This window comes from Rudaea sp. (assembly GCF_057139185.1).
On record NZ_DBNHDN010000030.1, the window covers coordinates 1 to 57,671 of the forward strand.

Sequence of the window (57,671 nt, forward strand, 5' to 3'; positions counted from 1 at the left end):
CACTGGTCGCGCCGGTGGTCACCCAGCGGCTGCTCTCGGGTCTGGAGCGCATGCAGAACGATTTCGTCAGCCTCGAACGCCCGGATCCGCTGACCGACCGCGAGACCGAGATCCTGCGCCTGATGGCCGGCGGTTACAGCAACAAGGAAATCGCCAATTCGCTGACCGTGGCCGAGGGTACGGTGAAGAACCACGTTTCCAACATCCTGTCCAAGCTCGGCGTTCGCGACCGCACGCGCGCGGTGCTGAAAGCCTTCGAAATCGGCATCGTTTGACATATTCGCGATGCGCTGCAACAACGTGCTCGGTGCCTGCATGTGCCGCGCGATCGGCGTTCGAGGCTCGCTGCGGTAAACGTGGTGCTGCTTTGTGCGTGCCGACGCTGGCACGCATCGTTCGGGCCGGTTTCGCCGTCCTGCGGCACTCCTGCGCAGCACGTGCCGCAACCGTTTGCCGTACCCCGCGGCTGAAAGCCGGTGTTGCAAACAATTGCTGCGGTTGCCGTAGCCATTGCCGGGATTTACAAGTAACATTCGGGCGGTGCCCGGGCTGGATGCAGGCGGTTGGGGAACTCCTGATCTCGAGAACCGTGCATCCGGGTGTTTGTCGTGCGGGCGTGCCGAAATCGTGACGCAGCCTGCCGGTTCCAATTCTGGAGAGAGATAGGATGATTCGCCTGCTTGAGATTTTCGTTGCCCTCATCATCGTCGCTATCCTCGCGGTGGTCTTCGCGATTGCGTTGCCGAATCATCGGCATATCGACAAGCAGAAGGTGTATTCCGCGCCGGTGCGCCAGATTTACGACGTGTTGGACGGTTACCGCACCTATCCTTCGTGGCCGGCGCCGCTGCGCGCGTTCGATCCCAAGGTGCGCTTCGACTTCCAGGGCCCGGAAAGCGGTTCGGGAGCCAAGCTCAACTGGACCGGCTCGGCCGACGCCAAGCTCGGCAACGGCGGCTTCACGATCATTCCCGACCCGGTGCAGGACAAGCAGGTGCGCTGGGCGCTCGAAAACAACTGGAAGGGCACGGGCAAGACGCTCACCTGGGACCTCGAGCCGGCCGAGAACGGCAAGACGGTCAAGGTCACGCTGGGCTACGACGTCGACTACGGCTGGGATCTGCTCGCGCGCTACAGCGGGCTGTACGTCGGCGGCCAACCGTCGGCACTGATCGAGTTGCATCTCGACGACCTCGAGAAATTCCTCGCCACCGTGCCGAACGTCGACTACAAGGATACGGCGTTCGAACTCAAGGATGTCGCCGCACGCCCGATCCTCTATGTTTCGACAACGGCCAAGCGCTCGCTCGACGAAGTCGCCGACGCGACCGACAAGGCGCTCACCGCGATCAACGCCGACATCAAGAAAAACAAGCTCACGCAGACCGGTCCGCGCATCACGGTCACCTCGAACTGGGGCGACGAGAACTACGACTTCGACATCGCCGTGCCGGTGGAGAAGACCGATGACATCACGCCGGCCGACCCGGTCAAGGTCGGCACGACCTACGCGGGCAAGGTACTGACGACTTCGTTCACCGGCTCGCCGGCGCAGTTGCCGTTGACCCGTCTGCTGCTCAAGGCTTACGCGCTGACCCACGGTTATGCGTTCGACGACAGCGGCACCGGTCCGGGACGCTTCTACGACGAGCTGACCACGACCGACGCCAACGCAGCCGAGGACAACCAGTCCTTCACGGTGTCGCTGCCGGTCACGATCCAGCAGTAGGCACGACGGACAACGCAGCGCGGGCAGGGCGAACCTCTGCCCGCGCTGTGTCATTTCCGCAACCGGAAAACGCGCGGAACTTTTTCGCGTCGCCGCGGTATTTCTGTCGCAGCCGTGAGCAAACGGCTGCTGTTTCCCAAAGGGAAAATTCGGCTACCACTTCGGACTACGCGCATGATCGAAACCCGGCAATTGAGCAAGCGCTACGGGGAGTTCCCGGCCGTAGACGCCATCACCTTCAAGGTCGAGCCCGGCCAGGTGCTCGGCTTCCTCGGCCCCAACGGCGCCGGCAAGTCGACGACGATGAAGATGATCGCCGGCTTCCTCAATCCCACCGCGGGTAGCGCCAGCGTCTGCGGCCACGACGTCGTCGACGACGCCCTCGCGGCCAAACGCCTCACCGGCTACCTGCCCGAAGGCGCGCCGAGCTACGGCGAGATGACCCCGCGCCAGTTCCTCCATTTCGTCGCCGAGGCGCGTGGCCTGCGCGGCGGCCAACGCGCGCAGCGCGTCGACGAAGTGATCGAGCGCCTGCACCTTCATGGCGTGCTCGAGCAGCCGATCGAAACCTTGTCGAAAGGCTTCAAGCGCCGCGTCGGTCTGGCCCAGACGCTGGTCCACGATCCGGCGGTGCTGATCCTCGACGAACCAACCGACGGCCTTGATCCGAACCAGAAGTTCGAGGTGCGCAACCTGATCAACACGATGGCCAAGGACAAGACCATCATTGTCTCCACCCACATACTCGAGGAAGTGCAGGCGGTGTGCACGCGCGCCGTCATCATCGCGCGCGGGAAAATCCTCGCGGATGCGACGCCGGCCGAACTCGAGGCCAGGTCGCGCTACCACCAGGCGGTGTCGCTGACGACGACGAACCTCGCCGGCGCGAAGGACGTGCTCTCACGCGTGGCTGACGTTGCCGCGGTCGAGTACGACAAGATCACCCAGCGCCTGACCGCGATCCCGAAGCCGGGCCGCCTGATCTTCGGTCCGATCAGCGAGCTGCTGAAGGCACAGGGCATTCCGGTCAGCGAACTGCAACTCGAATCCGGGCGCATGGACGAGGTGTTCCGCACGATCACGCATGGCGATCTCGGTGAGGACCTGGCCGAGCCGCGGGAGACCTTCGCATGAGCAACATTCTCACCGTGTTCAAGCGCGAGCTGGCGAGCTATTTCGCGACGCCGGTGGCCTACGTGTTCATCGTTATCTTCCTGTTGCTGGCAGGTGCGTTCACGTTCTATATCGGCGGGTTCTACGAGCGGGGTCAGGCTGACCTGCTGCCGTTCTTCAACTTCCATCCCTGGCTGTACCTGTTCCTCGTGCCGGCGGTGGCGATGCGCCTGTGGTCCGAGGAGCGCAAGAGCGGCACGATCGAGCTGCTGCTGACCCTGCCGATGACGATGTGGCAGGCGGTGGTCGGAAAATTCCTCGCGGCATGGGCGTTCATCGGCATCGCGCTGGCGTTGACGTTTCCGATCTGGCTCACGGTCAACTATCTCGGTTCGCCCGACAATGGCGTGATCTTCGCCAGCTACCTCGGCAGCTTTCTCATGGCCGGCGCGTTTCTCGCCATCGGCTCGTGCATCTCGGCGTGCACGCGCAACCAGGTCGTGGCCTTCATCCTGACCGTGGTGGTCTGTTTCCTGTTCCTGCTCGCAGGCTTTCCGCTGGTGCTGAACTTCTTCAGTTCGTGGGCGCCGCAGGGGCTGGTCGATGCGGTTTCCGGGTTGAGCTTCCTCAGCCATTTCTCCGCGATCGCCAAGGGCGTGATCGACCTGCGCGACCTCGTCTACTTCGGCCTGACGATCGCGTTCTGGTTGTACGCGAGCGCGGTCGTGATCGACCTGAAGAAAGCCGATTGAATTGACAAGTGCGGCCAGGGCTGGCCGCTTTCCGACCTTCGCGTTCAGGGACGAACGCATGGACAAACACGAGAGACTCCCATGCCGGGAAATCGCAAGTTGATGACAATGGGCGCGCTGGCCATCCTCGCCGTGCTGTTCGTCGCCGTGATCCTGATCAGCAATACCTTGTTCCGCGGCGCGCGCCTGGACCTGACCGAGAACCATTTGTATACCTTGTCGCAAGGTACGAAGAACATACTTTCCTCGATTGATGAGCCGGTGAATCTTACCCTGTACTTCTCCGACAAGGCCGCCGCGGAAAGTACCAATCCCGACGCGGCCGCGCTGCGCAACTACGCTCCGCGCGTGCGCGAGCTGCTCGCCGAAATGGCCGCCCGCGCCGGCGGCAAGCTGCGCGTGCAGACGATCGACCCGCTGCCGTTCTCCGAGGACGAAGACCGCGCGACCACGCTCGGTCTGCAGGCGCTGCCGTGGGGGCAGGGCGGCGGCAATATCTTCCTCGGCATCGTCGGTACGAATTCGACCAACGGCAAGTCGGTGATGCCGATCGCGAATCCGAACAAGGAAACCTTCCTCGAATACGACGTGGCCAAGATGATCCACGAGCTGTCGATGACGAAGAAACCCGCGGTCGGCCTGATCTCCGGCCTGCCGATGGGCGCCGGCTTCGATGCGCAGACGCGGCAGATGCGCCAGCCGTGGGCGATCCAGTCGCAGCTCGAGCAGATGTTCGACCTGCGCACGCTGACGCCCGCGTCGGTGAAGGCGATCGACAAGGACATCAACGTGCTCGTCGTCGTCCAGCCGAAGAATCTGCCGGACGACGCGCAGTATGCGATCGACCAGTTCGTGCTGCGCGGCGGGCACCTGCTCGTCTTCGTCGATCCGCTGGCCGAGAGCGACGACTCCGGCGCCGATCCGAACAACCCACAGGCGGCGCTGCTGGCCGACCGTTCCTCCGACCTGCCGAAGCTGTTCAAGGCCTGGGGTATCGACTACTCACCGTCGAAGATCGTGCTTGACCGCGAGCACGCGCTGCAGGTGTCCTCGCCGCAGGGCCAGCCGATCCGCCATCCGGCGATCCTCGGCTTCAATCAGCGCGATCTCAATCCGACCGACATTACCACCGCGCAGCTGCAGAACATCAATGTTTCGACCGCCGGCTTCTTCCAGCTGGCCAAGGATTCGAAGAACAAGCTGACGCCACTGATCCAGACCAGCGCCGATGCGACAACCGTGCCGGCCGATCGGGTCAAGTTCCTGCCGGACCCTAGCCAGTTGCTCGTCGATTACAAGCCCGGTGGCCAGCCGCTGGTCGTCGCCGCGCGCCTCGAAGGCAAATTCGCCAGCGCGTTCCCCGAGCGCAGGGAGGCAGGGCATCTGGCCGAGGCGAAGGATGCCGGCGAGATCATCCTCGTGGCCGATACCGACATCCTCAGCAACCGGCTCTGGGTGCAGGTGCAGGCGTTCTTCGGCCAGCAGGTGATGAACGCGTTTGCCAACAACGGCGACTTCGTCGTCAACGCGGTCGACAACCTCGGCGGCTCCTCCGATCTGATTTCGATTCGCGGCCGCGCGACGTCGCAGCGCCCGTTCAGCACGGTCGACAACATGCGCCGCGCCGCCGAGGAAAGCTTCCGCGGCAAGGAGCACGAGCTGCAGCAGCGCCTGTCCGATACCGAGCGCAAGCTCACCGAACTGCAGAGCGGCAAGAGCAAGGAGAACGAGATGATCCTCTCGCCCGAGCAGAAGGCCGAGCTGACGAAATTCCAGGCGCAGAAGATCGCGATCCGCAAGGAACTGCGCCAGGTGCGGCGCAGCCTCGACGATCGCATCGAGGCGCTGGGCACGCGCCTGAAGCTGATCAACATCGGCCTGATGCCGTTGCTGATCACCCTGTTTGCACTGGGTTTCGCCTGGTTCAAGCGTCAGCGCCGCAAGACTGCCTGAGATAGCGACCGATGAACGCGAAAACACTATCCGCACTGGCCATCGCCACCGCCGTCGCGCTGGTCGCGGCGATCTGGATCCATTCGGCCAACGCGCCGGTGAGCGAGGAATCAGCCAAGGACAAGCCGTTGCTGCCGGGCCTGCGCGACCAACTCAACAAGGTCGACGCATTCACCGTGGTCGGTGCTGGTGACAAGGCACTGGTTACGCTGCAGCGCAGCGGCGAGGGCTGGCAGGTCGCGCAACGCGCCAATTATCCGGCCGACGTGGCCAAGCTGCGCGAATATCTGTACAAGCTCGCCGACGCCAGGGTGCTCGATACGAAGACGGCCAGCCCCAAGCACTACGCCGAGCTTGGCGTCGAGGATGTTTCGATTGAGAAGTGCGGCCCGGGAAGGTCGTTTCCGGATTCTCGCGATCAGGCGGGCGCGCAAGAATGCGACCCGGCCGCGAAGAACGTGCTCGTCGCGATCGGCGGCGTGAACGCCGTGCCGAAGCTGATTGTCGGCTTGTACAACGGCAAGGGCGGAGGTGGCACCTTCGTGCGCCGCGAGGGCGAGGCGCAGAGCCTGCTCGCGAGCGGCACCTTGCTCGCGGACAACGATCCGGGCGCATGGATCCGCAAGGATGTGATCGACATCGACGCGGCAAGGATCAAGGAAGTGACGCTGACAAGCAGCGAAGGCAAGCCGCTGCGCATCTACAAGGAGCAGGCTGGCGATGCCAACTTCAAGATCGCCGACCTGCCGAAGGGCAGGGAGCCCGCTTCCGACTTCGCTGCCAACGGATTGGCTTCGGGCCTTTCGAATCTGCGCGCTGACGACGTCGCCGCGGCCAGGGACGTGCCTGCGCCTGAGAAAATTTTCCATGCACGTTACCTCACCTTCGATGGCCGCATCGTCGACGTGAGCGCCTGGGAGACCGACGCCAAGGCGCGCGCGCAGTTCACGGTATCCAGTGACGCCGCGCAGCTCGAAGCCGATGTCGCCGCCGCCCAGGCCAGGGACAAGGCCGCCTACGAAACCGCCGTCGCGGCAGCCAGACTCAAGGTCGTTGAGGCCAAAGGTGATGATGCAGCGATCGCGAAGGCGCAAGCCGATGTCGTCAGGCCCGCCGCGCTGGTCGATCCGGCCAAGGATCGCGCCGAAAGACTGGCTGCGGCAAACAAGTCCGTCGAGGATCTGAACGACAGACTGCGCGGTTGGACCTTCACCGTGCCGCCGTATGTGTTTGCGAACTTCCACAAGAACATGGTCGAACTGCTGAAACCGATCGAGAGCGGAAAAAAACCCGCCGCAGGCAAGCAGAATGCCAAGCCCATGGCGCCGCTGCTGCTGCCGACACATTCCTGATGCGCGCACGCTGGCGGCGCGGGCATCGTGTTGTGGTGTCGCGTGCGTCCGGCTCAATAAAAGCGCAGGTTGTCGACTTCGAACCAGACTTTCTCACCTGGCGTGCCGCTGGCGCTCAGCACGACTTGCTGCACGTCGTCGCCCGACCAGCTTGTCGGCGGTGCTTCGCGTCCAAACGGCGCAAGCGACTGCAGCCGGGAAAATTCGATCGCGATGGATTGCCAGTGCGGCGCAAGTTCGATCGGCGCCGACCAACGCCGGCCATAGAGCCCGCGCAACTCGATGCGTTCGCTGCGGGCCGCACCGCGGATATCGAAACGGATACCGTGAAAAGCACGCAGATCCACGGGTGCTAGCGAACCGCGGCTCAGCGGAAAAACAACACCCGCATAGGCCTTTTTCTTGTGCGACAGACGCGCCTGCACCGACAAGGCGTGTCCCACGTCGTCGCGCGTCACGATTTCCGAGACTTGTACGCTGCGGTCGTTGCCGCCGTCGGCTTCGTCGGTGCGCAGTGTGTCGAGTTCGGTGCGTCCGTCGGTTCGTTCGAAGTTGTCGATCGCAGCGGCAATGCGCAACGGCGGAAGCGCGGTCTGCGCGTTGCCAGGCGGTAGCCGTGTGCCCGGACCGAAGACCTGCCGGCCGCCGATGTAAACGCGCTCGATGTGGTGGACGTCGCCGATCGTTTGCCAAGGTGCGCCGCCGATCAGCACGAGGTCGGCGCGCTTTCCGACTGCGATTGTTCCGCGATCATCCAGCCCGAGCGCGGCGGCATTGGCGGACGTGGCCGCGCGCAGCGCATCACTCGGCGTCAGGTCTGCCTGCACGAGCAATTCGAGTTCGTGCAGGGTGGCCCTGCCATGCGGCGTGCCGGGCATGCCGGCATCGGTGCCGACCAGAATCGGTATGCCGGCGGCATGCAACGTGCCGACATTGGCAAGCGCCGTGGCGAAATTGCGCCGCCGCTGGGCCACGCGTTTGTCCGCTGGATCGGTGGCTGCGCGACCCATCGGTACAGGCTCGTAAACCGCAAGCGTGGGCGCGATGCGCGTGCCGTGTTCGCGCATCAGCGCGATCAACTCGGCGTCCACCGGCGCATCGAGCAAGCTGTGCGCGATGGCGTCGACCCCGGCGCGGGCTGCTTGTTTGCCGCGTTCGAGCGTGACGGTGTGTGTCAACACCTTGAGCCCTTTCGAGTGCGCTTCCGCGACCAGCGCGGCGAGCGTGTCCTCACCCATGCTCACGTTGTCGGGATCATTGCGATACCGCCAGCCGTCGGTGAACGCCTTGATCAGATCGGGCTGATACGCAGCGACTTCGTCGACTGCTGCGCGTGCCGCAGCGGGCGAGTTCACCCACTTCGTCGTCGCCTCGTCGGCCCAGTCGGCGCCGTGACCGAGCGGTGTCGAAATGCGTGCGGCGAAGCGAACATCCGGCGCGGCGATCGTCGCCAGCCACGCACGGCGCGGCGCGTAGGCTTCCGGCGCCTCGTGGAAATCGTTGACGGTAGTGACGCCGGCAGCGATATACGCGTTGGCAATCTGTGGCAGCGTGTTTGGCGAGCCGGTCGGGCTCCAGTGCGTATGCACGTCGATCAGGCCGGGCAGCAGCGCGGCGCCCTTCGCATCAATGCGCTGCACACCGCGCGGCGCCTTCAGCCCGCTGCCGACCGCAGCGATATGGCCGTTTTCGATCAGCACGCTGCCGGGGAACGGCGCGCGTTCGGTACCGTCGAAAATCATGGCGTTGCCGATCAGGATGGCATCGCCCGTTGCGGCGGCCGCGGGCGGGGCGGCTGAGCAGGAAAGGATCAGCCATGCGGCGAGGGAAACCAGCGCCAGCGCGCGATGAATGCGAAACATGGGACTACCTCTCTTGCTGGATCTCGGCGCCGGTACGGGAAGAAGTGGGAGCGATGGCCTTGGCCGAGAGCATGGCCTCGAACAAATGCACGCCGTCGCCGCGCTGCTCGGCGATGAGGTCGAGGCTTTTCGCGATGCTGTGCGCGAAGCCGACCGGATCGTTGGCCGAATACAGGCCGACGACGCGGCGCTGTGCCAGGGTTGGCTGGTCGATGACGATGCGCGTATCGCTGTAGCGCGCGAACTCGTCGGCAGCGTACTGCAAGGTGTCACCGTTGAACGCGAGCATGCCGTCTCGCCAGGCGAGCCGGCGAGCGACGTTCTCTTGCGACAGCGGTTCGACTTCGATTGCGCGGCCCTTGCGCGCCGAGGCGCGGAAGTTAGCGGGCAATCGCGCGGGCTGCGCGATTGCGCCGATTTCAGCCACATCGACGATGCCTTCGCGCACGAGCACGTCGGTTTCGTCCTCGCCGCGGTTAGCGAGCGAGACCTGGAAGCTCGTGCCGACTGCGGTTACCTGCGTGCCGTGCGCCTCTACGATGAATGGCAGCGCGTGGTGCTTGGCGACGTCGAACACGGCGGCGCCGCGCAACAGGCGCACGCCGCGCCGTGTCGTGCCGTAGGCGACGTCGACCGCAGAGTCGGAGTCGAGCGTGATCGTTGAACCGTCAGACAGCGGCACGCGCAGCACTTCGCCCTTGTGCGTCGCATACCCGGTGCCGGAGCGCGTCGCGTGGTAGGCGCCGAAGGCAACGACAAGAATACCTGCGGCAAGTGCAACGCCGAGGCCGAGCCGGCGCAACGGGCGTCGCGGTCCGTGGTGGTTCGCCGGTGCGCGCACGCTGCTGCTCAACGCAGCGAGCCGATTCGTGCGCGCGTATACCGCGCGCGCGCGAGCGTAGGCGCCGAAGTGGCGTGCATCGGCGCGCAGCCAGGCGTCGCGCTCGACAATCTCGGTCGGATCGAGCGAGGCGCGGTCCTCGCGCGCCACCCAGTCGGCGGCGCGCTCGTCGATGTGCGGATCAGAAGGTGTCTGCATGACGTTGGGCTCCCTTGCCGCGTCGCGCTGATGTCGTACGGGCATCGTTCGCGATGGCGGTTTTCATCGATTCCATCAGCAGGCGGATACCACGCCCGATGTGTTTTTCCACAGTGTTCTCGCTGAGCCGCATGCGCGTGGCGATTTCCTGCTGGGTCATGCCTTCGACCCGGCGCAGGGTGAACGCCTCGCGGCATTGTTCGGGCAACTGTTCGATGAGCCGGCAGACGAGGCGCAGTTCCTGTTGCGACGACGCGATGCGCTCCGGCGTCGCGGCTTCGTCGGCGATGTCCATGCGCTCGATTTCGGACCAGGTCTCGATCGCGACGATGCGCGCGCGTCGCATCGCCTGCAGCATGACCGACTGCGCGGCCGTGTGCAGATATGCACGCGGCTCGCGGATGTGGCCGACGTCGGGCAGCGCGGCGAGCAGGGCGTAGACCTCCTGCACCACGTCGTCGACGTCCTCCCGCGCGGCGCCGCGGCGAATCAGCCACGCGCGCAGGTCCGGCTCGTGCGGCAGCACGTGCCGGGCGAGCCAGTCGGCGCGATCGTGACTGACGGTGACGTTCATGCGGTTCTGTGCGAGCTTGTCAAAAACCCTTGTTCAAGGTCACGTAAAAATAGCGCGGATACGGTTGATATACCGACGACTTGTAACCGAACAAGTCGGACGACACCGGTGGCCGGCGACCGCGCAGGTTGTTGACGCCGAATTTCACCGAGGTGCGCGAGAGCAGGTCGCTGCGCGCGTCGCCGAAGTCGTAGCGCGCGAACACGTTAGTATACAGCGCGGAGTCGACTTCCCAATCGCGGCCGTTGCTGTCGATCAGACCGGTGTCGTCGAACGAGCTTACCCAGCGCAGGTTGACGCCGGCGCTTAGCGGACCCTTGTTCCAGAGGAGGTTGCCGGTCCATTTGGTCCTAGGTTTGCCGCCTTGGCCGATCAGATCGCCGCCGCCGGTGATCGTGGTGCCGGCATTGATCGTACCCGCCGCGCGCGCGGCGAGCAGGGCGGCGATCTCGGGCGAGGGTGAGCGGTAGAACTCGATCAGACGCGTGCCGTTGAGCGACAGGTCGAACTGGCCGATTCCGGTCTCGGGCGACTTCCAGCTCAGTGCGAAATCGATGCCGCGCACGGTCTGCGGCTGCAGGTTGACATACTTGTCGAGCACGTAGAGCACCTTGCCCGCGGGCGCAAGGCCGGTGCCGGCGTAGCGCGCGATGTCGTCCGCGTTCGGTGCGGCACGGATCACGTTCGGATTGGTCGTGCCCTGGACGCGGTCGAGGTAGTCGAGAATCAGCGCATTGCCTTCGCCGAACAGACCGATGATGCCGTCTTGCTGGTACCTGAAGTAATCGGCCGACATCGTCACGCGACCTGCGCGCTCGGGAAGGAATTGCGGCTGGTAGACGAAGCCCGCGCCGAAATTCTCCGACGTCTCCGGCTTGAGATCGGGATTGCCGGAACGGCGTGCCGAAGTCGAGAAACTCTCGTTGCAGTTCGCGAACGAGGTGATCGCGCCGTGGCGCAGATCGGCTTCGCACTGAATGTAGTCGACGCGCGTGTTCGAGCGCGTCACCACGGTGGCGTGTATCTGTTCCAGGTTGGGGGCGCGGAAGCCCTGCGCCCAGGACGTGCGAAAGCGCAGACCGTCGACGATCTGCCAGCCGAGCGCGATCTTCGGCTTGGCCACCGAGCCGAAGTCGCTGTAGTACTCCGCACGGCCGGCGAGCTGCAGGTCGAGCGAGCGCACGAGCGGCACGCTCATGTCGTTGCCGACCAGCGGCACCGAGAGCTCGCCGAACGCACTCGACACGCTGCGCGCGCCTTGCGTGCTCGGCGTCGGGCTGACGCCGAACAGGTCGCTCGGATAGGTGATGCCGGTGACCGAATTGGTGTAGGTGACCGTGCCGTTCACGCGCGGGTCGCGCTCGTCGTGCTGGGTTTCGCGGCGCGTCTCGGCGCCGAACGCGAAGCCGACGTCGCCGGCGCGCCAGCTGAAGAGATCCGGGCGCGACGCCTTGAAATCGAGCATCGTCAGCGAATCGGTGCTCTTGCGCACAGCCTTGATCCGGAAGGGGGCCGCCGCCGAGTCGGGATTCGTCGGCGAGAACGGGTTGTAGGCGTTCGGCGTCGAATCGGCAAGCGCGGCTTGCAGCAGGGTCGAACTGACCTGGTCCTGCACGTCGCGCACCGAGGCGCGCGACCAGGTCGCCGCACTTTCCCAGTCGAACCCGAACAGATTGCCGCGCAGGCCGGCGAGCAGGCGGTACTGGTCGTCGACGACATTGATCTGCGTCGGAAAGGCGAAGCGGTAGCTCGACATCGTGACAGGCAGGCCGTCAGCAGGGATGTTGAGGGCTGGCAAACGGTTCGGATTCGACGTGCCGTCAGACCGCATCGCCGCGCCGAACGGATTCCAGTAGTTCGATGCGGGAATTGTCACCGGCAGGGAGGAAATCGAATTGACCGGCGGCTGCAGCGAATCCGCGTTGGAGCGGTAGTAGCCGGTTTCGCTGAAGAAGCCGACACCGTTGTCGAAGTCGTATTTCGTGGTCAGGAACAGATTGAGGCGGCGCACGTCCGGCGATAGCGAAATCGGCCAGCGCGCCGCTGCATCCATGCGCGTGTCGCGATCCTTGCCGGCGGTCGCGAGCGTGCCGGTGCCGATGCAGGTACTGCCCGTGATCGCCACGGCGCAGCCGCCGTCGGCGGTGGGCTGGATATGGAACGAACCGGCGGCGCTCGTGACTGGCGTACCGTTCGATTTGATCGTCTTTGCGCTCGCGGGCGTGGCGAAGTTACCCCATTCGCTCGGCGTCATGCGGCCGTCGAGCACATTGACACCGGCGAAGCGCGTATCGGCGAAATCGAAGCGGCGGTCGAAGGTCGAGGTCCAGCCCTGGTCCTGCGAGTTGAGGCCGCTGGTGGTGTAGTAGCTGTAGGCGAGGGTAACGTTGCCGCTCTGGTTGGCGAAGTTCTTGCCGATCACGCCACTGAGCAAAGTGTCGTGCCAATCGGTGCCTTCGCCGACGCCGTGCTGGATCGAAACCTTGCCGCCGTCGACGTCGTCGCGCAGCACGTTGTTGACGACGCCGGCGACCGCGTCGGTTCCATAGATCGCGGCGGCGCCGTCGAGCAGTACTTCGACGCGGGCGAGGTTCTGCACGGGTATCGCGTTGGCGTTGTAGGTCAGCACGGGCACGAGCTGGTCGTCGGCCTGGCTGGTCGGATGCGTCACTGTGCGCCGACCGTTGATCAGCAGCAGCGTGTTGCCAACGCCGAGCCCGCGCAGGTTGACCGAGGCGACGTCGCCGCGCGCGATATTCGAGCTGTTGCCGAGCGTGCTCGGCGTGCCGAAGCTGATGTCGCCCATCTGCGGGATCGAACGGTAGAGATCGTCGCCCGAGACCGCGCCGGTGGTCTCGATCTGTTTGGCGTCCAGCGTCGCGATCGGCAGGATCGCGGCGGCGGCCGAGCCCTTGATCTGGGTGCCGACTACGGTGACTTCAGAAAGAGCACGGGGCTGTTTGTCCGGCTCAACCGGCGTTTGTGCGGTTGCGGGCGCGGGTGGCTGTGCCTGTGCCACCAGAATCGGCGCGCTTGCCAACGCCACGCGCATCGGCACCGCCGCACCGAGATTGATCGTACGGTCGTTCTCGGCCACGATGCTCAGGCCGCTGCCTGCGATCAGGCGTTCGAGCAGCGCATGCGGTTCGATCGAGCCCTTGTACGCGGGCACGCGAATGCCGCGTGGTTGCGCGGCGGGCGCGGTGATCTGGAGGCCGGCCTGGCGCGCAAACTCAGGCAGCACTTCTTCGATCGCCCCGCCCTTGAGGTCGAATTCGACGTCACGCGCGAACGCGCCGGTCGCGGGCAAGGTCAGGATCGTTGCAAGGCAGGCGCGGATCGCGCAGGTCGGCAAGGCCGGCTTGAATGAAGGCATGGATCTCCCCGGATGTGGTGCTACCCCGATGGCGCCGGCCCGTTGCGGAAGCGACGCTCTCCCGAAAACAAATGATGCGTGAGCGCCGGAGTTCCGCCACTCGGATGCAACAATTTACCAACGACGGTGCAACAATGCCGCTTTGATCGGGAGAAACCATGCGCGGATTCGGTGTCTTCGCGGCTGTCCTCGGTGCACTCGCGGTCGCGCTCGGCGCGTTCGGCGCGCACGCGTTGCGCGGCATGCTTGACGAGACGACGCAGCACATCTGGCATACCGCAGTCGAGTATCAGTTGTGGCACGCACTCGCGCTGTTCGCGGTGGCTGTAGCGCCGTTGCCCGCGTCGCGCTGGCGCCGCGCAAGCGCATATGCCTTCGTTCTCGGCACCGTATTGTTCTGCGGCAGCCTCTATGCGTTGGCCCTCGGCGCGCCGAAGCTGGTCGGCGCGGTTACGCCGCTCGGCGGCGTCGCCCTGATCGCAGGCTGGCTCGCCGCGGCGCTGGCCTGCCGGCGCATGCGCTGCGACTGAGATGACAGCTGGCGCCGACGGTTTGCTGCGGCGCGCAATCGAAACCTGCATGCATCGCTTTTCGCTGCGATCGGCGAAGCGCATACTCGGGTTGAAACGCTCGTTTTTGGCGTCCGCAGGCGTTCTCAACAGGAGGGAATCATGTCGACCGCACATGTCCGGCGCGCTGCCCGCGTCCACGCTATACTTGTTGCTTTTTCCACATTGGGATTTTTCAGCGTGACTGCATCGGCAGGCACGATCAGCGCACCGGGTATGTCCGCACCGGGTACACTCGACTACGATGCCCTAGGGCAGCCGACGATCGTCGCGGCGACGGACAACGACGTCGCCTTCCTGCAGGGCTACGCGCAGGCGAAGGCGCGCTTCTTCGAGATGGATTTCAACCGTCGCGCGGTCGGCGGCACGCTGGCCGAGCTCGTCGGCCAGCCGGCGCTTGCAAACGACATCCAGTCGCGCACGCTCGGCCTGCGTCGCGCTGCGCTCGCCAGTTGGCAGGCGATGGACGACAACACGCGGGGCTGGCTGCAGGCCTATGCGAACGGAGTCAACTATTGGCTGAGGACCACGCCGTCCCTGCCGCCCGAGTACGGCGCGTTGAGCCTGAGCCATGCGGAACCGTGGTCGCCGATCGACACGATCAGCGTCGGCAAGGGACTGGCATATCAGCTGTCGTTCGACTCCTCGAAGGTGTCGAATACGATCAATTTCGCCGCCTACCAGAAGGCCGCGGCGGCGGCCAAGGTCGATCCCGTGGCGCTGTACTTCGGCGACACGCACCGCTTCGCGCCGCCCGATTCGACGGTGACGATCCGCGGATTCGTACCGAGCGCCGCGGCCGCCGGCAACACCGCCGCCGGCGCTTCGCTGCAGGCCGTCGCGCCGACTGCGACGCCAGAGCCGCAACCGATTTCCGCGCAGACGGTGAAACTCGCCCGGGCGTGGCTGGACAAGGTTGCCACGCATCCGCTGATCGTGCCGACGCTGCGCTCGCGCGCCGGACGCGAGGGCAGCAACGAATTCGCGGTCGCGGCGAACGTCACCGCCTCGGGCAAGCCGATCCTCGCCAACGATCCGCACCTCACGCTGGCACTGCCGCCGATCTTCATCGAGATGCACATCACCTCGAACGACCCGGCGTACGCGCAGCCACTCAATGCGAGTGGAGTCAGCGTGCCGGGCGCGCCGGGTATCATCCAGGGCTGCACGACGAACGTCTGCTGGGGCACGACCGTCAATCCGATGGACGTGACCGACTTCTTCCAGGAGACGCTGCAGACCAATGCGTTCGGTCTGCCCACCGCGATCGTGCACAACGGCATGGCCGAGCCGGTGATCTGGCAATTCCAGAGCTACTACGTCAACAAGATGACGGCAGGTCTGACCGACAATCTCGTCCGCGACGACGCGATCGGCCCGACCAACGGCGGCCTGACGATCATCGTGCCGCGCAGGAACAACGGTCCGATCGTGCAGATCGACGGCAACAACGGCTTGTCGATCGCCTACACCGGCTTCGGTCCGACCATGGAGCTGAAGGCGTTCAAGCTGATCAATCGGGCGAACAATCTTGCCGACTTCCAGAACGCGCTGACCTACTTCGATTTCGGCTCGCAGAATTTCGCCTACGCCGACACCGCGGGGAACATCGCCTACTTCACCAGCGCGGAAAACCCGATCCGCCAGGATTTGCAGGAAGGTGCGCCCGGTGGCGGCATTCCGCCGTGGCTGATTCGCGACGGCTCCGGCAAGCTGCACCACGACTGGCTGCCGGTGCAGCATCCGCAGCCGAACCAGGCGACGCCGTTCGAGATCATGCCGGCGTCGGAGATGCCGCACGTCATCAATCCGTCGGCGGGCTTTTTTGCCAACGCCAACAATGATCCGATCGGTATCCTCGCCAACAACAACCCGCTCGGCATGCAGCGGCCCGGCGGCGGTATCTACTATCTCAACTACAACTACAGCGTGTATCGCGTCACGCGGATCAGCAAGCTGTTGTCGGCGCTGATCGCCTCCGGCAAGAAGATCACTCCGGATGACATCAAGGCCGTGCAACTCAACAATCAGCCCGCCGATGCGGAACTCGTGCTTCCGTACCTGCTGACGGCATTCGGCAACGCGCAAGGCAGCACGTGGGGACAGTTGAGTCAGCTCGCGAACGATCCGGCGGTTTCCAATGCGATCGCGCGACTCAATGCGTGGAACCTGGCCACACCGACCGGTATCCAGCAGGGGTACGATCCGGGCGACAACCCGTTCGCATTGCCCGCGCCGAGCCAGTCAGAGCAGGATGCGAGCGTCGCCGCCACGCTGTACTACCTGTGGCGCAGCAATGCGATCAAGAATATCGAGGACAAGACTTTGACCGGTCTCGGCCTCGGCAGCTATCTACCCGGTGACGAGGATGCGTGGACGAGCGTGAAATTCCTGCTCGATGCCTTCCCGATACTCGGCGGCAAGGGTGCCTCGGGGGTGAACTTCTTCGCCGTCAGCGGAGCGCCCGATGCGGCATCGGCGCGCGACTACGTGCTGCTCAAGAGCTTGAAGGACGCGTTGACGCAGGCGTCGAGCAACGCGTTTGCGGCCGCGTTCAACAACTCGACGAATCCTGCCGACTATCACTGGGGCCTGTTGCACCGCTTCGTGCTCGAGCATCCGCTCGGTGGACCGTTCAACGTCCCCGGCGCCGGCAGCCCCTATCCGTTCACCGATCTCGCGCCGAACCTGCCGGGTCTCGCGCGCGACAGCGGCTGGGAAACCGTAAACCCGGGCGGTGGCACGTTGCGCGTCAGCGGCGTCAACGATTTCATGTTCAGCGGTGCGACCGCACCGGGTCGCCGCTTCGTCGGCGAGATGTCGCTGCCGATCAACGCGTTCGAGGTGATCCCGGGCGGCAACAGTGCCGTGCTCGGCAGCGCGAATTACGTCGATCAATTGCCGTTGTGGCTGACCGGGCAATACCATCCGTTGACGGTAGGCAATCCGTAACGACAGACGTCGTGGCCTGATGAATCGCCCCCGTGTTCGTCATTCCCGCCTTCGCGGGAATGACCGCACGGAGCCATGGCAGGACTGTGGACTATATTTTTGCGTGCCAGCACCAATGCCACGGTTCGTAGGCGATGCCATGGCGGTTGCCGCGCGGGTAGCTCAGCGTGAATTTGTACAACTTTGCATTTTTCCGCAGCCAGGCGAATGCGGATGAACGTTCGAACGCTTCTTCCAGCGCCGCATAGCCGGGCGTCGTGACGTCGAGCGCGCGGCCGCTGTGGTGCTCGCTGTAGCCCGGTGCGGCGCTGACGCGCAGGATCTCGTCCATCGATTGGCCGCGTTCGAGCTTTCGCCGCAGGATACCGAGCTGGTATTCAATGCTGCGGAATGCAGAAACAATTTCGAGTTCTACACCGTCCCGCACCGCCGCCTCGCGCATGCGCATCCACGCGCGCGCGGCACGTGCGGCGAGGTATTGCTCGCGACCCTGCGTGTCGCGACCGATGCTTGTCAGCCGCGTCGGCTCGCGCACGCGGTGCAGACCGCGCAGGCGGCCGTAGCCGCGCGGCACACCGAGTGCGAACGCGGCTTCGACGAAGTCGACTTCCGTAGTCCGGTTCACGGCGCTGAGAGTACACGGATTCGCATCGCTACCGCCTGATTCAGCCATGCGGCAGGAACAGGGGGCCGATGACGTGCAGGACGATATCGGTGCTGAAATGCGCGGCAATCGCGTGCTCAAGCCCGAAGCGCCAGAACAGCCAGCCGAACGCGATGCCGCAGACAGCGTTGGCCGAGACGATGCTGGCGGCGATCGCCCGCGACACCGGTACCTGCGAGATGGCCGACCAATTGGGCAGATGCGCCGCACCGAAAAGTGCCGCAGCGACGACGATCGCAAACCAGTAGATTGCGGGGCTCGGCTTGCAAACGCGCGCCGCGAGCCATGCCAGCACGGAGACGAGGAACAGGCGGAATACGGCTTCTTCGACGATACCGCCTTGGAACGAGGCAAGCAAACCTTGCCACCACACCGGTATGCGGTGGATGTCTATGGAATCCACTGGCAGCGGCAGCACCAGTTGCAGCAGCCAAGCCGCAATCGCGGCGGCCATGCCGAGCCCGATCGCACTCAACCAGTGTGATGGCGGCAGTTTCGTGTCGTGGACGAACCAGCCGCGTATTCCCGGACTGTCCAGCCCGAAGCGTTCACCGGCGCGCAGCCCGATCCACGTCAGCAACGAGATGATGACGAAGTTCGCTACGAAGCTAGCTAGAAGCCAACCGGTCGACGGCGAGGTGCCCTTGGTCATTGCCAGCCCGTACGGCAAGGCCAGAAGCGACGCGATCGCGCCGCCGACACCGAGCGTCAGGGCGACGCTTCCGTCGCGTCTTTCCGACACAGGCTGCCGCAGCATTTCGCTGAGTGTGACTGTCTGTGTGGTTTCGTTCATGGGATATCGGCCTTGTCGTCGTCTGTCGGAGAAACGGCGCCACGAATGCGTCCCGCCTTGCGCAGCGCATCGCGCAGCAGGTACTCGATCTGCGCGTTGACGCTGCGCAGCTCGTCGTCGGCCCAGCGCTGGACCGCGTCGAGCACGTCGGCGCTGATGCGCAGCGGATAGGCTTTCTTATCGCCGGTTGCCATGATCTTTTGGAACCGGTCTGTCCTGATAGCGCAGGGTGCCAATCACCGCGATGGCGGACAAGGCGCAAATCGACGCTACGGAAACGACGACCACGATATTGAGAAGTGGATGGTTGTCGAACAATGCGTAGATCGCCACCCCCATGGCGCAGACGATGGCACCAATCAAAAGCAGAATCAGGCTTGCAAAACGCCCCAGGGCTTGCGGATTGCTGACACGACGCCAATCGACGCCGTTGACGAGACCGACCGGGCCGCGTATGCGGATGACGATGGCCAGAGCCCAGCAAAGTGCCGCCGTCAGCAGCGTTACCAGCAACCCCGTGAGTTGATCAGACATTTCGAGTACCCCAGTTAGGGTGCGCGGCGTACAACGGCGCTGATGTGCAGCGGATAGGCTTTCTTATCGCTGGTGGTCATCGTATTTGGGAAATGGTTTGTCCTGATAACGACGCAGACCCCTGGTGAGTACGAGGACGAGCGCACCTGTTGCTGCCAGAAGCGCCGTCGACAGCGGATTGATCAAATTCACCTTCTGGCTCGAGATGAAGGCGTAGAAGAGGAAACCGAAAACGACCAGCGCCGTGGCGTACACGAACAACGTATTGGAGACGAAGCCGACCAACCCATGAGGATTTTTCACGCGTTTCACGTCGAGGCCGTTGATCGATCCGATGCCCTGCGCCCGGACAACGACACCGATAGCGAACAATAGACAGCTCGCGCCGAGCATGGCGATCAGCACGATCAATGCGTTGTTCATCGACTTGCCCCGTCAGTTGTACAGCGTGCCGGTATTCACGATCGGCTGCGTGCCGCGTTCTCCGCAAAGCACCACGAGCAGGTTCGACACCATCGCCGCCTTGCGTTCCTCGTCGAGCTGCACCACGCCGCGCGACTTCAACTGGTCGAGCGCCATTTCGACCATCGTCACCGCGCCTTCGACGATGCGCGTGCGCGCAGCGATGATCGCGCTCGCCTGCTGGCGCTGCAGCATGGCTTGCGCGATTTCTGGCGCGAACGCGAGGTGCGAAATGCGCGCTTCGATCACCTTGACGCCCGCGTTGGAAAGACGCTCCTGAATCTGCTCCTGCAAGTGATCGGCGACTTCCTTGCCGTGGCTGCGCAACGAGATGCCGCCGGTGTCGTGCGAATCGTAGGGGTAGCTCTGTGCCATCTGGCGCAGCGCCGACTCACTCTGGATGTGGACGAAGTTCTCGTAGTCGTTGACCTGGAACAAGGCCTCGGCGGTGTCGACGACCTGCCAGACCACGACCGCGGCGATCTCGATCGGGTTGCCATCGAGATCGTTGACCTTGAGCTTGGACGATTCGAAATTGCGCACGCGCAAGCTGACGCCGGTCTTGCTGTAGAACGGGTTTGCCCAGCGCGGGCCGGCGTCGCGCACCGTGCCGACATACTTGCCGAAGAACTGCAGCACCTTGCCCTCGTTCGGAGCCACGGTGAAGAAGCCGGCGAGGCACACCACCAGCACGATAGCGATGAGGATCGCAGCGACGATGCCCCACGGGCTCTTGCTCTGGATCGCGTGGATCAGTCCGGCGATGTCGGTGATCAGCAGGACGACCAGGCCGATCAGGGCGGGGATGCCGGACGGTGCGGACACGGAACGTTCGTTCATGGCGGTTTCCTCGATGAGTTCGAGATAATTATATATCAAAAAGATATCATTGCCTATCAGGGCCGCAATTCTTGATGCTGGCTTCTCAAGGGTTGGCGATGATGTATGCCGACAGCGGCGCGTCGTCGGTCTCGGCCACGAGCGGTGGTTTGGACAACCCGGTTTCGTTCTCGATTGCGCCTGCGGCGCACCGAATATCGACCACATGCTCCGCCGATATCAGGGCACAGCCCGGCTTGTCGTTTGCTCACCGCAATGGTCCTGCCGTGACCAAGCGATCGGCTTGATTTCACCGAGACCGAACACCCAGGCGGCGCCGCCAAGCAGGGATGCGGCGGCGGCGATGAGAAAGGCCGGCACAAAACTTCCGGTTCGATCGACCAGTATGCCAGTCAGGAACGGTGCAATGAGTCCGGCGATGTTGCCGAGGCAATTCTGCATGCCCACCCAGCGGCCAGCGGCAGCGGGCCCGGCCAGCGTTTGTGCAACGAGATAGATATGCGGCGCAGTCAGGCCGAAGGCGGCGCACGCCAACACCAACAGGCAGGCCGAAACCATGGTGCTGGCCAGTGCGCAGGCCGCGACGCAGGCACCCACGATGCATGCACCTGCGGCCAGATACGTCTTGCACACGCGTGTGTGGCTGATGCCGGCGCGAATGCGCCGGTCGGTGATCCAACCATTGGCGGTAGCAACGACGGCCATAAGCAAATACGAGACTCCGCCGATCGTCGCCATTTGCGCGAGTGTCCAACCGCGTTCGCGCACGAGATAGTACGGAATCCAATTCAATACGAAATACCAGACGTAGTTCACGCCGAAATGCCCCAGGCTTGCGTACCACAGTGCGGGAGTACGCAACAGCACGGCGGTCGGCGGACCGGATTCGGCATTTATCGCGCGCGGTTGGGGCAGATGCGGCTGCGCAATCGTGAGCCAGGGAATCACCCACAACAGACTGACCAGCCCAAAGCCGGCGAAGAACCAGCGCCAGCCATAAGCGGCGATCAGCATTCCACCAAAGAAGATGCCGAAAGCAGGGCCGGCGGACAAGCCCACACTGGTCGCCGCATTGGCGATACCGCGCGCGGACTCCGGCACGCTGCGCGCGATGATGCTCGAAGCGGTGGGGAAGGAAACCGACTCGCCGAGACCGAGCAGCAGGCGCAGTCCGACCAACATGACGAAGCCTTGTGCCAAGCCGGTAAGTGTCATGGCCAGCGACCAGACCACGAATCCGGTCAGCAGCACGTGCGCGGCACCGTAGCGGTCGGACAGCCACCCAACGGCGATCTGCATCGGTATGTAGGTAATGAAGAACGCAGTGAGCAGGAAGCCGAGTTGGGAGGTGGAGAGTTGGAATTCGTCCCTGATCGATGGTGCGGCGGTGGCGAGATTGCCGCGATCGATGTAGTTGATGAACACCGAAAGTCCGAGCAAGACCACGGTGGCGAGCAGCCAGCGTGGCAGGCGCTGCGAGGTGTCGATGATGCGATCATGCATACAACCTCCCTGACGCGGTTGTGGGTGGAACGGATTGGTGCAGGTCCCAAGCGCTGCTCGCGATTGCATGCGAAGGCGAAGCACCCCGTTGCCCGCCCTTCGGTTTTTGCTGTGTCGCACCCGAGTTCGTGGCATCGACGCGATGCCCGACGGCCAAAACGCGTACAGGCTACTCCGGCGCCGTGTCGGCCGGAAGTACTGTACGTAGCGACGAGCGATCCGCACTGCGGCGGAGGAACCAGCATGTGCCCGGAACGTGGGTCTTGCCCATTTCATTGGCATGCGCAAGCGCCTTCATATCGAGGTGAACCCCATGCGAGCGATGCAGCTGGTCGTCGCCGACGACTATGGGGTCAACGGCGTGACGGCATCGATGCGCACACGGCCCAGGGTGTTGAAGCCGGCGTAAAAACGCCACGGATCGCCGTTGCCGGTGGATAGCGCGACGTGGCCGGCGTCGAAGCCTTGCAGCGCGGCGTCGTAACTGCGCCAGTGCCCGTCGACCCAGGCTTGCGCCCAGGCGTGCGGCACGAATACATCGGTCTTGCCCGCGTAGTGGTCGATGTAAACGAGGCCGTCGACGACGCGGGTCGGAATGCCGAGCGCGCGGCCGAGCGCGGCGAGCAACACGGCGTGTTCGGTGCAGTCGCCTTCGGGATTCTTCGCCACTTCGAGTGCGGAAGCGTAGCCGACGCTGAGGTCCTTGGTGCGGATGAACTTGCGCACGAAGTCCTCGAGGTTCTGCATCTGCGCCGCCGCGGACTTTGCATCGCCCGCGCCTTCGTGCGCGAGCTTGACGATCTCCGGTGCGGCGCTCTGCAACCAGTCGTTCGGCCGGGTGTCGGCGGCGGCGGGCCTGCCTTCGCGCGCGGCCGCCGCGGATGCCGGCGCGATGCGCAGCTCGACCTTGCCATCTGCCATCGCGATCACCTGCTGCTCATCGGTGGTCGCGAACTTCAGCGCTTCGCCGCTGCTGTCGGTCGGGCTGAGAAGGATGCGCGCGCCGTTGCTGCGCTCGCTCGAAGTCAACGCGCGCGGCGACTCGAGCATCGTGCGCACGAGGACATCAGGGGCCTGGTTCGGCGCGGTGGCGCAATCCTTCGAGCAGGCAAGCATGGTCAACTCGTAGCCCATCATCGGCACGAGCAGTTTGCGTACGCTCGCATCGGCGTCGACCCAGGAGACGGTGCGCGTCGGCGTGCCGCCAAGGGCGATCGTCTGTTCGATGCGCACGACTTCGCGGCGGCCTTCGGGCAGCTCGATCGACTCGCGCGCGCCGACGCGCGAGTCGACCTCGACCGCTTCGAGATTCTCGGCCTGGAACGCGAGCGCCTTGTAGCGCGTGCCGGGTACGAGCCCGTGTTTTTCCTCGATCAGGCGCATTCCTTCGGCAAGCACGGCGCCCTGTGGCCAATCGATCGTGCGCGTTCGTGTTGCACCGCCGACCTCGCTGGTCACCTCGAGTTTGCCATCGCTGCGCAGCGTGCCGCGCTGCACGCTTTCGATGCCGGAAATTTTCGTGCGCGATTCGAAGCGCAGCGGTTTGCCTGCACGCGTTTCCTCGTCGGTCTCGCTCGTGCTCAGCGCAAGCTTGAGGCCGGAGCGCTCGAGTTCGATCTGCATCGCCTGGGTCGTGCGCACGCGCTCGCCATCGATGTTGCGCGTGGTGTGCATGCTGCCGATCTTGCGCCCGTCGAGCAGCACGCTCATCCAGGTATCGTCGGGCGCTGCCGCGCGTGCGGCGGCAAGCGGCAGCAGGGCCAGGAAACAGAGAAGGCGCAGCATGGAAATATCGCGGAAGGGAACAGTGCCCTAGGATACCCGAAGCAGTCGGCAAGACTCGGCGGCGTGACGAGGATTCGCGTGTTGTAGCAAGGATCCGATGCCGAGTCCGCGTGATTTTCGACGATGCGGGAATCTGTTAGGCTTGGCTGCCCCTGTCGTCTGGAAATTTTCGCGACCCGCCGTCGATGGCCATTGTCCGCGTCAACGACAGGAGCTTGCACTTCGAAAGTCAGAGTGAGACAGGGGGTTTTATGCGGCGTCGAATTGCGGTCCGTGCTTGGGCCGCGGGCTTGCTTCTGGCCGTGGCGCCGGTGGCATGGGGGCTCAATACGCCCAGCGTGCTCGATTCCGTCACCACCCAAGTCTCGACTGGTCTCTATCATGGCTGCGGGCTGAGTACGGCAGGCGGCGTGAAGTGTTGGGGCAACAACGCGCACGGCCAGCTCGGCAATGGGTCGATCGTGGACAGTTCCTTGCCGGTGATTGTGACGGGCCTGACCGGCGGCGTGGCGGTGATCGCGGGGGGCGGCACGCACACATGCGCGCTGACCATGACGGGGGGCGTGAAGTGCTGGGGCAACAACAGCGATGGCCAGCTCGGCAACAACTCGACCACGGACAGCAACACACCGGTGGATGTGACGGGCCTCACCAGCGGCGTGGCCGCGATCGCAACCGGTGGCAGCCATACCTGCGCGCTGACCACGACGGGTGGGGTCAAGTGCTGGGGCCATAACACCGATGGCGAGCTCGGCAACAACTCGACAGTGGCCAGTCCGACACCGGTGGACGTGGCCGGCCTGACCAGCGGTGTGGCGGCAATCGCGGCGGGTGGCTTTCATACCTGCGCGTTGACCACCGCAGGCGGGGTCAAGTGCTGGGGCGCCAACGGTGAAGGCCAGCTCGGCAACGGCTCGGCCACGACCAGCCTGACTGCCGTTAATGTCAGTGGCCTCGCCAGCGGCGTGGCGGCGATCACGACCGGCGGGTACCACACCTGCGTATTGACTACGGCGGGTGGAGTCAAGTGCTGGGGCGGCAACGGCAACGGCCAACTCGGCAACAACTCGACTGCGGCCAATCCGACGCCGGTGGATGTGGCGGGCCTGACCAGCGGCGCCGCAGCTGTCGCCGCGGGCGACTTTCACACCTGCGCCATGACCACGGCGGGCGGAATGAAGTGCTGGGGCGACAACGGCAACGGCCAGCTTGGCAACAACTCGATTGCGACCAGCCTGATACCCGTGGATGTGATGGGCCTGGCCGCCGGTGTAGCGGCGATTGCGCCGGGCGGTTTTCACACCTGCGCGTTGACCGCATCAGGCGGGGTGAAGTGCTGGGGCGCCAACAGCAACGGCCAGATCGGCAACGGCTCGACCACCGACAGTCATACGTCGGTGGATGTAGCCGGTCTGAGCAGCGGCGTGGCGGCAGTCGCGACGGGCGGCTTTCACACCTGTGCGTTGACCGCGGCGGGCGGAGCGAAGTGCTGGGGAGCCGACGGCGAGGGCCAGCTCGGCAACGGCACCGCCACCGACAGCCTGACTCCCGTGGACGTCACGGGCCTCGCCAGCGGCTTGGCGGCGATTGCGACGGGCGGATATCACAGTTGCGCGTTGACCAGCGCCGGCGGGATCAAGTGCTGGGGTGCTGACGGCAATGGCCAACTCGGCAATGGCCTGACGACCGCCAATCCGACACCGGTGGATGTGACCGGCTTGACCAGCGGCGTGGCGGCGATTGCCGCCGGCGCTTATCACACCTGCGCGCTGACTGCGGCGGGCGGAGTGAAATGTTGGGGCAGCAACGGCGATGGCCAGCTCGGCAACGGTTCGACGACGGACAGTTCGACGCCGGTCGATGTGACCGGCCTGACCAGTGGAGTGGCGGCAATTGCGACAGGTGCGGGCGCCAATCACACCTGTGCGCTGACCACGTTGGGTGGCGTGAAGTGCTGGGGCAACAACATCGATGGACAGCTCGGCAACGGCTCGACCACCAACAGCCCGACTCCCGTGGATGTGACCGGGCTGACCGCCGGGACGGCAACGATCGCGACGGGTGGCTACCACACCTGCGCGCGCACCACGACGGGTGGGATGAAATGCTGGGGCGCCAACGGCGCTGGGGAGCTCGGCAACGCTTCGACGACGGCCAGCCCGACACCGGTGGATGTAACGGGCTTGACCAGCGGCGTTGCGGCAATCACGGCAGGAGTCGATCACAGTTGCGCGCTGACTGCGGCGGGTGGGGTCAAGTGTTGGGGTGCCGACGGCAATGGCCAGCTTGGCAACGGCTTGACCACGAACAGCTCGACGCCTGTCGATGTAACCAACCTGACCGCCGGTGTGGCAGTGGTCGCGACGGGGGGCAACCACAACTGCGCACTGGTCACCGCGGGCGGGATGGAGTGCTGGGGCTACAACCTGAGCGGCCAACTCGGCAACGGCGCGACTTCGGACAGCCCTGTTCCGGTGAACATGCTGTCCGGCCAGACGCTCAACGCTTTTGCTCCGGGCACGGCTGGCACTGGCACACCGTTGTCAGCGATAGCGGCTGGAGTCGGCGCGCCGCTGAGCGCCGCAGCCAGCGGCGGAGGCAGCGTCGCCATCGTCTACGACGTATGGACCCCGGGTACCTGCTCGGTGGCGGGTGCCACGTTGACCGCTCCGGCTGCCGGGGTGCTGTGCGGCGTACGCGCTTCGCGCTCCGGCGGCAGCGACGGTGGCAACGGCACCACTGCGGCGGCCCCGCAGCAACTGCGTCTGATCCTGGTCACGCCCGCCACGCCGATGCTGACGCTCTCCAGTTCACTCAACCCGAGCGCGCAGGGCGTCAGCGTCACCTTCAGCGCGACCTTTGCCAACGCCGGAACGTTGACCGGATCGGGCAATGTCTCGTTCTGCGCCGATGCGACCACGACCAACGCGGCCTGCACCGGCGGTACCGTGCTGTGCACGGTCGCGGCCAGTGCCAGTCCGACGACGTGCATGACCAGCGCGCTCGCGGCCGGCGCGCACGCGATCACGGCATATTTTGCCGGCGACACGAACAATCACGCGGCCGCATCGGCCGCGCTCATGCAGGTCGTGACCAGTCCGCCGGCAATCACCAGCGCGAACAACACGGCATTCGCGGTGGGAGCGGCCGGCACGTTCACGGTGACGACAACGGGTGTTCCGACGCCGTCGGTCAGTGAAACAGGTGCATTGCCGGCTGGCGTGACGTTCACCGACAACGGCAACGGCACGGCCACGCTGTCGGGTACGCCTGCCTTGGCCACGGTGGGCACTTATCCGCTCAGTTTCAAGGCGACGAACGGCATTGCGCCGGATGCAACGCAGAACTTCACGCTGAGCGTCGGCAAGGGCACGCAGAGCATCACGTTCGGCGTGCAGACTCCGGCCAGTCGCCCGTTCGCCAACGGCGCCACGTTCACGCTCGATCCGCTGGCCAGCGCCAGTAGCGGCCTGGCAGTCAGCTACGCCTCACTCACGCCGGGAGTGTGTTCGATCGCCGCCAGCACCGTGGCGATGGTCGCGGACGGCACCTGCACGATCAGCGCAAACCAGTCCGGCGACGCGAACTGGCAGGCGGCCGCACCGGTATCGCAGTCCGTTGCCCTCGTGCAGTACTGGGCCGTGACCACCGCGGTCAGCGGCAGCGGCGGATCAGTCTCCGCGCCGGCGACTGCTTCGGTCGCAGAGGGCTCGGCCACGACGTTCACCATCACCCCGGATCCGGGCCATGCGGTAGGCACGGTGGCTGGCACGACATGCACGCCGAGCCTGCAAGGCGGCAGTATCTGGACCACCGGCGCGATCACGGCGAATTGTGCGATCACGGTGACATTCTCGCCGGGCTTTGTCTCGCTCAATCCCGCGCGCCTGCTTGATACGCGCGCCGGTGCCAGCACGGTGGATGGCCAGTTCGCGGGCGTCGGCGCACTCGGCGCGGGCGGCCGACTCGATCTGGTCGTGGCGGGACGCGGCGGCGTACCTGCCACTGGCGTCGTCGCCGTGGTGTTGAATGTGACGACGGCTTTGCCCACCGGCCCTGGCTTTGTCACGGTATGGCCTACGGGCGCGGCGCAACCGTTGGCATCGAACCTCAATTTCGTAGCCGGGCAAACCATTCCCAACCTCGTGATCGCCAAACTCGGCGTCGACGGCAAAGTGTCGCTGTTCGCATCGGCTGGCACACACCTGATCGCCGACGTTGCGGGATACTTCAGCGCCGCGACGGATCTGGTCGCGCTGACGCCGGCACGCTTGCTCGATACGCGCGCCGGCAACGCAACTGTCGACGGTCAATTCGCCGGCCAGGGCGCGCTCGCACCCGGGGCCAGGCTCGACCTGCAGGTTTCCGGGCGATATGCCCTGCCGGCGACCGGTGTCGGCGCGGTACTGCTGAACACGACCGTGGCCAATCCGAGCGCGCCGGGCTATCTGACGCTATGGCCCGCCGATGCCGCGCAGCCGGTGGCGTCGAATCTCAACTTCACGCCGGGCTTGACCATTCCGAATCTGGTGTTGGCCAAAGTCAGCAGCGCGGGTCGGGTATCGATCTACAATTCCGCCGGCACCACCGACGTGGTGGCGGACGTGCAGGGCTGGTTTCCGCTGTCATCGCAACTCACGTCCCTGGTGCCGGCGCGCGTGGTGGATACGCGTACCGGAGCGTTCACCGTCGATGGCCAGTTTGCGGGCGGCGGTGCGTTGGCGGCCCTCAGCACGACGGATGTCAACTTGCTCGGTCGCGGCGGGGTGCCGGCCAGCGGAGTGGATGCGGTCGTGTTGAACGTGACGGTGACCGGGACGGCCGGCGCCGGGTATCTGACGGTGTGGCCAACCGGATCGGCGCAACCGAATGCATCCAACCTCAACTACGTCGCGAACCAGACCATACCGAACATGGTTACTGCCAAGGTCGGCAACAACGGAAAAGTGTCGTTCTACGTCGGCAGCGGCAACAGCACGCAGCTCGTCGTCGACGTGGTAGGCTGGTTTGCGCGCTGAGCGCTTTCGATTCAAGTATCTGCAACCTCGCCATTCCCGCGATGGCGGAGCTATCGACAGCCGAATGGCTGGCCATCCCGTTCTTGATCTTCGCTGCGATGGAGCAAGAACCCGAATCCGGGCTCCATGCCTCGCATGGCCCCGGAACGACGGGGCAAGCACTACAGACGAAACCGATCTAACAGGCTGTTGAGAAGAAACTACGCTGCGAATTGCTGATCATAGAAACGACCGATCATGCGGCGAATCAAGCGATGCGTGGAGCGGATGGGCAGCAGCCGGGGATGTTCTCCTGCGTGTCGGTCGAGGCGGGTGTGCCGGCGAATCGTCCGATCCGCAAGCTGCCGCTGGTCGGTCCGGACGCCGTGCGCGGCTGGACGACGCGGACGTGCGCCGCCTGCAACCTGATCCGACTCGGTGGCATCGGCGCATGGTGGGACCCATCGCCGGCCTGAGGAGAAGTGCGTTCGGTGGCCGCATATCCGCACCTGCACATCCCGGATCGAAGCGCCCGGCGATGGAAAAGCCCTATCGTTGGGAGGGAAAGGCGAGCTTCCCAACAGCCTGCTAAGCGAAGCCACCGGCGAATCGAAGCATCGAGCGCAGGTTCGCAGCGATCACGGATCAGGCGGTGCTGCCACGGGCAGCAACTTTCCAGCCATCGGCCGTCAACAGTTCCAGCGGACGGAAGCGCGCCTTGTAGTCCATCTTCGGGTGGCGCTCGATCCAGTAGCCGAGATACACGTGAGGCAGGCCGCGTTCGCGCGCGAGTTCGATCTGGCGCAGGATCGCGTGCGTGCCGAGGCCGCGCGCCTCGAGCGCCGGATCGTAAAAGGTATACACGGCCGACAGGCCGGTCGTGGTGATGTCGGTGACCGCGAGCGCGCACAGCTCGCCGCTGGCGTCGCGCAACTCGAGAAACGAGGTCGGACTCCACGCGGTGTAGAGGAAGCGGGTGAAATCCTGCGGGTCCGGGTTGTCCATGCCGCCGCCCGCATGGCGCGCGTCGAGATAACGCCGGTACAGGGCGAAGTATTCGTGGCTGTAACGCGCCGGCACGACGCTGAGCGCGAGATCCGCGTTGCGCCTGAAATTGCGCCGCTGGCTGCGATCGGGTTCGAACTGTGTGACCGGAATGCGCGCCGGCACGCAGGCGCGGCATTGCGGACATTGCGGGTGGTAGACGTGGCCGCCGGCGCGGCGGTAGCCGCGGGTGAGCGCATGCGCGTACATGCGCGGCAGGTGCGGAGCGGACGGGTCGATGACGAGGTTCTGCGCCGTCCGCTCGGCGAAGTAACCGCAGGCGTGCGGCAGGGTCTGAAACAGGCGGACGGTTTCGGACTTCATGGGGTTAGTCTACATCGCCGCCCAGGCGAAAGAGCAAGGGCGGATTGGCCACGGATGGCAAAACAGATCTTCAGTTTCTTGCCGCGACCTCGTCGATGTGCAGCAGCAGGTCGGCCGGGTCGGCGTAGACGCGAAACGCGCCGGCGCGGCTCAGTTCGTCCTCGCCATAGCCGCCGGACAACAGGCCCACGCCGAGGCCGCGCGCGCGCTTCGCCGCGATCATGTCCCAGATGCTGTCGCCGAGGACCAGCGAATCGCGGATGTCGACGCCGAGGCGTTCGGCCGCAGTCAGGAACAGGTCCGGGTCGGGCTTGGCATACCTGACCTGGTCGCGCGTGACCACGGCTACCTTGGCCGGATCGACGCCGAGCGCGGCGAGATTGTGCCCGGCGGTTTCCATGCGGCCGCTGGTCGCGATCGCCCACGGATTGCCCTGTTCGGTCAGATAGTCGAGCAGTTCGCGCGCGCCGGGCAGCGGGCGCACGCTGGCCGAGAGCTGCTGATAGGCGGCGGCGTGGTTCCTGCGCAGGCGCTCGAGGCGCTCGGGCGTGTTGTCGAAGCCGGTCTCGCGCAGCAGGATGTTGGCGAACAGGCCGCCGGACATGCCGATCTTGCGATGGATGCGCCAGACCGAGAGCGGAATGCCTTCCGCATCAAGCGCGGACTTCCACGCGAGCACATGCTGGTAGACGCTGTCGATCAGGGTACCGTCGAGATCGAACAGGAAGGCGGTTTTGATGCGGGACATGAAGCGGGCCAATGACGAGTGCAGTAGCTGTTCGGGGGATTTCTAGAAAATCCGGACGACGCCCAGCCAGTTGAGCATCAGCAGCGCGCCGATGGCGGCGAGCAGCAGCGTGCGTATGTTCCAGACGAAACGCGTGCGCCGCTGCTCGGGCGTGAGTTCCTTGCTGCGCGAGGCTTCGAGCTCCTCGGCGTAGCGCGTCGGCGGCTCGATGCCGATCTCGCGCAACAGCGCGCGCGCGCGCGCCTGGTCCTGCGAGTGCACGACCCAGACCTGTGCCCAGTCGTCGCGGCCGGATTTCGCCGAATAGCTCGGCCCCTTGTAGTCGTGGCCCTTGTAGTTGCTGCGGTTCGTCACCGAGGTTTCGATGCCGGCTTCGCGCAACAGGGCGACGACGCGATCGACGTTCTCGTTGCGTGCGGAGGTGTAGATTTGCCTCATGGTGATGGGATGTTACCCGAGAAGTGCGGTCAGCAAGATCGCTTCCTGAACTTGCGATCACGGATGACCGCCATTCAATCGCATCATGCCTTCCTGCGCGGTCGAAGCGACGAGGCGGCCATCGGCGGAAAAGATCTGTCCGCGTGCGAGGCCGCGGGCGCCTTGCGCGGTCGGGCTGTCGAGCGCATAGAGCAGCCATTCGTCCGCGCGCAGCGCGCGATGGAACCACATCGCGTGATCAAGGCTGGCCAGATGGACCTTGCCGTCGGCGAACGAGATGCCGTGCGGCAGCAGCGCGGTGCCGATCAAGTTGAAGTCGGAGGCGTAGGCGACCATCGCGCGATGCAGCGCGGGCGAATCAGCGATGCGGTCCACGAGCCGGAACCAGATGTGCTGTCGCGGCGGCAGCCGGCCCGGGTTCAGATCGTCGCGCGGTTCGACGTAGCGCAGTTCGAACGGGCCTGCGCCGCCGAACCAGCGTTGCAGTTTCGGTGGCAGCTTCTCGAGTTCGGCGGGCGGGAGTGCCCTGCGCGAGGGCAGGGCTTCGGCCGATGGCACCTGTGGCATCGCGGTCTGGTGCTCGAAACCGGGTTCGTCGATCTGGAACGAGACCGTGCAGTTGAAGATCTGCTCGCCGTGCTGGATCGCAATCACGCGCCGCGTCGAAAAACTGCGCCCGTCGCGCGTGCGCTCGACGTTGTAGACGATCGGCGCCGCGATGTCGCCGGCACGCAGGAAATAGGCGTGCAGCGAATGCGCGCCGCGGTGTTCCTCGACCGTCTGCTGCGCCGCCGACAAGGCCTGCCCGAGCACCTGGCCGCCGAACACGTAGCGCGTGCCGATGTCGCGGCTCTGGCCGCGGAACAGGTTGTCTTCGAGGCGTTCCAGGCCGAGCAGTTCGACCAGCTCGGCGACGACGGGTTTGGTCATTGTCTGTTCCACGATGCGATGGTCTCGCATTCTACCGTAGCGGCGATTCGTCACGCCCGGGCTTGCTTGTCTGTCGCCAAGGGCAGAACGTGTGCGGCCGCTACGGACGAAGCCGTGCGAGCCCGGACGCCGGCACGACATCCTCCCATGGAAACAGCGGACCGGGGTCCTGGCGCCGACGCAGCATGATTTTCGCATCGTCGCTCGCGGGTTCCAGACGCGTATCGAGATCCTCGTGGCCGGCGATATGGCGCAGGCTGGGGATGTCGTGCTTGAGCTGTCGCAGCAGCGCCAGCAGCGACTGGATCTGTGCCTTCGTGTAGGCCACCGTGAACGCCTGATGGCGGCTGTCGCCCCAATGCGGATAGCGGCCGAGGTTGAACATCTCGATGCCGATCGAGCGCGTGTTCCAGTCTTTCGTGTGGTTGGCGACGCGATCGTTGGCAACGAAGCGGTACACCTCGCCGGCTTCGGTGATGTAGTAGTGGCCGCTGTTGCCGGTGCCCTTTTGCGGATAGTGCACACGCTCGCCGAACTCGCGTGTCATCGCCATGTCGGGCAACTCGGTGCAGTGGATCACGACGAGGTCGATCGCCGACAGGCCCCGATGGTTGAGCCTGGCCTCGTAGGGCAGGGGCCAGTCGTGGACGACCAGTTCGGGCGGCGGCGAGGTGGATATCGGCATGCGCGCAGTCTCGCACGCGCGCGGGCAGGCTGTCAGCGCCATGCGATAATCGCGGCATGAAGCCCTTCCTGATACTTTCGCACGGCCTCGAAAGCGGGCCCGACGCCACCAAGGTGACGGCACTGGCCAAGGTCGCCGAATCGCTCGGGTTCCGCAGCGTGCGTCCCGACTATCGCGATCTCGACGTCGGTCACGACGTGCGCCGCATCGACGAGCGCATCGCGCGCCTCAAGGCGCAGGCGCCGGTCGATGCGCCGGTCGTCCTCGCCGGATCGAGTCTGGGTGCGTATACCTCGGCGCTGGCGTCGGCCGGGTTGAACTGTGTCGGCCTGTTCCTGATCGCGCTGCCGCTGGCGATTCCCGGGTACGCGCGCCCGTTCGCCGCGGCGAACGTACGCACCGCGCTCGTGCATGCCTGGGACGACGAGATTTGCCCGGTCGATGCGGCACTCGCCTTCGCGCGCGCGCGTGGCGATGCGATCGCAGTGGTGCGTGACGATCATCGTCTGGGCAACCACGTCGATTTTGTCGCCGAACAATTCCGTTTGTTCCTGATTCCATTCGGTCAGGGGCAGTTCGCGTGAACGCGGCGGATCCAGCGACGCGAAAATTCTTTGCCACCTGCCCGAAAGGGCTGGAGTACCTGCTCGTCGACGAACTGAAGGCGCTCGGTGCCGGCGACGCGCACGAGGCGCTCGCCGGGGTGCACTTCGGTGGCAGCCTCGACGCGGGCTATCGCGCCTGCCTCTGGTCGCGGCTGGCCAGTCGCGTGCTGATGCCGATCGCGGAGTTTGCCGCCGCCGACGGCGACGCGCTGTATCGCGGCGCACTCGACGTCGACTGGAGCGAACACTTCGGCACCAGCGACACGTTCGCGGTCGACGCGGTCGGCAGCACGCAGGGCATCACGCACACGCAGTTCGCCGCGCTGCGGGTCAAGGATGCGATCGTCGACCAGTTCCGCGAGCGCGGCGGCGTACGTCCGAGCGTCGATACCGAGCGGCCGTCGCTGCGGGTCAATCTCGTGCTGCGCAAGGGCCAGGCGATCCTGAGCATCGACCTTGCCGGCACGCCGCTGCATCAGCGCGGATATCGACTCGGCAAGGGTCTGGCGCCGCTCAAGGAGAATCTCGCCGCGGGCATGCTGTTGCGCGCCGGCTGGCCTGCGACCTATGCGGCCGGCGGCGGCCTCGTCGATCCGATGTGCGGCTCGGGCACGCTGCTGATCGAGGCGGCGCTGATGGCGGCCGACATCGCGCCGGGGCTGCGGCGCGACTATTTCGGCTTCCTCGGCTGGCGCGGCCACGACGCGGCGTTGTGGAAAACGTTGCGCGACGAGGCGCAGGCACGCGCGCTGGCCGGCGCGCAGGCGCTGAGACCCGTGTTCTTCGGCTTCGACCGCGATGCGAACGTGCTGCGCGAGGCCGTGCACAACGCGCAGTACGCGCAGATGTCGGGTTTCATCCACCTCGCCAGGCAGTCGCTGGAACACCTGCATCGTCCGCAGGAGCTGTCGATGCCGGGGCTCGTGATCTGCAATCCGCCGTATGGCGAGCGCATGGGCGCGGACGCCGGCCTCGTCGATCTGTACCGTTTGCTCGGCACCAAACTGAAGGCCGAATTTCCCGGCTGGCGCGCGAGCGTGATCACTTCGGACGAAAACCTGGCGCGAGCGATCGGACTGCGCGCCGAGAAGAAATACCAGCTTTACAACGGCGCGCTCGAGTGCGTGTTCCTCAATTTCGCGATTCAATCAAGTTTGCCCGCGGCGGCCGATGCGCCGAAGCCCGGGCCGAAGCCGCTGTCGGCCGGCGCGCAGATGGTCAAGAACCGCATCGAGAAGAACCACCGTCATCTGCGCAGGATAGCGGCGCGCGAAGGCGTCGAGTGCTGGCGTGTGTACGACGCCGACCTGCCCGAATACGCCGCCGCGATCGACATCTACCGTGAGCACGGACGCGATGGCGTGGCGCGCGATTGGCTGCACATCCAGGAGTATGCCGCGCCCGCGAGCATCGACGAGAGTCTCGCACGCGCGCGCCTGCGCGAGCTCGTGCGAGCGGCGGGCGAGGCACTGGACGTTCCGCGCGAACGCGTCGCGCTGAAGCAGCGCCGGCGCGGCAAGGGCGGCGAGAAGTACGGCAACCTCGACCATCGCGGCGAGTTCATCGAAGTGGGCGAGGGTGGCTTGCGCTTTCTCGTCAACCTGTGGGACTACCTCGACACCGGCCTGTTTCTCGACCACCGCCCGCTGCGCGCGCGCGTGCGCGAACTCGCGCGTGGCAGGCGCTTCCTCAACATGTTCTGCTACACCGGCAGCGTCAGCGTCCACGCCGCGGCCGGCGGCGCGATCGAGACGACCAGTGTCGATCTGTCGCAGACCTATCTCGAGTGGGCGACGCGCAACCTCGCCCTCAACGACTTCGGCGGCGGCACCGGGCACGGCGGGCGGCACAAGCTCGTACGCGCCGATGCGGCGACGTACCTGCAGCAGCATTCGGCGATGTACGACTTGATCTTCGTCGATCCGCCGACGTTCTCGAACTCCAAGAGCGCGGCCGACTTCGACGTGCAACGTGACCACGCACAACTGCTGCGGCTCTGCGGCGAGCGTCTGCTGCCAGGCGGAATCATCCTCTTCTCGAACAACTACCGCCGCTTCAAGCTCGACGAGGCTGCACTGTCCGGCTTCGATATTCGCGACATCGGCACGGCCACGATCCCGTTCGATTTCGAGCGCAATCCGCGCATCCACCAAGCCTGGGAACTGCAGAAGAAGTAGCCTCGTTCAGCTTTGTCCCGCAGCGCGCCGGACGAGGCTGAACGGTTCAGGCAGGGGTGCCGGTTTTTCACCATCGATTCAGCCGGAAAATCGCAGCATGTTTCTGCGATCAGCGGATCGCTTGGGCACTCATCGGAGCAGGCACATGACATTCGGCAAGCGTGGTTTTCGTGCGATGGCTTTCGGCCTTCTCGCCGTAGCCGGGCTCGCATTTGCGTCGATGGCGTCGGCACGCGATCATTTCAGCCTCGGCATCAGCGTGCCGGGTTTGAGCATCGGCGTCGGCAACCATCACACCTACGTCGGTATCGGCGGCGGCTACTACGGTGGCGGCTACTACGGTGGCGGCTACTACGGCGGTGGCTACTATGCGCCGACCTACTATGCGCCGACGTATTACGCACCGGCACCGGTGTACTACGATTCGTACCCGGTCTACTACAGCCGCCCGGTCGTGTACCGCTCGGGCTACTACTACCGCGACCGCGGCTACGACCGCGGCTATGACCGTGGCTACCACCGCGGCTACGATCGCGGCCGTGACGAAGGACGCGGCAGCTACTACGATCGCGGCGGTTACTACCGCCATTGAAGGTTGCCCGGCGCATTCCTTCCCCCGGAATTGAGCGCCGGCCATGACCCCGCTGCTTCGGCAGCGGGGTCTTTGTTTTGCGCACGGCAGGCGGCATTGCGCCCGCGCCGGGATCAGCCGCGAAAGACGCCCGACTCGCGGCACGCTGGCCGTCTTCGGGCGGTCCCACTATGATGCCGGCTGTATTTCTCCACGGATTCCCAGTGACCCATCCGCAAGCGTCGCCTCCCACGTCCGGCTCGCAGGCTTGGCTGTTCTTCCGCCAATGGCTGAAGAACCCGCTGAGCATCGCCGCGCTGGCGCCGTCGGGCACCCAGTTGGCGGCATTGATGACCGCGGAACTGCCGCACGGCACGCGGCGTGTGATCGAACTCGGCGCGGGCACCGGAGTGTTCACGCGCGCGATGCTCGATAGCGGCGTCGCGGCGGATCAACTGCTCGTCGTCGAGTTGAACGAGGAACTGTACGAGCACCTGCAAGCACAGTTCCCCGGCGCGCGCGTCGTCTGCGGCAATGCCTGCGAGTTGGCCGGCATCGTGGCGCAACAGGGTTTCACGCAACCCGGCGAGGTCGATGCGGTCGTCAGCGGCCTGGGCCTGCTCAACATGTCGCGCGACCTGCAGCGCTCGATCATGCGCAGCGCATTCGACGTGCTCGGCCCCGAAGGCAGTTTCATCCAGTTCACCTATTCGCCGAAGCCGCCGTTGCCGCGCGACCTGCTCGAAGAGCTGGGCCTGTCGGTGCGCCGCGGCGGCTTCGCCTGGCGCAACATCCCGCCGGCCTCGGTGTTCGTGTTCTCGCGTGCGCGTTCGGAGCAGATGCACGCCGTGCGGAAGTGATTCCCGCGCTCGCCGTTGACCACCGGGCGCACGATGCGACAATCTCCGGCCGTACTCATCGACATTGGCCTACTTTGTCCGGACGGTAGATAATTGGCTACCCTAAATACGGGATTCCGCCATGAACGCTCCGACCCGCATCGACACCACGCGCACGATCCGCGCGCCGCGCGGCAACACGCTCACGTGCAAGAGCTGGCTGATCGAAGCCGCATATCGCATGATCCAGAACAACCTGGATCCGCAGGTCGCCGAAAACCCGCACGAACTCGTCGTCTACGGCGGCATCGGCCGTGCCGCGCGCAACTGGGAATGCTTCGATGCGATCCTGCGCTCGCTGCGCGAGTTGAACGACGACGAGACTCTGTTGATCCAGTCGGGCAAGCCGGTCGGCGTATTCCCGACCCACGCCGACGCGCCGCGCGTGCTGCTGGCGAACTCCAACCTCGTGCCGCATTGGGCGACCTGGGAACACTTCAACGAGCTCGATAAAAAAGGCCTGATGATGTACGGCCAGATGACGGCCGGATCGTGGATCTACATCGGCTCGCAGGGCATCGTGCAGGGCACCTACGAAACCTTCGTCGAGATGGGGCGCCAGCACTACGGCGGTTCGCTCAAGGGCAAATGGATTCTCACGGCCGGCCTCGGTGGCATGGGCGGCGCGCAGCCGCTGGCGGCCTCGCTTGCGGGCGCGTGTTCGCTGAACCTCGAATGCCGGCAGAGCAGCATCGATTTCCGCCTGAAGACGCGCTACGTCGACGAGCAGGCGAAGGACATCGACGACGCGCTCGTGCGCATCGAAAAATACACGAAGGCGGGTGAGGCGAAATCGATCGCGCTGCTCGGCAACGCGGCAGAGATTCTTCCCGAACTCGTCAAGCGCGGCGTCAAGCCCGACGCCGTCACCGACCAGACCAGCGCGCACGACCCGGTCCACGGCTACCTGCCGATTGGCTGGAGCGTCGAGCAGTGGCTGGCCGAACAGAAGGCCAATCCCGAGAAGGTGCGTGACGCGGCGAAGAAGTCGATGCGCGTGCATGTCGAGGCGATGCTCGCGTTCCACGCGCAGGGCATCCCGACCGTCGACTACGGCAACAACATCCGCCAGATGGCGAAGGACGAAGGTTGCGCGAACGCGTTCGACTTCCCCGGCTTCGTGCCGGCCTACGTGCGCCCGCTGTTCTGCCGCGGCATCGGCCCGTTCCGTTGGGTCGCGCTGTCGGGCGATCCCGAGGACATCTACAAGACCGACGCCAAGGTCAAGGAATTGATCCCGGACGATGCGCACCTGCACAACTGGCTCGACATGGCGAAGGAACGCATCAGCTTCCAGGGCCTGCCCGCGCGGATTTGTTGGGTAGGCCTCGGCCAGCGCCATCGCCTCGGCCTCGCGTTCAACGAAATGGTGCGCAAGGGCGAACTCAAGGCGCCGGTAGTGATCGGCCGCGACCATCTCGACTCCGGCTCGGTCGCGAGTCCCAACCGCGAAACCGAAGCGATGAAGGACGGCAGCGACGCGGTCAGCGACTGGCCGATCCTCAACGCGCTGCTCAATACCGCGGGCGGCGCGACCTGGGTTTCATTCCACCACGGCGGCGGCGTCGGCATGGGCTATTCGCAACACAGCGGCGTCGTCATCGTCTGCGACGGCAGCGAAGCCGCCGACAAGCGCATCGCGCGCGTGCTGTGGAACGATCCGGGCACGGGCGTGATGCGGCATGCGGATGCGGGGTATGAGATTGCGCGAAAGTGTGCGAAAGAGCAGGGGTTGAAGTTGCCGATGGCTTGACGGGGAAGCTTGCGGCGTGATGCTGAAAGCTTTGTAAGAAACTGCATACGCTCAGAGAAAGCGTATGCAATTTTCTAGCTACTAGGAATCGTGTCGGGAATGCCTTCCTGCACCACGTTCAGTTCGGTGCCGCAGATCACGGCGCGCAGGTCGATCGTCGTGATCATCGTGCTTTCGCCGGTTTGCCTTTCGGATAACCGGGGATGCGCGAGAACAGCCAGCTCAGCGGATTCTGCGTCCAGGACTGGGTGACGAAGTCGTTGTGGTGGGTCCAGTCGAGACCGCTGTCGACGAAGGCGACGGTGCCGGGGCGCAGCAGCGTGGGCGGCTTCGTCGTGTAGCGCAGGTTCGCGTCGGTGAGTTCGGACTGGAGCGCTTCGTTCTGTTCACGTGTCGATTCGGTCCAGGTGCTGAAGAAGAACGCCGCGCCGTGCGCGCGCACGATCCAGTCCGCGAACTTGTCGATCTGCCCATAGAGCGCGTCGAGCAGGATGACACCGTGCAGGCGCGATCCGATCTGACCGACCGCGAGCGACCACGATGCCGGCAGGTAGCCGCCCGAGTAGGCGACGAGCACGACCTTCGATGGCCTGAATGCGGATTCGACGCGTCGATCATGGTATTGCAGCGCGAGTTTGCGCGCGGCTTCCTCGACGAATTTCTTGAATGCGCCGCGCTGCCAGAAGCGCCCGGCGCTCGAATCGGCGGCGTCGACCGCGAACTGCGGAGCGACGAGCACGGCATTGAGCTTGCTCGCGGCGAGCTGGGCGGCGACCTGCTGGCGATCGAGCACGTCGCGCGACAGCGTTGCGCCGTTGCCGTGGAAAAATACGACGATCAACGCCGGCTTGCGGATGTCGAAGCCTTGCGGCAAGTATAAAAGTACACGATTGTCGCTGAAGGTTTCGTCTTCCCAGTGCACCGAGTTGTCGCGCGGCGAAACATGGCCCTTGCGGTTGCCGTCGATCTTGTCGATGAACTTCTTGCCCGAATCGGGAATCAGCCCGTGGAACGGAAACGGCGCGTAGTCGAACGGGACGAAGGCGGTGATCGGAGCCTTGAGCGGGGCGATGGGGACTCTCGGTGCGGTGAGCGGTTTGACTTGTCGTGCGGTCGATGCGGGCCTGGCGGCGAAGGCAGGCATTGCAAGTGTCAGCGCGGCCAGCAGAAAAAACAGCGTCATTCCCGCGAAGACGGGAATCGGGTTCTTGTTCTTGATCTTGAAAAAGGCGCGACAAGAAGGAGTTGGATTCCGGTCTTCGCGGGAATGACGAGCAGATTGTTCCCTCACGCCTGACTCCTCGCCGGCTTATGCCATTTTCGTTCCACCACGCACCGGCAAAAATATCGCAAAAAACGCCGGTGCGGCGATCAGGTAAGCGATGCCGCTGATCTGCAGCACGCTGGCGAGGCCGAACGAGGTGGCGATGATAGGCACCAGCGCCGCACCGATCACCGAGAACGAACCGTTGATGCCCCAGGCCCAGAGGAACATCGCGTTCTTGCCGAGGCGGCCGAGCCAGGTCATTGCGGTCGACATCGGGAAACCCATCAGGAACGCCGGTGGCGCGATCAGCAGAAAGCAGCAGACCAGGCGCAGCGCGTAGGGCAGGCGGCCGATCGCGTCGAGAATGGGGTCGATGACGAAGCCGTAGGCAATCAACAGTGCGCCGATGGCGACGAAGATGACCGGCATCGTCACTTTCGCGCGATCCATGAAGCGTTCCGACGTCAAACTTCCGAGGCCGGAGAACACGAGCATGCCGGTGATCAGGATCGATGCGGACACGGTCGGGTTGCCGAGCGGCAACACGAATTTCGCGATCAGCGCGACTTCGACCATGATGTAGCCCAGGCCCAGGCAGGCGAAGTAGAGGATCACGCGCAACTGGCCCGGCGTGCGCGAGAAGATCGTGCGCCAGCCGAGCAGTACCGGAATCGCGACGAGCACGAGTGCGGCGATCGCGGCGATGCCGAGGGTAGCCCAGAGCAGCAGATAACCCCATTCGTCCTGGAAGATTTCCAGACGATCGGTCGTGCGCGTGAGGTCGCCCGGCTTGACGTAGGCGGCGAAGTAGGGGCGGTTGTTGGTCAGCGGGCGCGTATCGAACACGTAGTTGGCAAGATCGGTGCCGTTGCCGTGCAGCAGCGAGTGCCAGGCGAGCTGACCCATCACGGTTGCAGGCACGGGAGCAGGCGTGGCCTCGGGTGAGGCGGCGTTGGCATCCGGGCCGGTCGGATCGGCCGCGGGCCCGGTAGGGTCCGCCGCGGGCCCGGTGGGGTCGGCGGCAGGCGCTGTCGGATCGGCCTGTGGCGCGGTCGTCGGCTCCGCCGCCGGCACGATTTCGGTGGCGGCCTTCGGCTTGGCGCCACCGCTGGCGATGCCGGACGCCGCCGCAGATTTCGCGGCTTGGTCCTCGCCGAAGATGCTTTCGCGATACGACTTCAGGCTGTCGGCGATCTGCTTCGCGTCGAACTCGAAGCCCGGATAGGTCAACTCGTCGAAGCTCATCGCGTGCGTATGCGCGTGCAGCTTGTCGAGATCGTCGGCGGAGAAGCCGCCACGCTTGTACAGCACGGTCGCGGTCGAGAGATAGCTGGCGACGGCGTAGAACTCTTTCGACACATCGGCCTCGGGCTCGACGTCGCGCGCCGCATCGACCATCGTCGCATAGAGCTTGAGTACCGACTTGGGCGGCTCCTCCTTGTTCCACAGCGTTACCGAGAGCACACCGCCGTCGGCGAGCGCGTGCATGTAGGCACGCATCGCCTCGCGCGTGTAGGCGTACTTCTCGACAATGGCGAAGCCGCCGGGGCTGGACAGGCCGGCCGAATCGGCGAGCGAGAGATCGATCACGTCGTAGCGCCTGTCGGTGTTGGCGAGGTAGAGGCGGCCGTCGTAGGCGATCACGTCGAGCTTGGGATCGTTCAAGATGTCGCCGGAGAAATCGCGCAGGCCCTTGTCGTTGCGGAAGGCGTTGAGGATCTCCGGATTGCCTTCGGCCACGGTCACGTGCTTCGAGTTGTGCAGCGCGACGCGCGTGGAGATGCCGCCGCCGAACTGGACGACGAAGGTGCTCGGGTCCTTCTTGATGACGTACGGATAATCCATCGGCAGATAGCGGAAATAGGCGCTTTCCGCATCGCTGAGCTTGCGCATCACGCCCATCGGGCCTTCGCTGTCGATGTACATGCCGAGATAAGCGTTCGCCGGCATCTCGGGCAGGTTGAAGGCCGCGTTGTCGGACAGGCCCGGCGCGAAGTGCAGGTATGAGCTCGAATAGACCTCGAGATAGCCGAACGGCGAGGCGTTCTCGTAGACGCGCTGGTTGTCCGGGAACTTGCGTGCGTAGGACACGCCCTTGTAGTCGGACACGGCCAGCTTGGGAATCGCAAGTTGCTGCGGCAACCAGAAATGCCCCGCGAGGCACAGCACGCCGAGCACGAGAAGTGTGCAGAGGGAGGCAGCGCGCTTCGCCTGCGCGAGAAACCAGAGCACCCCGGCGGCGAACCACAGCGTGAGCGGCACGACGACGAGGTTTTCCGGACGGAACAGGTACAGGCAGCCGAGCAGCAGCAGGCCACCCGTGCCGGCGCCGACGAGGTCGGCGAAATAGATGCGGCCGAAAGTCTCCTTCATGCGCAGGAACACCGCGCCGAGAAAAAACGCGCCGGCCAGGAACGGCGTCAGGTACAGCGCGAAGTTGCCGAACAGCTTCCACTTCTGCACCGGATCGGAAATCAGGAAGATCGCGTTGAACGGAATCTGCTGCGCGAGCAGGTTCGCAGCGACGATCAGCGGCCCGAACGCGAGCAAGGATACGTTGGCGACGCCTTGCCAATGCTTGTCGAACCAGTCGTTCGCCGCGCACATGACGACGCTGGTGAGGCCGAAGCCCATCATCGCGAGGCTGACCACCATCGAGCCGAAATGCGCCCACGAGCCGACGCTGAAGATGCGCATGATCGAGATCTGCAGCGCGATCACGGCGCCAGCAATCAGGGCGACGGCGAGGTAGAAGAAGAAGTTCGTTTGGGCGCGAGGCGCATCCAAACGAAAAGCCGACCGCGGTGGCGCGGTCGGCGTGGACAGAGTTGAAGAAGTCATTCGAAACCGATTGCCTAGCTTGTCATTCCGGCATTCCCGGCCGGCATGACGCACGCCTTGCGTGCGTCACTTGGTGTCTTTGGCGTCGCCGTTGTGCGCGCCCTTGATCTCGCCGTCGACGAGCTTGGTGAACGGCACGAACGGCACGATCTTGTTGAAGATGTCGCTGCGCGAGACGGTGATGCTGCCATCCGCGGCCTGGTGCTTGATCACCTTGAGCACGCGTTGCGCACCCGGCGGCCCGACCGGGATCACCATGACGCCGTTGGGCTTCAGCTGCTTGAGCAGCGGCGGCGGGATGTGGTCGATGCCGCAGGTGACGACGATCTTGTCGAACGGGCCGTTTTCTTCCCAGCCGTAGTAGCCGTCGGCCTGCTTGGTCGTGATCGCCTTGAACTCGGTATAGCCGTCGGCGATCAGTTCGTCGTAGACGCTGCGCGTGCGCTCGGCCAGCGGCTTGATGATTTCGATCGAGTAGCACTTGTCGGTCAGGTGCGAAAGAAATGCCGACTGGTAACCCGAGCCCGTGCCGATTTCGAGCACCTTCTCGCCGGTCTGCACGTTGAGCACCTGGGTCATGCGGCCGACCGCGTGCGGGCCGGAGATCGTCACGCCCCAGCCGATGTCGAGAAACGCGCTCTCGTAGGCATGCGGGCGGTTGACCGGACGGCAGAAATCCTCGCGCGGCGTGAGCAGAAACGCGCGCTTGTTGCGCTCGTCGGTCAAGTCCTTGTTCTGGGTCATCGCGTACATGCGGTTCCAGCGCTGGGCGAGGAATTTCGGATCCTCGCCGCGGTTCTTCACCGCCCAGTCGACGAATTCCTCGCGATTGCCGATCGGCACCTTCATGTCCCAGCTGAACGGGACCGGCACCTTGTTGTCCGCACCGGAAATGCTTGCGCGCGCGATGCTGGCGAGCGGTGCTGCGGCAACCGCGGCGATCGAACCGAGGACGAATTGGCGTCTATCCACTGGACAAGCTCCTGGAGAAAACAGTTGAAGGTCAATGCCATAGGATACGGGAAATGGATCACGATTGCCGCTTTGGGCGTGGTCGCGGCGTGTCCGTTCAGGGGCCATTCGCTGGCAATCGGACACGTCGTCGCGGCAGAATCGAGGTTTTCGGGGAGCGCATGTCGATGAATTCTGTTTCGTCTCGTCGCAGTTTCCTTTCCGCCGCTGCGGCAATCGGCGCGGCAGCGATGCTGCCATCGTCGAATCGCTCCGTGCTGGCGGCTACGGCGCCATCCTCCGCCCCGGCCTGGGCCGGATACACCGGGACGGTCGTGATCGATACGCTCGGCAGTCCCGGCGGCGCGATCGACGATGACTCCAATCAGCTCAGCGCGCGCGATCTGGATGACGTACGCAAGTCGGGCCTGACCGCGCTCAACCTGACCGTGAACGCCGACGGCATCGGCAGCTATGCACGCAATTTCGAAGGCGCGATCGGCGAGATCGCCTACTGGAATGCACAGATCGCCGCGCATTCCGACGCGCTGATGCAGGTTCGCCGCGCGGCCGACATTGCCGAGGCCAAGCGCAGCGGCCGCCTCGGCCTGATCTACGGCTTCCAGGACGCGGCACCGTTCGGCGAGAGCCTCGATCGTCTCGACACGTTCTGGAATCTCGGCGTGCGCATCTACCAGCTCACCTACAACAAACGCAATCTCGTCGGCGACGGGTGTCTCGAACCCGCCAACGCCGGAATCTCCGCATTCGGCCGCAAGCTGGTCGAGAAATTGAACGAGCGCAAAGCGCTGGTCGACCTTGCGCACGCCGGCGAGCGCACCACACTCGATGCCGCCGCCGCGTCGAAAGCGCCGATCGCGATTTCGCATACCGGCTGTTCTGCGATCAATCCGAATCCGCGCAACAAGACCGACAACGAGTTGAAGCAGGTCGCCGACAAGGGTGGTTATGTTGGCATTTACCTGATGCCGTTCCTGCGCGGCAAAGGTCAGCCGATGGCGGCGGATCTGATCGCGCATCTCGAACATGCGATCGACGTCTGCGGCGAGGATCACGTCGGCATCGGCACTGACGGCTCGATCTCGCCGATCGCGGTGACGCCCGAGTTCAAGAAGAAGTTCGCCGACGAGATCGCGGACCGGCGCAAGCGCGGCATCTCGGCGCCTGGCGAGGACCCGAACGTCTACACTTTCATTCCCGATCTGAACCGTGCCGACCGCTTCGATCGCATCGCCGAATTGCTCGCCGCGCGCAAACATCCGGATGCGTGCATCGCGAAGATCCTCGGCGGCAATTTCGCCCGCCTTTTGAATGACGTATGGGGAGCATGACGATGGGCGTTTCGAAAACGATCAAATCTGCCGCCTTGGTTGCGTGCACGCTCGCAGCTGCCAGCGCCGTTGCGGTCGAGCCCGAATTCTTCGCGCGCAAGGCCGCGCCGGGCCAGCCGAGCTATCCGTTTTCCGAAGCGGTGCGCGTCGGCGACATGCTCTACCTGTCGGGCGAAATCGGTCTTGGCGCGGACGGCAAGCTCGTCGCCGGTGGCATCAAGGCGGAAGCGAAGCAGATGATGGACAACATCGGCGCCAACCTCGCGCGCCATGGTTCCTCGTTCGACGGAGTCGTGCAATGCACGGTCGCGCTGGCGGACATCGCCGACTGGCCGGCGTTCAACGAGGTATACCGAGGCTATTTCAGCAAACACTTTCCGGTGCGCATGGCGTATGCCACGCGCGGACTCGCGCTGGGCGCGAGGGTCGAGGTGCAGTGCAATGCCGTGGTGAAGTAGGGGCGCGCTTTTCGCGCGCCGCGCGTGAAAGTAGTCGATACGTCTGAGTGCTTGCTCGTCATTCCGGCGCAAGCCGGAATCCATTTTGATCTTGCTCTGTTTCTGTAGTCGCGTCCCTTCGCCTTTCCGCGTGCGGGTTACTTTCAAGAGCACCAGCTTCCACTCGTCCTTCGGACGAGCGGGTCACTTTCTTGTCAGCAGCGACAAGAAAGTAACCAAAGAAACGCCGCCCCGGATGCCGCGCCCTTCGCGCTAGGCGCTACGGGTACGCGAGGTCATGCCGGGGTTCGCTCGACGTACATCCGTGTACGTTCGCGAACTCGTGCGCATCGTGCGCGCGACCCTGACGGGCTGATCCGTCCTGCCCTCGCCGCGACAAACGGGGACCCGAAGATCACAAGACGGATACAGAACCAAAGCCAAGCGCGCAGGATGCGCGTTGCTCTTGCTCTTGTGGGTCCCCATCGCCTTGCGGCGGCAGCGGACGAAAAGGCCCGCAGGGTCGGCGCGATGGATCGCGTCGATTCCGTTGTTGCACACGGATGTGCAATCAACGGAACCCGGCCGCTGACGCGGACCCGGAGCGCAGGATGCGCGCAGGGCGCAATGCTCTGGGGCGTGTTTCTTTGGTTAGCTTTCTTTGCACGAGCAAAGAAAGTAACCCGCTCGTCCGCAGGACGAGTGGAAGCTCTTGCTCTTGAAAAACCAAAGCCACTGGATTCCCGCCAGAAGCACGCGGGAATGACGAGCAAGAGCAAGGTGTAGATCTTCGCCTTCGCGGGAATGACGAGCCAAAGCCAAGCTCGCCATTCGTCGCGACCGCGAACCAGCCCCCAGTTACAACTTGTCGAAATTCAAAATCGCATTGAACACGAGACCGTAAGTGCCGATCGTCTGCCCGCGCCAGATCGGGTTGGTCGCGAACAGCACGACGTGGCCGCGACCGTAGCGCGCGTCGACCACGGCAGCATGTTCGGCCAGCGAGCCCGCGCCCTGCAGCAAGCCAGCGATCAGCAGATCGTCGGCTTCACCGAAGCGCACGACGGCGCGTGGGCGCTGATCCTCTGGAATCACCGTGGAGGGAAAGAACGGCCCCGGCCGCGCCTGGTCGATGTTGAGCGGCGTCGCCTCCCACGGCTTCGGTGCGGGCAGTACGGCGGCTTCGCTCATGGCGCGACCTTCGGGCGCGTCGGTGTCGTGCGGGCCGCCGCGGCCGGTCGGGCGCTTGAAATCCTTCGCGGTCGGCAAACCGTCGTCGCCGGTGAGCAGGTTGCTGAGCTTGAACGAAAGGCCGTCGGGGCTGTACATGCCGAATTCCTTCGCGTAGCCGTAGGTGACCGGATGCGACTCGTCGACGGTTACACCCTGCAGGATGCTGCCGACGACCTTGAGATCCTTCGCCGGCGCGACCGACACGCCCGGCGCGAGGCCGACGTCGATGGCGAACTTCGCCGCGTCGCCCGCGGCGAGCAGCAGGCCGCCCTCGTTGACGAAGCGTTGCAGATGCGCGAGGCCGGACGCGCCGAGGCCGGGGCGGATGTCGTCGGTTTGGTCGATGCCCATGTTCGGCGTCAGCGCGGTCTTCTTCCACGGCATCGCGTTACCCCACAGCGGCAGGCCGTTGAGCACGAGCTGCGAGTTGTCGGCGCCGATCGGTGCGAACAGGATGACGTCGTACTTGCCCCTCAGGTTGTCGTCGCGCGCGGCGGTTTGCGTCGAGATGTAGTCGTAGGGTATGGCGAGTTTGTCGAATGCCTGGCGCCACCAGCCTTCGGTCTGCGTCGACAGCCAGGTGTGCATCAGCGCGATGCGCGGCGCGCCGAGCCTGTGCGTGGCTACGTTCGGCTCCGAGGCAATCGTCCAGGCGTCGAGATCGAGTTCGCCGAGTTTTTTCGACAATGCGGCGCCATCGACCTTGCGCACGATCCAGGTACCCACCGGGAAATGCCTGCCGGCGGCGTCGAACGGTTTTTCGGCCACCGCGATATCGGTGCCTTTGAACGCGTAACGCAACGTCATCAGCGAGGTATCGGCATGGTTTTCGATCAGGTAGACGTTGCCGTTGCCCTGTACGCCGCCGCGCGCAGGCACCGGCTCGCGCAGCGTTTCCATCGGCGCCTTGAGGATGTTGTTGTCGGTGACGCGCACGACCTCCGCACCGAACATGTCGCCGAGCGCCCAGGCGGTGTCGTCATAGGGGTGCTTTTGCGGATCGTCCGGCGACCAGTACTGGCGGTCGAGCAGGGTGTCGGCGATGCGAGAGTAGGGCTGGTCCATGCGCACGACGTAGCTGCCGGTGGGAAAGGTGCGCGCAACCGTTTTCGGTTTCGCATCCCGGGTGGGCTTGTCGTCCTTCTTCGCATCGTCCTTGGCGTCGTCTTTGGGCGGCGCGGGTACCTGCACCGTGATCGGCGCGGTTGCGCGGCTGACTTCGGCGTGCTGCAACTGGAGCACATGCAGCAGCCGGCGCTGCGCATCGCGATGCACGTCGTCGGCAGCGAGCACGTAGGCAGCGGGGCCGGCGGCGGCGGGCTTCTCGACCGAGCGCTTGGCCTTGAGCCAGAAATTGCGCAGGAAGGTTTTTTCGTTGTCGGCAAAATAGTTGAGCGTGGAAAGCAGCGCGCTCTGCTGGTAGTTGTTGTTGTTGCGCTGCGACCAGAGCACCTTCGGCAGCGGTGGGTTCGGCCGGTACCAGGTGCGCGCGTATTCGCTTGGGTCGAGGATGCGCTCCACCGTGTCCGCGCCGGAATTGCCGAAGGTTTCGTAGAGCCGGCTGATGCCGTTGTGCATCGCCGCCATGAACATCAGATAGCCCGGGCTCCAGGTGTCGAAATCGCCGTGGGTGAACACGCCGGGCATGCCGAATTTGGTCAGCTCCTGCACGTTGCTCCAGCCGAGCTGCTGCCATTCGCCGACGAGAATCGGATCGACCCAGGCGTTGTACGGGCCATCGCCCACGGTGTTGTCGTAGAGAAACGGCACAGATTCGTGCAGATCGTGCAGCACCTGCGCGTGCCAGCCGAGATAGGTGTCGAGCACATTGCGCGAAAGCGCGAGCGTCAGCCCCATCGCATCGCGATTGTTGTCGTGGGCGACGTAGTGGCCCCAGTACATCAGCGGCGGCGGCGTCTTGCCGGGGTTGGCGCGGTGCCAGTTGTAGAGATCAACCATGCGGTCGCGGCCATCGGTCTCAACGACCGGCGTGATCAGGGTGATGACCTTGGAGCGGATCTTCCTGATGTATGGCGCATCGTCGACGGCGAGGCGGTAGGCCAGTTCCATCAGCGCGGTCGGCGAACCGGTTTCGGGCGAGTGGATGGTTCCGGTGATGTAGTAGACCGGCGTCGTCTGCGCGACGAGCGCATCGGCTTTGGCATCGTCGAGGGCTATCGTGCGCGGGTCGGCGAGTTGCGCCAGACGCGCATCGTTCTCCTTGAGGTTCGCGAGTAGCGCTTCGTCGGCGACGGCGACGGCGATCATCTCTCGACCTTCCTCGCTCTTGCCGATGCGGAATACCTTGACGCGCGGCGTCGACGCGGCGAGCAGGTCGAAATAGCGCGTGATGTCTTTCGTGTACGGCAGCATGTTCGGCGCGCCGGACACGTCGCCGAGCACCTTGGCCGGCGTCGGCACGGTGTTCGACGCAGGCAGGTAGCGGGTCAGCGGCGAGTTGAACTGCTCGCCGGTCGTGTATTCGGCAATTTTTTTTCCATAGGCCTCGTCGACCGGTTGCTGTGGATCGCGCGCAAAGATGTCGGCGGCGAGCGCCGCGGTGGTTGCAGCATTGATTGCGATCAGCGCGAATGCGCAGGACAAGCGAAGGAACATGCGGTACTCCTCAGGTATCGATACGAGGACGTTTGGCGGCGTCCGGGTTGAAACAGCCCAGCTGGCTAGCGCGTCACCACGATGCGATGCCGGTGCAGGCGCTCGTAGTCGACCATGCAGGCGTCGATCACCTTGCGATAGCGCTCCGGCACGCGCAGGTCGCGCTCGCACCAGGGCTCGAAACCGGTGGATTTGAGCACCGCGGCGTACCAGTGGGGCGCCCAGATGCCGTCGCTGGCGCGGGGACCGGCGGGCCAGTGCAGCATGCGATCGGTGAATGGAATGCCGAGCCGCTCGCACAGGCTGCGCAGATGCGCTTCGGGGGCCTTGAGAAACCCGTCGGAATCGATCACCGGCGGCGGGGTCGCGGCGCGCGCCGCGATCTCATCGTAGAGCGCCGCTTGCTGCGGTACGCCGATATCGTCCGCGGTCACCTCGGCATCCGGCCGGCTCTTGATGTACGACAGCAGCACTGCACGCGGGTCGCGGATCAGGAATGCGTGGCTGAGCTGGCCGAACCAGTCATGGCCGATGTGGCGCAGCATGTGGTGCGTCATGTGCTTCTGGTAGAACACACGGCGACCGTCGGGCACCGGCCCGGTCAGTGCGGCGACGACGCGGCGCCAGTCGGTTTCGCCCGCGGCGATGACGGCCTCGCGCGCCGGGTGGTCGCTTTGCGTCTGCTTCAGGTAATGCGCGTAGAACGGTTCGTCGATGACTGCGCAGTCGGCGCGGTTTTCGAACGCGCGCATCATCGCGGTCGAGATGTTGCGCGGACCCGACCACATCGCGATGCGCACACTGCCGCTCATGTCGGGTTCGGTATCCCGCGCGCGGCGACATCGCGCGCGATCAGTTCGCGGTACAGCGTTTGCAGGCGCGCGACCATCGGCCCGCGGCCCTCGCTCAATTTGCGCCCGTCAACTTCGGTCACGGGGGCCACGCCCGCGAACGTGCCGGTGACGAAGGCTTCGTCCGCGCCGTAGACTTCGCTCAGGCTGAAACTCTTCTCGAAGGCCGGAATGCCGGCTTCGCGGCATACGCGCAGCACGTTCGCGCGGGTGATCCCGGGCAGGCAGTACATGCCGGTCGATGTCCACACTTCGCCCTTGCGCACGATGAAGAAATGCGTCGAATTGCAGGTCGCGACGAAGCCGTGCGGATCGAGCATCAGCGCCTCGTCGGCGCCGGCCTTGGCCGCCTGGATGCAGGCGGTGATGCAGTTGAGCTTGCTGTGGCTGTTGAGCTTCGGGTCCTGCACGTCGGGATAACCGCGGCGCACATGCACGGTGAACAGGCGGATGCCGCGCTCCAGCGTCTCCGGCTTCGGCTCCTTGTACTCGGGAATGATGACCACGGTTGCCGGCCCGATCGTCATGCGCGGGTCCTGATAGGGCGTACGCTTCACGCCGCGCGTGACCATCAGGCGGATATGCGCGTGGTCTGTCATCGCGTTGGCCGCGAGCGTGCGATGCAGCACGTTCACCAACTCCTCGCGCGTCAGGCCGATGTCCAGGTCGATCGCCTTCGCGCCTTCGTACAGGCGATCGAGATGCTGATCGAGGAAGGCAATGCCACCCGCATGCACGCGCAGGCCCTCCCAGACCCCATCGCCGAGAATGAAGCCGGAGTCGAACACCGAGACGGTCGCTTCCGCGCGCGGCTTGAGCTCGCCGTTGATGTAGATCCTGATCTCGCGGTTGCGCGGGTCGTCTACGAATTCGTGGGTGCCTTGGGACATCGTGTTTGCTCGTCGTTGCGACAAAGCGATGGTAGCGAGTCCGGAGCATGCGCGGTATCCGGCGGTGCCGGAAGTGGTGGTCGGCACGACATTCGTGACGTTTGGCATATGACTCGCGTCGGCCGCTTTGCCAAGGTTCCGCTTTCGGCGTAACCGTACGCGAAAATACGAGGGAGGAACGATGGACAGACGAGATTTCCTGAAGATCACCGGTGCCGGTCTCGGCGGCCTGGCGATACCCGCTTTCTACGGTCGCGCGATCGCCGCCGAGGAATTGCTGAGCACAATCGACGTGGCGATGAAGAAGAAGCTCGCCGATGTCGCGCTCAACGCGGCCAAGGGCAGCGGCGCGACGTATTGCGACGTGCGCATCGGCCGTTACCTGCGCCAGTTCGTGGTCACGCGCGAGGACAAGGTGCAGAACGTGGTCAACACCGAATCGACCGGTATCGGCATCCGTGTCATCGCCAAGGGCTCGTGGGGGTTTGCCGCGACCAGCGACCTGTCCAGCGACGCCGTGGCGAAAGCCACCGCGCAGGCCGTCGCGATCGCCAAGGCCAACGCGCGCCTGCGCAGCGAACCGGTGCAGCTCGCGCCGGTGAAGGGTGTCGGCGAAGTGTCGTGGAAGACGCCGATCGTGAAGAATTCGATGCACGTGCCGATCAAGGACAAGGTCGACCTGCTGCTTGGCGTCAATGCCGATGCGATCAAGGCCGGCGCGAGCTTTATCAACTCGACCCTGTTCCTGGTCAACGAGCAGAAGTACTTCGCATCGACCGACGGCTCCTACATCGACCAGGACGTGCATCGCATCTGGGCGCCGATGAACGTGACCTGCGTGGACAAGGCGACCGGCAAGTTCCGCTCGCGCCAGGGCTTGTCCGCGCCGCGTGGCATGGGCTTCGAATATCTCGACGCGAAGGCGGCCGACAAGATCGAGTTGCCCGGTGGCGCCGTGGTCTATCGCGATTCCTACGACATGAAGGCCGACGCGGTCGCGGCGGCGAAGCAGGCGCGCGAGAAGCTCACCGCGACTTCGGTCAAGCCGGGTAAGTACGATCTGATGCTCGATCCGTCGCACACCTGGCTGACGATCCACGAGTCGGTCGGCCATCCCACCGAACTCGATCGCGTGCTCGGCTACGAGGCGAACTATGCCGGCACCAGCTTCGCCACGCTGGACAAGTGGCGGGACAAGTTCAAGTACGGCAGCGACAAGGTCACGATCGTCGCCGACAAGACCCAGCCCGGTTCGCTCGGCGCGGTCGGCTACGACGACGAGGGCGTGAAGACGCAGAAATGGGATCTGATCAAGGATGGCGTACTGGTCAACTACCAGGTCATCCGCGACCAGGCGCACATCCTTGGCCTCAAGCAATCGCAGGGCTGCTGCTACGCCGATTCGTGGTCGAGCGTGCAGTTCCAGCGCATGGCCAATGTCTCGTTGCAGCCCGGCAAGGAAAAGCTGACGCCGATCGAGATGATCAAGGACATCGAGAACGGCATCTATATCGTCGGCGAGGGTTCGTTCTCGATCGACCAGCAGCGCTACAACGCGCAGTTCGGTGGGCAGCTGTTCTACGAGATCAAGAACGGCAAGGTGACCCAACCGCTCGAAGACGTGGCCTACCAGATCCGCACGCCGGAATTCTGGAACTCGTGCGTCGCGGTCTGCGACGACGGCGACTACCGCCTCGGCGGCTCTTTCTTCGACGGCAAGGGCCAGCCCGGCCAGGTTTCGGCCGTCTCGCACGGATCGAGCACGGCGCGCTTCAACGGCGTCAACGTCATCAACACCGCGCGCAGCCTCGGCTGAGGATACGGAGCACATCATGACCATTTACAGCGAAGAACAGGCCAAGGCGATCCTCGACAAGGCGATCAAGATGTCCAAGGCCGACGAGTGCACGGCGCAACTCAGCGGCTCGAACGGCGGCAACGTGCGCTATGCGCTAAACAACGTCTCGACCAGCGGCTACGTCAGCGACGCCGATCTCGTCGTCGAGGTCGCGTTCGGCAAGCGCACCGGCACGGCGACGATCAACGCATTCGACGACAAATCGATCGAGTCCGTCGTGCGCCGCGCCGAGGAACTGGCAAAGCTGGCGCCGGAAAATCCGGAATTCATGCCGGCGATCGAGAAGCAGACCTACAAACCAACCTCGACCTTCGTCGAGAAGACCGCCGCGATCACGCCGGAATACCGTGCCCAGGTCGCCGCCGACTGCATCGAGCCGTGTCGCAAGGACAAACTCGTCGCCGCCGGCTTCTTCAGCGACGAGCAGGACTTTTCCGCCATAGCCAACAGCAAGGGCAACTTCGGCTACCAGAAAGCCAGCGGCATGAACTTCACCTGCACGGTGCGTACCGACGACGGCAAGGGCTCGGGCTGGGTCGCGCGCAATCTCGCCGACGTGGCCAAGTTCGACGCGAAGAGCGAGATCAGGATAGCGATGCAGAAGGCCAGGGGTTCGGCCGATGCGAAGGCGCTCGAACCGGGCAAGTACACCGTGATCATGGAACCGGCAGCGACCGCGGGCCTGATCAGTTTCATGATGTTCGGCTTCGACGCGCGCCAGGCCGACGAGGGCCGCAGTTTCCTGTCGAAGAAGGGTGGCGGCAACAAGCTCGGCGAGAAGATGTTCGACGAGCGTGTGACGATCTACGCCGATCCGTGGGACGAGCATGCCGCCGTGCTGCCGTGGGACAACGACAGCCTCGCGCGCGAGAAGACGCCGATCATCACCAAGGGCAAGGTCGACTACCTGCAGTACTCGCGCTACTGGGCGCAGAAGCAGGGCAAGAAGGCGGTTGGCCAGCCCGGAAATCTCATCATGGTCGGCGGCGACAAGTCGACGATGGATCTGGTCAAGTCGACCAGGAAGGGCGTCCTCGTCACGCGCACCTGGTATATCCGTCTGGTCGATCCGCAGACCGTGCTGCTGACTGGCCTCACGCGCGACGGCACGTTCTACGTCGAGAATGGCGAGATCAAGTACCCGATCAAGAATTTCCGTTTCAACGAGTCGCCGGCGATCATGCTCAACAACATCGAGGAGATCGGCAGGCCGGTGCGCGTCGGCGATGACGAATCGCCGTTCGTGATGATGATCCCGCCGATGAAGATCCGCGATTTCACTTTCACGTCGTTGTCGGACGCTGTCTGATCTGCCGCTGCAGCCCTCCCCCTCGAGGGGAGAGTTGGGTGGGGATGGTGTTTACCGACGCCGAGCCATACGCGCCATGACCCGCTCTGAATTTCTTCGCCTCATGCTTGCGAGCAGTGCCACTGCGCTGCTCGCGCGGCGCGCGAACGCAGGCGAGGCAGCCTACGACTTCTGGTTCACCCGCCTCATGTACGAATCGGGCGACTGGGACGTCGACGCGCGCATGCCGTCAAACCTGATCGACGCGCTGATCCAGTACACGACCCTGCGCGTCGACACGAAGGAGCGTGTGCTGCCGCTGGCCGATGCGCGAATGCTGACGCAACCGTTCTGCTATCTGGCCGGGCACAAGCTGGTCGAGTTCAATCCGGACGAGCGGCGCAACTTCGAACGCTACGTGCGCAATGGCGGCTTCGTCCTCGTCGACGATTGCAACCACGACATCGACGGTCTGTTCGCCAAGTCGTTCGAGCGCGAAATGGTCTCGATCTTCGGCGAGGGCGCGCTGAAGAAGCTGCCGAAGAAACATCCCGTTTTCGACGCATTCTTCAAATTCGACGGACCGCCGAACACGGCGTTCGAACTCAACGGCTGGGGCGACGACATAGTCCATGACTATCTCAAGGGCATCGAGGTCGGTGGTCGCCTCGGCGTGCTCTACAGCAACAAGGACTATGGTTGCGAGTGGGACTACGACTGGCGCAACAAGCGTTTTCTCGCCGAGGACAACACGAAGTTCGCGGTCAATGTGGTGATCTATGCGTTGACGGCTTAATTTCTTCCCATCTCCCACCGGGAGAAGTCGTCCGAAGGGCGGATGCGGGAAGGGCGTAACAAGTCTGAACTACATTCCACCTTCGCAGCGTCTTTCCCTCATCCGGCGTTGCGGCTCTCGCGGCTTCTCCCAGTGGCAGAAGGAAAGCAAAGACAAACTCATGAACGACGCAATCACCGAACAATCCATACAGCAACAACTCGCCAAGCTTGCCACCTTGCGCGAGGCCATCGCGCAGGTCATCGTCGGTCAGCACGACGTGGTCGAGCAACTCCTGATCGGCCTGCTCGCCGGCGGCCATTGCCTGCTCGAAGGCGTGCCCGGCCTCGGCAAGACCCTGCTCGTGCGCTCGCTCGGTCAGGCGCTCGCGCTCGACTTCCACCGCATCCAGTTCACGCCGGACCTGATGCCGAGCGACATCGTCGGCACGGAAATCCTCGAAGAAGACCACGGCACGGGCAAACGCTACTTCAAGTTCCAGCGCGGACCGGTGTTCACCAACCTGCTGCTCGCCGACGAGCTCAACCGCACTCCGCCGAAGACGCAGTCGGCACTGCTCGAAGCGATGCAGGAGCGCACGATCAGCTATGCCGGCACCACGCACGTGTTGCCGCAGCCGTTCTTCGTGCTCGCCACGCAGAACCCGCTCGAACAGGCCGGTACCTATCCGTTGCCCGAAGCGCAGCTCGATCGCTTCCTGCTGCACGTCCGCGTCGACTATCCGGACGAGACCGAAGAACGCGCGATCCTCGCGCAGACCACCGGCAGCGCCGGCGCCGGGATCGCCCCGGTCATGGGCGGCGGGGAAGTGATTGCGCTGCAGAAGCTGACGCGCGAGGTGCACGTCGGCGACGACGTGCTGGGCTGGATCGTGCGTCTCGTGCGCGCCTCGCGTCCGCAGACCAGTGTGGTGCAGGTTGTGCGTGATTGGGTGCGCTGGGGGGCGGGGCCGCGTGCGGGCCAGTCGCTGGTGCTCGCGGCCAAGGCGCGCGCGCTGATCCGTAGTCGCCTCGCCGTGACGCGCGAAGACGTCGCCGCACTTGCCGCGCCGGTGCTGCGCCACCGCCTGCTGCTCTCGTTTGCGGCCGAAGCCGAGCAGCGCAGCAGCGACGATGTCGTCGCGGCGCTGCTGAAGTCGGTGCCGTTTCCCGCTTGAAGCGAACGCAAAGCAAAAGACTGAACCACGAAGAACACGAAGAAATATCCACGAAGAAGATCAAAGAAGTTCGATGCGCTTTTGCCTTTCTTCGTGTTCTCCGCTTTTCTTCGTGATTTTCGTGTCGATGTCTTCTGATCTTGATCTTTTGGCATTGCCGCTGAACTGGAGACCGATGTGGCTGAGCTGATCCCGCCTGAGCTGCGCGCGCGCCTGCGCGAGCTTCGCCTGCTCGCGCGCCGTGGTGCGGGTGGCGATGGGCTGGGGCAGCACGCCAGCCGCAGCCGCGGTGCCGGCCTCGAATTCGCCCAGTACCGCGCCTACGAGCCCGGCGACGAGCTGCGCCGCATCGATTGGAAACTCTACGCACGCTCGGATCGCTACTTCGTGCGCGAAGCCGAGCGCGACAGTCCGTTGACTGCATGGGCGATCGTCGATGCGAGCGCATCGATGCGCCAGGCCGATGCGGCGTGTCCGCACCGGCGCAAGATCGATGCGGCGAAGACGCTGGCCGCGTGCCTGTTCGAACTCGCCCTGCGTCAAGGTGATCGCTTTGGCTTGCTCGCGCTCGCCGGCGCCGCGCCCGCATTCGTCCACGCCGGTGCCGGCCCGCGCCAACGCGATCGCTGCACGCTCGAACTCGCGCGTATCGAGGCTGCGGGACGCTGGCCCGACGCGGCGATGCTGGCGCCGTTGTGGGAGCGCATCCAGCCGCCGGCGGTTGTCCTCGTGCTCTCGGATTTCTTCGACGATGCGGCCGTCGAGCTCGCCTTGCGTCTCGCTGCCGCACGACGCGACGTGCTGGCTGTGCAATTGCTCAGCGCGGAGGAGCGTGACTTTCCATTCGCGGGCGGACATCGTTTTCGTGATCCCGAAACCGGTGCCGAGCGCCGCGTCGAGGCGGTCGCCGTGCGCCGCGACTATCTCGAACGCTTCGGCGCGGCGCGCGCGGAACTCGCGCGGCGCTTCGCCGCGGCCGGAATCGACCATGTCGAATACGTGCTCGATCGTCCGCTCGAAGAACCGTTGCGCATGTTGTTTGGCAACGGAGCGGCTCTGAAGTCGCTTGCTTTAAGGGAGAAGGGTGTTGAAGTTGACGCGCGCGAAGCCGA

At 64.7% G+C, this 57,671-nt stretch carries 45 protein-coding genes (1 of these 45 running past the window's edge); 22 read left to right on the plus strand and 23 right to left on the minus strand.

All coding sequences use genetic code 11. The annotated features are described in order from the left end of the window. The 6 genes from AC16HO_RS09865 to AC16HO_RS09890 form a co-directional block, all read left to right on the plus strand. Positions 1-275, plus strand: a 275-nt coding sequence (locus AC16HO_RS09865) for a helix-turn-helix domain-containing protein (RefSeq protein ID WP_484335420.1), incomplete at its 5' end; no start/stop codon positions are given. Positions 276-667: 392 nt separating this feature from the next. Further along, entirely contained in the window at positions 668-1,729 is a 1,062-nt protein-coding gene (locus AC16HO_RS09870; protein WP_395643457.1) for a hypothetical protein, read from the plus strand. A gap of 174 nt (positions 1,730-1,903) precedes the next feature. Next, positions 1,904-2,863, plus strand: coding sequence for an ABC transporter ATP-binding protein (locus AC16HO_RS09875; protein WP_395643458.1), 960 nt, complete (start codon positions 1,904-1,906; stop codon positions 2,861-2,863). Further along, on the plus strand, positions 2,860-3,594 hold the full coding sequence (locus AC16HO_RS09880; RefSeq protein WP_395643459.1) for an ABC transporter permease subunit: 735 nt from the start codon (positions 2,860-2,862) through the stop codon (positions 3,592-3,594). The genes AC16HO_RS09875 and AC16HO_RS09880 overlap by 4 nt, the downstream gene beginning before the upstream one ends. A gap of 81 nt (positions 3,595-3,675) precedes the next feature. After that, entirely contained in the window at positions 3,676-5,547 is a 1,872-nt protein-coding gene (locus tag AC16HO_RS09885; protein ID WP_395643460.1) for a GldG family protein, read from the plus strand. A gap of 11 nt (positions 5,548-5,558) precedes the next feature. Further along, entirely contained in the window at positions 5,559-6,899 is a 1,341-nt protein-coding gene (locus AC16HO_RS09890; protein WP_395643461.1) for a DUF4340 domain-containing protein, read from the plus strand. A gap of 53 nt (positions 6,900-6,952) precedes the next feature. Here the strand turns inward: AC16HO_RS09890 and AC16HO_RS09895 are convergent, their stop codons facing one another. From AC16HO_RS09895 to AC16HO_RS09910, 4 genes are read right to left on the minus strand one after another with little or no spacing between them, the layout of a single operon-like run. Continuing rightward, positions 6,953-8,761, minus strand: coding sequence for an amidohydrolase family protein (locus AC16HO_RS09895; protein ID WP_395643462.1), 1,809 nt, complete (start codon positions 8,759-8,761; stop codon positions 6,953-6,955). 4 nt (positions 8,762-8,765) lie between these two features. Beyond that, positions 8,766-9,800 (minus strand): FecR family protein, encoded by a 1,035-nt coding sequence (locus tag AC16HO_RS09900; RefSeq protein WP_395643463.1) that lies wholly within the window; start codon positions 9,798-9,800, stop codon positions 8,766-8,768. After that, positions 9,784-10,374: an RNA polymerase sigma factor gene (locus tag AC16HO_RS09905; protein ID WP_395643464.1), complete on the minus strand. Its 591-nt coding sequence runs from the start codon at positions 10,372-10,374 to the stop codon at positions 9,784-9,786. The genes AC16HO_RS09900 and AC16HO_RS09905 overlap by 17 nt, the downstream gene beginning before the upstream one ends. Before the next feature lie 19 nt (positions 10,375-10,393). Continuing rightward, positions 10,394-13,750, minus strand: coding sequence for a TonB-dependent receptor (locus tag AC16HO_RS09910; protein WP_395643465.1), 3,357 nt, complete (start codon positions 13,748-13,750; stop codon positions 10,394-10,396). Positions 13,751-13,908: 158 nt separating this feature from the next. On the opposite strand from AC16HO_RS09910, the gene AC16HO_RS09915 reads away from it, so the two are divergent. Both AC16HO_RS09915 and AC16HO_RS09920 read left to right on the plus strand, forming a co-directional pair. Then, complete coding sequence (locus tag AC16HO_RS09915) at positions 13,909-14,280, plus strand: DUF423 domain-containing protein (RefSeq protein ID WP_395643466.1); 372 nt, start codon at positions 13,909-13,911, stop codon at positions 14,278-14,280. Between the two features lie 219 nt (positions 14,281-14,499). Next, a complete protein-coding gene (locus AC16HO_RS09920) occupies positions 14,500-17,271 on the plus strand; it encodes a penicillin acylase family protein (protein WP_395643467.1) in 2,772 nt (923 codons plus the stop codon). 91 nt (positions 17,272-17,362) lie between these two features. Here AC16HO_RS09920 and AC16HO_RS09925 read toward each other — a convergent pair whose 3' ends face one another. The 8 genes from AC16HO_RS09925 to AC16HO_RS09960 form a co-directional block, all read right to left on the minus strand. Further along, on the minus strand, positions 17,363-17,896 hold the full coding sequence (locus AC16HO_RS09925; protein ID WP_395643468.1) for a M15 family metallopeptidase: 534 nt from the start codon (positions 17,894-17,896) through the stop codon (positions 17,363-17,365). A gap of 40 nt (positions 17,897-17,936) precedes the next feature. Then, positions 17,937-18,728: a CPBP family intramembrane glutamic endopeptidase gene (locus AC16HO_RS09930; RefSeq protein ID WP_395643469.1), complete on the minus strand. Its 792-nt coding sequence runs from the start codon at positions 18,726-18,728 to the stop codon at positions 17,937-17,939. Then, on the minus strand, positions 18,725-18,922 hold the full coding sequence (locus AC16HO_RS09935) for a type II toxin-antitoxin system antitoxin (protein WP_395643470.1): 198 nt from the start codon (positions 18,920-18,922) through the stop codon (positions 18,725-18,727). The genes AC16HO_RS09930 and AC16HO_RS09935 overlap by 4 nt, the downstream gene beginning before the upstream one ends. Then, positions 18,906-19,262 (minus strand): hypothetical protein, encoded by a 357-nt coding sequence (locus AC16HO_RS09940; protein WP_395643471.1) that lies wholly within the window; start codon positions 19,260-19,262, stop codon positions 18,906-18,908. The genes AC16HO_RS09935 and AC16HO_RS09940 overlap by 17 nt, the downstream gene beginning before the upstream one ends. A 63-nt stretch (positions 19,263-19,325) precedes the next feature. Continuing rightward, positions 19,326-19,685: a hypothetical protein gene (locus AC16HO_RS09945; RefSeq protein WP_395643472.1), complete on the minus strand. Its 360-nt coding sequence runs from the start codon at positions 19,683-19,685 to the stop codon at positions 19,326-19,328. 12 nt (positions 19,686-19,697) lie between these two features. Next, positions 19,698-20,564 carry an SPFH domain-containing protein gene (locus AC16HO_RS09950; RefSeq protein ID WP_395643473.1) on the minus strand — a complete coding sequence of 289 codons (867 nt, stop codon included), beginning with the start codon at positions 20,562-20,564 and terminating at the stop codon, positions 19,698-19,700. A gap of 219 nt (positions 20,565-20,783) precedes the next feature. Then, on the minus strand, positions 20,784-22,067 hold the full coding sequence (locus AC16HO_RS09955) for an MFS transporter (protein ID WP_484335421.1): 1,284 nt from the start codon (positions 22,065-22,067) through the stop codon (positions 20,784-20,786). Between the two features lie 345 nt (positions 22,068-22,412). Further along, the gene (locus tag AC16HO_RS09960) at positions 22,413-23,852 is read right to left on the minus strand and encodes a transglutaminase-like domain-containing protein (protein WP_395643475.1); all 1,440 of its coding nucleotides are present in this window, start codon (positions 23,850-23,852) and stop codon (positions 22,413-22,415) included. Positions 23,853-24,103: 251 nt separating this feature from the next. Between AC16HO_RS09960 and AC16HO_RS09965 the strand changes: the two genes are divergently transcribed. Both AC16HO_RS09965 and AC16HO_RS09970 read left to right on the plus strand, forming a co-directional pair. Beyond that, positions 24,104-28,870, plus strand: a complete 4,767-nt coding sequence (locus AC16HO_RS09965; protein WP_484335422.1) for an RCC1 domain-containing protein — start codon at positions 24,104-24,106, stop codon at positions 28,868-28,870. 254 nt (positions 28,871-29,124) lie between these two features. After that, positions 29,125-29,325, plus strand: coding sequence for a hypothetical protein (locus AC16HO_RS09970; protein WP_395643477.1), 201 nt, complete (start codon positions 29,125-29,127; stop codon positions 29,323-29,325). Positions 29,326-29,494: 169 nt separating this feature from the next. Here the strand turns inward: AC16HO_RS09970 and AC16HO_RS09975 are convergent, their stop codons facing one another. The 5 genes from AC16HO_RS09975 to AC16HO_RS09995 form a co-directional block, all read right to left on the minus strand. Beyond that, positions 29,495-30,217 (minus strand): arginyltransferase, encoded by a 723-nt coding sequence (locus tag AC16HO_RS09975; protein WP_395643478.1) that lies wholly within the window; start codon positions 30,215-30,217, stop codon positions 29,495-29,497. A gap of 70 nt (positions 30,218-30,287) precedes the next feature. Then, on the minus strand, positions 30,288-30,965 hold the full coding sequence (locus AC16HO_RS09980; protein ID WP_395643479.1) for an HAD family hydrolase: 678 nt from the start codon (positions 30,963-30,965) through the stop codon (positions 30,288-30,290). Positions 30,966-31,007: 42 nt separating this feature from the next. After that, positions 31,008-31,403, minus strand: coding sequence for a putative signal transducing protein (locus AC16HO_RS09985; protein WP_395643480.1), 396 nt, complete (start codon positions 31,401-31,403; stop codon positions 31,008-31,010). A gap of 57 nt (positions 31,404-31,460) precedes the next feature. After that, positions 31,461-32,333, minus strand: a complete 873-nt coding sequence (locus tag AC16HO_RS09990) for an acyl-CoA thioesterase (RefSeq protein WP_395643481.1) — start codon at positions 32,331-32,333, stop codon at positions 31,461-31,463. A 100-nt stretch (positions 32,334-32,433) separates the two neighbouring features. Beyond that, positions 32,434-33,018 (minus strand): N-acetylmuramoyl-L-alanine amidase, encoded by a 585-nt coding sequence (locus AC16HO_RS09995; protein WP_395643482.1) that lies wholly within the window; start codon positions 33,016-33,018, stop codon positions 32,434-32,436. Positions 33,019-33,074: 56 nt separating this feature from the next. Here AC16HO_RS09995 and AC16HO_RS10000 point away from each other — a divergent pair, with 56 nt between their 5' ends. The 5 genes from AC16HO_RS10000 (at position 33,075) to hutU (ending at position 39,023) form a co-directional block, all read left to right on the plus strand. After that, on the plus strand, positions 33,075-33,602 hold the full coding sequence (locus AC16HO_RS10000) for an alpha/beta hydrolase (RefSeq protein ID WP_395643483.1): 528 nt from the start codon (positions 33,075-33,077) through the stop codon (positions 33,600-33,602). Continuing rightward, positions 33,599-35,800 carry a bifunctional 23S rRNA (guanine(2069)-N(7))-methyltransferase RlmK/23S rRNA (guanine(2445)-N(2))-methyltransferase RlmL gene (gene rlmKL / locus AC16HO_RS10005; protein WP_395643484.1) on the plus strand — a complete coding sequence of 734 codons (2,202 nt, stop codon included), beginning with the start codon at positions 33,599-33,601 and terminating at the stop codon, positions 35,798-35,800. The genes AC16HO_RS10000 and rlmKL overlap by 4 nt, the downstream gene beginning before the upstream one ends. 145 nt (positions 35,801-35,945) lie before the next feature. Next, positions 35,946-36,392: a hypothetical protein gene (locus AC16HO_RS10010; RefSeq protein ID WP_484335423.1), complete on the plus strand. Its 447-nt coding sequence runs from the start codon at positions 35,946-35,948 to the stop codon at positions 36,390-36,392. 203 nt (positions 36,393-36,595) lie between these two features. Continuing rightward, a complete protein-coding gene (locus tag AC16HO_RS10015) occupies positions 36,596-37,231 on the plus strand; it encodes a class I SAM-dependent methyltransferase (protein ID WP_395643486.1) in 636 nt (211 codons plus the stop codon). A gap of 121 nt (positions 37,232-37,352) precedes the next feature. Next, positions 37,353-39,023: a urocanate hydratase gene (gene hutU, locus AC16HO_RS10020; protein ID WP_395643487.1), complete on the plus strand. Its 1,671-nt coding sequence runs from the start codon at positions 37,353-37,355 to the stop codon at positions 39,021-39,023. A 163-nt stretch (positions 39,024-39,186) separates the two neighbouring features. Here the strand turns inward: hutU and AC16HO_RS10025 are convergent, their stop codons facing one another. From AC16HO_RS10025 to AC16HO_RS10035, 3 genes are all read right to left on the minus strand, one after another. Further along, a complete protein-coding gene (locus AC16HO_RS10025) occupies positions 39,187-40,206 on the minus strand; it encodes a hypothetical protein (RefSeq protein WP_395643488.1) in 1,020 nt (339 codons plus the stop codon). Between the two features lie 126 nt (positions 40,207-40,332). Next, the gene (locus AC16HO_RS10030) at positions 40,333-43,077 is read right to left on the minus strand and encodes a spermine/spermidine synthase domain-containing protein (protein WP_395643489.1); all 2,745 of its coding nucleotides are present in this window, start codon (positions 43,075-43,077) and stop codon (positions 40,333-40,335) included. 120 nt (positions 43,078-43,197) lie between these two features. Next, complete coding sequence (locus AC16HO_RS10035) at positions 43,198-44,103, minus strand: protein-L-isoaspartate O-methyltransferase family protein (RefSeq protein ID WP_395643490.1); 906 nt, start codon at positions 44,101-44,103, stop codon at positions 43,198-43,200. 254 nt (positions 44,104-44,357) lie between these two features. On the opposite strand from AC16HO_RS10035, the gene AC16HO_RS10040 reads away from it, so the two are divergent. Continuing rightward, a complete protein-coding gene (locus tag AC16HO_RS10040) occupies positions 44,358-45,434 on the plus strand; it encodes a dipeptidase (protein WP_484335424.1) in 1,077 nt (358 codons plus the stop codon). Positions 45,435-45,436: 2 nt separating this feature from the next. Beyond that, positions 45,437-45,892 carry a RidA family protein gene (locus AC16HO_RS10045; protein ID WP_395643492.1) on the plus strand — a complete coding sequence of 152 codons (456 nt, stop codon included), beginning with the start codon at positions 45,437-45,439 and terminating at the stop codon, positions 45,890-45,892. Between the two features lie 837 nt (positions 45,893-46,729). On the opposite strand, the gene AC16HO_RS10050 is transcribed toward AC16HO_RS10045, so the two are convergent. From AC16HO_RS10050 to AC16HO_RS10060, 3 genes are all read right to left on the minus strand, one after another. Beyond that, positions 46,730-49,720, minus strand: coding sequence for a M14 family zinc carboxypeptidase (locus AC16HO_RS10050; RefSeq protein ID WP_395643493.1), 2,991 nt, complete (start codon positions 49,718-49,720; stop codon positions 46,730-46,732). 65 nt (positions 49,721-49,785) lie between these two features. Continuing rightward, positions 49,786-50,532 carry a sulfotransferase-like domain-containing protein gene (locus AC16HO_RS10055; protein ID WP_395643494.1) on the minus strand — a complete coding sequence of 249 codons (747 nt, stop codon included), beginning with the start codon at positions 50,530-50,532 and terminating at the stop codon, positions 49,786-49,788. Continuing rightward, complete coding sequence (locus AC16HO_RS10060) at positions 50,529-51,461, minus strand: aminotransferase class IV (protein ID WP_395643495.1); 933 nt, start codon at positions 51,459-51,461, stop codon at positions 50,529-50,531. The genes AC16HO_RS10055 and AC16HO_RS10060 overlap by 4 nt, the downstream gene beginning before the upstream one ends. Positions 51,462-51,642: 181 nt before the next feature. On the opposite strand from AC16HO_RS10060, the gene AC16HO_RS10065 reads away from it, so the two are divergent. The 5 genes from AC16HO_RS10065 to AC16HO_RS10085 form a co-directional block, all read left to right on the plus strand. After that, complete coding sequence (locus AC16HO_RS10065; RefSeq protein WP_395643496.1) at positions 51,643-53,277, plus strand: TldD/PmbA family protein; 1,635 nt, start codon at positions 51,643-51,645, stop codon at positions 53,275-53,277. 16 nt (positions 53,278-53,293) lie between these two features. Continuing rightward, positions 53,294-54,628 carry a TldD/PmbA family protein gene (locus AC16HO_RS10070; protein ID WP_395643497.1) on the plus strand — a complete coding sequence of 445 codons (1,335 nt, stop codon included), beginning with the start codon at positions 53,294-53,296 and terminating at the stop codon, positions 54,626-54,628. A gap of 76 nt (positions 54,629-54,704) precedes the next feature. Then, positions 54,705-55,403: a DUF4159 domain-containing protein gene (locus tag AC16HO_RS10075; RefSeq protein WP_395643498.1), complete on the plus strand. Its 699-nt coding sequence runs from the start codon at positions 54,705-54,707 to the stop codon at positions 55,401-55,403. 160 nt (positions 55,404-55,563) lie between these two features. Next, the gene (locus tag AC16HO_RS10080; RefSeq protein WP_395643499.1) at positions 55,564-56,559 is read left to right on the plus strand and encodes an AAA family ATPase; all 996 of its coding nucleotides are present in this window, start codon (positions 55,564-55,566) and stop codon (positions 56,557-56,559) included. Positions 56,560-56,724: 165 nt separating this feature from the next. After that, positions 56,725-57,671, plus strand: partial view of a DUF58 domain-containing protein gene (locus tag AC16HO_RS10085; protein ID WP_395643703.1) — the 5' portion only. 43 nt of this gene lie beyond the right edge of the window; 947 of the gene's 990 nt are visible here — the first part of the coding sequence; the start codon lies at positions 56,725-56,727; its stop codon lies off the right edge, out of view.

Bases quoted from the DNA above. Each gene is read 5' to 3' on its own strand.
- AC16HO_RS09870 (WP_395643457.1), top strand. From the start codon at position 668: ATGATTCGCCTGCTTGAGATTTTCGTTGCCCTCATCATCGTCGCTATC.
- AC16HO_RS09875 (WP_395643458.1), top strand. From the start codon at position 1,904: ATGATCGAAACCCGGCAATTGAGCAAGCGCTACGGGGAGTTCCCGGCC.
- AC16HO_RS09880 (WP_395643459.1), top strand. From the start codon at position 2,860: ATGAGCAACATTCTCACCGTGTTCAAGCGCGAGCTGGCGAGCTATTTC.
- AC16HO_RS09885 (WP_395643460.1), top strand. From the start codon at position 3,676: ATGCCGGGAAATCGCAAGTTGATGACAATGGGCGCGCTGGCCATCCTC.
- AC16HO_RS09890 (WP_395643461.1), top strand. From the start codon at position 5,559: ATGAACGCGAAAACACTATCCGCACTGGCCATCGCCACCGCCGTCGCG.
- AC16HO_RS09895 (WP_395643462.1), bottom strand. From the start codon at position 8,761: ATGTTTCGCATTCATCGCGCGCTGGCGCTGGTTTCCCTCGCCGCATGG.
- AC16HO_RS09900 (WP_395643463.1), bottom strand. From the start codon at position 9,800: ATGCAGACACCTTCTGATCCGCACATCGACGAGCGCGCCGCCGACTGG.
- AC16HO_RS09905 (WP_395643464.1), bottom strand. From the start codon at position 10,374: ATGAACGTCACCGTCAGTCACGATCGCGCCGACTGGCTCGCCCGGCAC.
- AC16HO_RS09910 (WP_395643465.1), bottom strand. From the start codon at position 13,750: ATGCCTTCATTCAAGCCGGCCTTGCCGACCTGCGCGATCCGCGCCTGC.
- AC16HO_RS09915 (WP_395643466.1), top strand. From the start codon at position 13,909: ATGCGCGGATTCGGTGTCTTCGCGGCTGTCCTCGGTGCACTCGCGGTC.
- AC16HO_RS09930 (WP_395643469.1), bottom strand. From the start codon at position 18,728: ATGAACGAAACCACACAGACAGTCACACTCAGCGAAATGCTGCGGCAG.
- AC16HO_RS09935 (WP_395643470.1), bottom strand. From the start codon at position 18,922: ATGGCAACCGGCGATAAGAAAGCCTATCCGCTGCGCATCAGCGCCGAC.
- AC16HO_RS09940 (WP_395643471.1), bottom strand. From the start codon at position 19,262: ATGTCTGATCAACTCACGGGGTTGCTGGTAACGCTGCTGACGGCGGCA.
- AC16HO_RS09945 (WP_395643472.1), bottom strand. From the start codon at position 19,685: ATGAACAACGCATTGATCGTGCTGATCGCCATGCTCGGCGCGAGCTGT.
- AC16HO_RS09950 (WP_395643473.1), bottom strand. From the start codon at position 20,564: ATGAACGAACGTTCCGTGTCCGCACCGTCCGGCATCCCCGCCCTGATC.
- AC16HO_RS09955 (WP_484335421.1), bottom strand. From the start codon at position 22,067: ATGCATGATCGCATCATCGACACCTCGCAGCGCCTGCCACGCTGGCTG.
- AC16HO_RS09960 (WP_395643475.1), bottom strand. From the start codon at position 23,852: ATGCTGCGCCTTCTCTGTTTCCTGGCCCTGCTGCCGCTTGCCGCCGCA.
- AC16HO_RS09965 (WP_484335422.1), top strand. From the start codon at position 24,104: ATGCGGCGTCGAATTGCGGTCCGTGCTTGGGCCGCGGGCTTGCTTCTG.
- AC16HO_RS09970 (WP_395643477.1), top strand. From the start codon at position 29,125: ATGCGTGGAGCGGATGGGCAGCAGCCGGGGATGTTCTCCTGCGTGTCG.
- AC16HO_RS09975 (WP_395643478.1), bottom strand. From the start codon at position 30,217: ATGAAGTCCGAAACCGTCCGCCTGTTTCAGACCCTGCCGCACGCCTGC.
- AC16HO_RS09980 (WP_395643479.1), bottom strand. From the start codon at position 30,965: ATGTCCCGCATCAAAACCGCCTTCCTGTTCGATCTCGACGGTACCCTG.
- AC16HO_RS09985 (WP_395643480.1), bottom strand. From the start codon at position 31,403: ATGAGGCAAATCTACACCTCCGCACGCAACGAGAACGTCGATCGCGTC.
- AC16HO_RS09990 (WP_395643481.1), bottom strand. From the start codon at position 32,333: ATGACCAAACCCGTCGTCGCCGAGCTGGTCGAACTGCTCGGCCTGGAA.
- AC16HO_RS09995 (WP_395643482.1), bottom strand. From the start codon at position 33,018: ATGCCGATATCCACCTCGCCGCCGCCCGAACTGGTCGTCCACGACTGG.
- AC16HO_RS10000 (WP_395643483.1), top strand. From the start codon at position 33,075: ATGAAGCCCTTCCTGATACTTTCGCACGGCCTCGAAAGCGGGCCCGAC.
- AC16HO_RS10010 (WP_484335423.1), top strand. From the start codon at position 35,946: ATGACATTCGGCAAGCGTGGTTTTCGTGCGATGGCTTTCGGCCTTCTC.
- hutU (WP_395643487.1), top strand. From the start codon at position 37,353: ATGAACGCTCCGACCCGCATCGACACCACGCGCACGATCCGCGCGCCG.
- AC16HO_RS10025 (WP_395643488.1), bottom strand. From the start codon at position 40,206: ATGACGCTGTTTTTTCTGCTGGCCGCGCTGACACTTGCAATGCCTGCC.
- AC16HO_RS10045 (WP_395643492.1), top strand. From the start codon at position 45,437: ATGGGCGTTTCGAAAACGATCAAATCTGCCGCCTTGGTTGCGTGCACG.
- AC16HO_RS10050 (WP_395643493.1), bottom strand. From the start codon at position 49,720: ATGTTCCTTCGCTTGTCCTGCGCATTCGCGCTGATCGCAATCAATGCT.
- AC16HO_RS10055 (WP_395643494.1), bottom strand. From the start codon at position 50,532: ATGAGCGGCAGTGTGCGCATCGCGATGTGGTCGGGTCCGCGCAACATC.
- AC16HO_RS10060 (WP_395643495.1), bottom strand. From the start codon at position 51,461: ATGTCCCAAGGCACCCACGAATTCGTAGACGACCCGCGCAACCGCGAG.
- AC16HO_RS10065 (WP_395643496.1), top strand. From the start codon at position 51,643: ATGGACAGACGAGATTTCCTGAAGATCACCGGTGCCGGTCTCGGCGGC.
- AC16HO_RS10070 (WP_395643497.1), top strand. From the start codon at position 53,294: ATGACCATTTACAGCGAAGAACAGGCCAAGGCGATCCTCGACAAGGCG.
- AC16HO_RS10075 (WP_395643498.1), top strand. From the start codon at position 54,705: ATGACCCGCTCTGAATTTCTTCGCCTCATGCTTGCGAGCAGTGCCACT.
- AC16HO_RS10080 (WP_395643499.1), top strand. From the start codon at position 55,564: ATGAACGACGCAATCACCGAACAATCCATACAGCAACAACTCGCCAAG.